Consider the following 56,537-nt stretch of genomic DNA (forward strand, 5'->3'; position numbering starts at 1 on the left):
ACCCGGAAGCTAAGCCTCACAGCGCCGATGGTACTGCAGGGGGGACCCTGTGGGAGAGTAGGACGCCGCCGAACAATCATTCCAAAGAACCCCCCCCGATCCTTACGGATCGGGGGGGTTCTTTGCGTTTCCGGGAAAGGCACGCCCAAGCGGTCCGGGGCCGACCGAAAGGCCGGCCCCGGCGTCGCCTGGTTACGAGTGGGGTGCGGCGGTGCCCCAGTTCGGGCGGCTCACCCACTGGTCGGCCGTTTCGGTGATCCGGGTGACGCCGGTGCCGTTGGTCTGCATCCGGTACAGGTCGGCGGTTCCGCCGGCGGGGGCCTGGGAGAAGACGATGGACGTGCCGTCGGGGGAGTAGGCGGCGGCCCCGTAGAACACCTCGGACGGACCGGGCGTCAGGGCGTCGATGGCGCTGCCGTCGGGCTGCACGGTGTAGATGCCGCCACCGGGGGTGTAGTCGGGGCCGGCCGGATAGGTGGTGAACAGGATCCGGGTGCCGTCGGGGGACCAGCTGGCGCGCTCACCGGCGCGCAGCTCCCACGGGGTGAGTCGGCGCAGGCCCGTGCCGTCGGCGTTGACGACGTAGAGGGCCCGGCCGCTGGCGGGCTGCCCGGTCGAGCTGGTCCGGTACTCGAAGACCAGTTGCTTGCCGTCGGGCGACCAGCTCGGATTGCGGACCTCGCCGGAGTACGGCGTGTCGTTGGTGAGGAAGGTCAGCCGCTGGGCGTTGGTGCCGTCGGGGCTCATCAGGTACAGGTCGGAGTACTGGATCTGCTGGGTGGACGAGTCGATCGCGCCCCAGGTGCGACTGAAGGCGAGCTGCTTCCCGTCGGGGGAGAAGGCGGGGCCGCTCTCCTGCTCGTTGGCGCAGTCGGCGGCGCCGGTCTCGCAGAGCTGGCCGATCTGGTGGGCGCCCTCGCCGTCGGCGGACACCGTCCAGAGCCGGGCCGCGCCGGTCTCGGTCTCGGTCCGGTCGAAGGCGAGGGTGCTGCCGTCGGGGGACCAGTCGGGGTGGTCGTCGCGGTCCTGGCCGGAGGGCCGGGTGAGCTGCTGCAGGGTGCCGCCGTCGGCCGTCACGGTGAAGACGGCGCTGGTGAGGCGTCCGGGGTCGAGGAAGACCCGGCCGGCGATCAGGCCGTTGTGGGCCGTGACGGGCAGGGCCGGTGCCGCGGCTCCGATCACGCCCGGGGTCGCGTTGGCGATGGCAGGGTCGGGAGTCGGGGTGGCGGACGGGGACTCCGCCCGGATCTCGCTGAGCGGGATCTCGCCGGGCTGGGCACCGCACCCGGCGAGCAGGGCGGTGCCCGCCAGCAGAAGGCCCGCACCTGCGCGGGCGCGGGTGCGGGCCGTGGTGGTGAGTGGCAGCAGCCGTGTGCCGGTCATCGGCGTGTCATCTCCGTCTCTGGTGCAGGACGAGGCCCCCGGGGGAGCTGTCACTGTGTCAGATCGGGAGGGCGGGCAGGCCGCCGACACGCGACGGTCCGTGGCCACTCGGTCGCACGGAGTATGAAGAATGGATTGTTGGGTTGACGGCGCGGAGCGCCCGGCCGGCCGCCGCCGGCCCGGGGGCGTCAGTCGCGGTTGGCCCGGCGCTCGGCCTCTGCCTCGTCCTCGGCCTCGGCGACCTCAAGGGTCGGCGCGGTGCCGCCGAGGTGGGCGGGCTGCCACCAGGTGTCCTCAGGCCCGCTCGGCTTGCCCGGGTACTCGCGCTGGGCCCGGTCGAGCATCTCGCTCATCGCGGCGCGCAGCCGGCGGGTGACCATCACGGGCTTGTCGCCGGGCGCCAGCTCGATCGGCTCGCCGATCATGATGGTCACGGGGACGTGGCGCTTGGTGAGGGTCTTCGGCCGGCCCTTGGTCCAGAGCTGCTGGGTGCCCCACAGGATGACCGGCAGCAGCGGGGCGCCGGAGTCGGCGGCCATCCGGGCGGCGCCGGTCTTGAACTTCTTCAGCATGAACGAGCGGCTGATGGTCGCCTCCGGGAACACCCCGACCATCTCGCCGGCGCGCAGGGCCCGCACGGCGGCCTCGTACGCGGGCTGGCCGTCGGTGCGGTCGACCGGGATGTGCTTCATGCCCCGCATCAGCGGGCCGGAGACGGCGTGCTTGAAGACGTCGTCCTTGGCCATGAAGCGGGTCTTGCGCTTGCCGCCGCGGAAGGCTCCGAGGCCGGCGAAGAGGAAGTCCAGGTAGCTGATGTGATTGCTCACCAGTACCGCTCCGCCCTGGGCGGGGATGTTTTCGGCGCCGACGATCCTGATGCGTACGTCGAGCGCGCGGAAGACGGTCAGTGCGGCGCCGATCACCGGCGGGTACACGAGCTCTGCCACGGTCAGTCCTGACTTCCCACGGGCCCTGGTGGCCCGGTCCGGCGGTACCCGTGTCGTACGTGGGGCCGACCGGAGGCGCGGCACGCCGCGGCGGCCACGGGTGATACACGGAAATGATCCCCCGAACGAGTGCCCGCTGTCACCTGAGGCGGGCGGTCGGGCGGGTGGCGGGTGTGTGACGTCCGTGATGGGCCGGCCGGGAACCTTTCCGGTCCGGTCAGGACGCGGCGTCCAGCCGGCCCTGGGAGCGGCGGAGGAGTAGGTACATCTCGCAGCCGAGGCAGTAGCCGAACACGGCGTTGAGGAAGGCGGCGGCGAGGGCGAACGCGGTGGCCAGCAGGCCGAGCCAGGTCACCCCGGTGAGGAAGCCGAGCGCGCCGACAGCGGCGAAGACCAGGCCGACGCCCTGGGCGAAGCGCGGCGGCCGCTCGTCCTCGGTCGCGGTGGGCGGTGCGAGCCGGGGCAGGAGCAGGGTCCGGTACAGCCAGTTGTACGGCGACCGGTGCAGGCCGCCGATGGCGCCGAGGCCGAAGACGATGCCCTGGAGGGTGAGCAGCAGGCCGCTGCCGCTGAGGAGGACGGCGCCGAGGACGGCCGCGCTGAGCGCGGCGGCGAACCTCGGGCCGCGGGGGTCTATCTGCAACGGGGGCTCCGGATCTGGATCGCAGAAGGGGGGACGGCAGGGCGCGTCAGTGACAGCGCGAGGCCGTGGCCCGGCACAGGTCGACCACCCGGCGGGTGGTCAGCAGCGGTCGTACCGGGCGGTCGGAGTCCACCCGGCGATCGTACGCGGGCTCCGCCCCGGCGGTCGACCACTCTGTCGGACTCCTGGGGGGTCGGGGCAGACTGGGGGGATGACCGGGTTGGTGGTGTGCGTCGTCGTGCTCGCGGTGGCGAGCGCGTTCGGGCTGCTGCGGGCCCAGCGCGACGGGAGGCTGCGGGTGCGGGCGAAGGACGGGGCGGTACGGCTCTCGGCGGCGGACCTGGGGGAGGCGCTGGGCGAGCGGGCCACGCTGGTGCAGTTCTCGACCGCGTTCTGCCAGCCCTGCCGGGCCACCCGACGGGTGCTCGGGGAGGTGGCGGGTCTGGTCGAGGGGGTGGCGCACATCGAGCTGGACGCCGAGGAGCGGCTGGCGCTGGTCCGCCGGCTGGAGATCCTGCGGACGCCCACGGTCCTGGTGCTGGACGCGGATGGCCGGGTGGTGCGCCGGGCGGCCGGGCTGCCGCGCAAGGCGGACGTGATCGCGGCGCTGGGCGAGGCGGTCTGATCCGCTCCGGGGGGTGCGGCGGCCCGGGTGGTGAATCCCACTCCCGATGCGCCGCCCCGTCGGGTGGTGTCGGCGGGACGCTGGGGCAGGATGAGGGCTGACGGCAGTGCGAGCCGTTCCGCGGGCCGTCCGGGCCGGGGGCCCTCAGGCCCTCGCGAGGCGGGCCGAGGGGCGGTCGGACGGGGCTCGGCGGCGTAAGCTACTGGCCAGTAGTGTCATTCGACTACTGGCGAGTATGCTGCCAGGAAGTTCCGGACCGGCACGGGAACACGCTGCCCGGAGCGGGTGCGTGCCGAGTTCGCGCCCGCTTGCACAGCCGCAGCCGCCGGACGAGACCAGTACAGGAGACAGGCCGTGAGCTTGAGGATCGTTGTCTGTGTGAAGTACGTGCCGGACGCGACGGGTGACCGTCGTTTCGCGGACGACCACACCACCGACCGGGAGGGTGTGGACGGCCTTCTGTCGGAGCTGGACGAGTACGGCGTGGAGCAGGCGCTGCGGATCTCCGAGGCGCACGGCGATGCCGAGGTGACGGTGCTGACGGTGGGGCCGGACGACGCCAAGGACGCGCTGCGCAAGGCGCTGTCGATGGGTGCGGACAAGGCCGTGCACGTGAACGACGACGACATCCACGGTACGGATGTGATCGGGACGTCGGCGGTGGTGGCGAAGGCGCTGGAGAAGACCGGGTTCGACCTGGTGATCGGCGGCATGGCGTCGACGGACGGCACGATGGGTGTGCTGCCGGCGCTGCTGGCGGAGCGGCTGGGTGTGCCGCAGCTGACGCTGCTGTCGGAGGTGTCGGTCGAGGGCGGTGTGGTGAAGGGCCGTCGTGACGGTGACGCGGCGACGGAGCTGGTGGAGGCGGCGCTGCCGGCGGTGGTGTCGGTGACGGACCAGTCGGGTGAGGCGCGGTACCCGTCGTTCAAGGGCATCATGGCGGCGAAGAAGAAGCCGGTGCAGTCGTTCGACCTGGACGATCTGGGCATCGAGGCCGGTGAGGTCGGTCTGGCGGGTGCGTGGACGGCGGTGGAGTCGGTGACGGCGCGTCCGGCGCGGACGGCCGGCACGGTCGTCAAGGACGAGGGTGAGGGCGGCAAGCAGCTCGCCGCGTTCCTCGCCGAGCAGAAGTTCATCTAATCCACGCAGTTTGCGTTCCAACGATCGATCAGGAGCAACGAATCATGGCTGAGATCCTGGTTCTCGTGGACCACGCCGACGGTGTGGTCCGCAAGCCGGCCCTCGAACTGCTGACCCTGGCCCGCCGGATCGGCGAGCCGTCGGCGGTCGTGCTGGGCGCCGGTGCGGCCGCGGCCGACCTGGCCGCCAAGGCCGGCGAGTTCGGTGCGGCGAAGGTGTACGTCGCGGACGGCGCGGAGTTCGCCGACCAGCTGGTCGTCCCGAAGGTGGACGCGCTGGCCCAGATCGCCAAGGCGACCGGTGCCGCGGCGGTGCTGGTCACCTCCTCCGGTGAGGGCAAGGAGGTCGCCGCGCGGGTCGCGCTGCGGATCGGCTCCGGCATCATCACCGACGCCGTCGACCTGGAGGCCGGTGCCGACGGCCCGGTCGCCACCCAGGCCGTCTTCGCCGCGTCCTTCCAGGTGAAGTCCAAGGTGTCGCACGGCGCCCCGGTCATCACGGTGAAGCCGAACGCGGTGGCCCCCGAGGCCGCTCCGGCCGCGGGCGCGGTGGAGAACGTCACCGTCGAGTTCACCGGCAACGCCGCCAAGGTCACCTCGCGCACCCCGCGGGTCTCCTCGGGGCGCCCGGAGCTGACCGAGGCCGCGATCGTGGTCTCCGGCGGCCGCGGCGTCGGCGAGGCGGCCGGCTTCGGCGTGGTCGAGGAGCTGGCCGACGCGCTGGGCGCGGCCGTCGGTGCCTCGCGCGCCGCCGTCGACGCCGGCTGGTACCCGCACAGCAACCAGGTCGGCCAGACCGGCAAGCAGGTCTCCCCGCAGCTCTACATCGCGGCGGGCATCTCGGGCGCGATCCAGCACCGGGCCGGCATGCAGACCTCGAAGACCATCGTGGCCGTCAACAAGGACCCGGAGGCCCCGATCTTCGAGCTGGTCGACTACGGCGTGGTCGGCGACCTCTTCGCCGTGCTGCCGCAGCTCACCGGCGAGGTCCAGGCCCGCAAGGGCTGACCGCACGGCGTCGGACCGACACTGCGCGAGGGCGCGCCCGGGAACCTTCCCGGGCGCGCCCTCGCGCTTTCGCGCGGGCGGATCCCCCGCTGCCGCGGTCCGTCCCCGTGGGCTCTGCGGGTGCCCGCCGCCGGGCCCGTAGAGTCGGACGCCGGACCGGCGGCGACAGGGCCGGCGGGGACAGAGCGCCACACCGCGACCAAGGGCGAGGGCAGACGCATGACACTCTTGACGGCACTTCAGGGCGACTTCGGCGACTCCGGCGACGCGCTCCGGATCGACGGGCGGGAGCTCTCCCGCGAGCAGCTGCTGGGAGCGGCGACCGCGGTGGCCGACCGGGTGGCCGGCGCCCCCGCGCTGGCGGTGCTCGCCCGGCCCACCGCCGAGACCGTCGTCGCGGTGGTCGGCGGGCTGCTGGCCGGCGTGCCCGTGGTGCCGCTGCCGCCCGACTCCGGGCCCAAGGAGCGCGCGCACATCCTGCGGGACTCGGGCGCCGTCCTGCTCGCGCACGCCGCCGGGGACACGGTGCCGGAGACCGGGGGAGTGTCGGCGCTGCCCGTCGACCCGGCCGAGCGCTCCGCCACCCGCCACGCCGAGCCCGCGCCGGACGCCACCGCGTTCGTGCTCTACACCTCGGGGACCACCGGCGCCCCGAAGGGGGCGATGATCCGGCGCTCCGCCGTCGCGGCCGACCTGGACGCGCTGGCCGAGGCCTGGCGCTGGACCGCCGACGACACACTGGCCCACGGTCTGCCGCTCTTCCACGTGCACGGCCTGGTCCTCGGCGTGCTCGGCGCCCTGCGCACCGGCAGCCGGCTGGTGCACACCGGGCGGCCCACGCCGGCGGGCTACGCGGCCGCCGGTGCCAGCCTGTACTTCGGCGTGCCCACGGTCTGGTCCCGGCTGGCCGCCGATCCGGAGGCGGCCGGGCAGCTCGCCTCGGCCCGGCTGCTGGTCTCCGGCAGCGCGCCGCTGCCGGTGCCGGTCTTCGGGAAGCTCGCCGCGCTGACCGGGCACGCTCCGATCGAGCGCTACGGCATGACCGAGTCGCTGATCACCCTCTCCACCCGGGCGGACGGCGAGCGCCGCCCCGGCAGTGTCGGGCTGCCCCTGACCGGCGTGCGGACCAGGCTGGTCGGCGAGGAGGGCGAGCCCGTCCCGCACGACGGCGAGAGCGTGGGCGAGCTGCAGGTCGCCGGGCCGACGCTGTTCACCGGGTACCTCAACCGGCCGGACGCCAACGGGGAGGCGTGGACGGCGGACGGCTGGTTCCGCACCGGGGACGTCGCCGTGATCGGCGAGGACGGCTTCCACCGGATCGTCGGCCGTGCCTCGGTGGACCTCATCAAGAGCGGCGGCTACCGGATCGGCGCCGGCGAGGTCGAGGCGGCGCTGCGCGACCACCCGGCGGTCGCGGACGCCGCGGTGGTCGGCGCGCCCGACGAGGACCTCGGCCAGGCGGTGGTCGCCTACGTCATCCCGGACGGCACGGTGACGGGGGACCAGCTGACGGCCTTCGTGGCGGAGCGGCTCTCGGTCCACAAGCGGCCGCGGCGGGTGGTGCTGGTGTCCGAACTGCCCAGGAACGCCATGGGAAAGGTGCTCAAGAAGCAGCTGCTGGCGGAGTCGGCACTCGGGTGACGGGAGGTCACCCGGTGACGGTCGTTCATCTCTTCGACCGTCACCCCGGCGGTCCTCCTCACCTTCCGTGAACCCTTCCTTTGGCGCACTCCACTGCGCGCTGTGAGCGGCCGCGTGCCTAACGTGACACGCAGGCAGAACTGAATCCCAGGGTGACGAGCCGCGGCCTCCGGTCGCAGGACCGGAAGCCGCGGCTCGTCACCGGGAACCCCTCTGCCCTCCCCGTTCAGTGTTCAGCCGGGGTTCAGCAGCGTCAGCGGTGCTGGGCAGTGCTGAGCCGCGTTCAGCAAAGGAAGACAGCAGGATGACGACCGTCAACACCGGCGCACCGGGTGCAGCCGACGACCCGACCGGGCAGACCGCCGCCACCACCGACGGGCCGGCGCGTGCCGCCCGGCCCTCCCGGGCGGCGCGGGTCCGTCGGGGGATAGGCATGGTGGCGGTGATCGCGGCCGGTGCCGGCGTGATCGGCCTCGGTACCGGGGTCAGCAGCGCGGCCGCCGAGCCGGCGCCGGCCCACGCGGGCTGGGACGGGTCGCGGTACTGGTTCAAGAACAGCCAGGGTCAGTGGCGCTGGACCAGCCACTACGACATCTACCAGGCCCGGAACGGGAGCGGTGCCAAGGCCGCGGCCCCGGCGGCCTCCTCGTCCGGGGGGATCACGCAGGGCTGGGACGGTTCGCGGTACTGGTTCAGGAACAGCCAGGGCCAGTGGCGCTGGACCACCCACTACGACGTCTACCTGGACCGGACGGGTGGCGGCTCCGCCGCCGGTTCGTCCTCCTCCTCGGGCTCGGCCGGGTCGTCCGCCGGCTCCGGCTCGGTGGCCGCCGACGGGGACGTCGAGACGGCGGTGCAGTTCGCTCTCGCCCAGCTCGGCAAGCCGTTCCGGACGGCCGGCAACGGGCCGGACGGGTACGACTGCTCGGGCCTGGTGCAGCAGGCGTTCAAGCGCGGCGGCATCGCGCTGCCGCGGGTGGCCAACGACCAGTACGAGGCGACCACGCCGGTCAGCGCCAGCCAGCTGCGCCGCGGTGACCTGCTCTTCTGGTCGGACGACGGCAGTGCCCGGGGCATCCACCACGTGGCGATCTACCTGGGCAACAACCAGTACGTGGAGGCCGCCCGGCCCGGCACCAACATCCGGATCTCGGGGCTCAGTAGCGGCTACTACCCGACGCAGATGGGCCGCCCCTGAGGAGCGTGCCCGCCGGGTGACGCCCGGCCGGTCGAGCGGCTGTCCGTACGCCGCCCGACCGGCCGGGCGTCCGGGTGCCTCGGCGCTTCCGCGCCTCGGCGCTTCAGGGATTCGGCGCTCTGTCGCCGGGTCGGGCCGTCAGGGGCGCCGGGTGGGGTGCCGGGTGGGGCGCGGGGGATGGGGAGCGTGGGGCGGGTGGGGGCGCGAGAGGTGTTCAAGGGGGCGCGCGTAAGGTAGGTGGCCGCCGGTGATCAGGGGCGTGCGGACCGGCGGTCGGGCAGGCGCGCGTACCGTGGTGCGGACCGCCTGGCCTGGGCACATGCCCCTGTCACACGGCGTGGCCGGGTTCGGCCGCCGGGCCCGGTCCGCAGGTATGGGGACCGGCGCGGCGGGGGTACCACCTCGGGTGGCGCTGGTACGGCTGACGGGGGCGCCGCCCGGTGCGAACGGCATCGGGGGAAGTCGAGGGGCAGGGGACGTTGTGATCGTCTGGGTCAATGGCACATTCGGGGCGGGCAAGACGACTGCCTGCCGTGAGTTGGTGGAGCTGCTGCCGGGGAGCACGCTGTTCGATCCCGAGCTCGTCGGGTTCGGGCTGCGCGACCTCCTGCCCGCGGACCGGCTGGCCGCCGTGTCCGACTTCCAGGACCTCCCGGCCTGGCGCCGGCTCGTCCCCGAGACGGCCGCCGCGCTGCTCGGCGAGGTGCCGGGGCCGCTGGTGGTCCCGATGACGCTGCTCCGGGAGGACTACCGCGACGAGATCTTCGGCTCGCTCGCCTCGAACGGCATCACGGTGCACCACCTGGTCCTGGACCCTGAAGAAACGATCCTGCGTGCGCGTATCGCCCAGCGGGACGAGTGCCCCGGCGATCCGGAGCGCAGCGAGCGCGTCCGGCAGTGGTGCCTGGAGCACCTGCCGCGGTACCGGGCCGCCCGCCGCTGGCTCATCGAGGACGCCCGGATGGTCGACAACGGCGAGCTGACCCCGCGCGAGACCGCCGCCCGGCTCGCCCAGCTCGTCCGTGACGGCTCGGCCCGCTGCCCGATCGTCCAGACCCCGGACCCGACCGGGGACACGGTGGCCTCCGCCGTGCTGTTCTTCGACGAGCAGGACCGGGTCCTGCTCGTCGACCCGGTCTACAAGCCGGACTGGGAGTTCCCGGGCGGGGTCGTCGAGCGCGGCGAGGCACCGACCGACGCCGCCCTCCGGGAGACCGCCGAGGAGCTGGGGCTGCGGCTCGACCCGGGCACGCTGCGGCTGCTCGCCGTCGACTGGGAGCCGCGCACCGGCCCGCGCCGCGGCGGCCTGCGACTGGTCTACGACGGCGGCCTGCTGGACGCCGCCGCCCGGCAGAACCTGCTGCTCCAGCAGGAGGAGCTGCGCGGCTGGCGCTTCGTCAGCCTGGACGAGGCCGCCGGTCTGCTGCCCCCGGGCCGGTACCGGCGGCTGGCGGCCGCGCTGGACGCCCGCCGCAGCGGCGAGTTGCGCTACCTGGAGGCCGGCCGCCGGGCCGGTCTCGGCCTGGCCAGGGCGGCGGACGCGGCGTAGCGCCCGTCGTGGTGCCCGCGGCCGCGAGCCGGCGGGGCCGCCCCCGGTGCGGTTCGGGTGTGCCGGGCGGGGCGGGGGCGGGAGGATGGGGCCATGCCGTTCACACTGAGCCATCCGGCCGCCGTCCTGCCCCTGCTGCGCGCGGCGGGGGCGCGCGGCCCGCTGGTGGCCTCGGCGCTGGTCGCCGGGTCGATGGCGCCCGATGTGCCGTTCTTCCTGGAGTCGTTGCTGCCCGGCGTCTACGGGCAGGGCGGGACGACCCACCGCTGGTGGGCGGTGCCCACCGTGGACGTGGCGATCGCGGGCGTCCTGGTGGCCGGGTGGCACGGGCTGCTGCGCGCCCCGCTGCTCGCCCTGCTGCCCGAGCGGTGGGCCGGCGCGGCCGAGGCGCTGACGGTCCGGCGGGGCGGCGGCGCGAGTGCGGCCTGGTTCGCCGGCTCGGCGGCGCTGGGCGCGGCCACCCACGTCGGCTGGGACGCCTTCACCCACGAGGGCCGGCTGGGCGTCCGCCTGCTGCCGGTGCTGGACCGGACGGTCGCCGGGCTGCCGCTGTACACCGTGCTGCAGTACGGCAGTTCGGCGCTGGCACTGGCGGCGCTGGCCGGGCACCTGGCGCGGGCGGCCCGCGCGGTGGAGCCGGTCCGGCCCGCCCCGGCGCTCCCCGCGGGGGCCCGGCGGGCCGCCGTGGCGGTGCTCGGCGCGGCCACGGCGGCCGGGGTGGTGCACCGGCTCGTCCCGCTGCGGCGGAACCCGATCCCGGAGTTCTGCTTCGGGGCCGGCGCCGGCCTCGCGGCCGGAGCGGTCGGGTACGCGCTGGTGCACGCGGTCGCGGGGCGGGTGGCGGGCCGGCGGCGGGCGGCCGGGCGGCTGCCGGTGTGACGGCCGCCCGGCGCACCGGGGCGCCGTTGCACCGGCAGGGCGGGGCCGGGGCTCAGACGGAGCGCAGCTCGGCGTACCGGCGCAGGAAGAGCGCCTCGGTCAGCGCCATCCGCTCCAGCTCCCGCGGGTCGACGCTCTCGTTGACCGCGTGGATCTGGGTGGTCGGCTCCTCGACGCCGATCAGCACGATCTCGGCCTGCGGGTAGAGCGACTGCAGGGTGTTGCAGAGCGGGATCGAGCCGCCCTCGCCGGAGGCGACCATCGGCGTGCCGAAGGCCTCGGCCATCGCCGCGCCCATCGCCTCGTAGGCCGGGCCGGAGGTGTCGGCGGCGAACGGCTCACCGGCGCCCTGCCGTTCGATCCGCAGCCGGGCACCGGCCGGTGCCTGCGCCTCCAGGTGGGCGATCAGCGCGTCCTGCGCGGCGAGGGCGTCGCCGCCCGGCGGCACCCGCAGGCTGACCAGCGCCTTGGCGGCGGCCTGGACGGAGGAGGTGGCGCCGATCACCGGCGGGGCGTCGATGCCGTGGACGGTGACGGCCGGGCGGGCCCAGAGCCGGTCCGCGACGGTGCCGGTGCCGGTCAGCGCCACGCCGTCCAGCACCTTGGCGTCGGCGCGGAACTGCTCCTCGGGGTACTGCACCCCGGGCCAGGTCTGGTCGCTGGCCAGGCCGGCCACCGCGACGTCGCCGTGTTCGTCGTGCAGCGAGGCCAGCATCCGGACCAGGCCCTGCAGGGCGTCCGGGGCGGCGCCGCCGAAGGCCCCCGAGTGCAGGTTTCCGGCCAGGGTGGTGAGCGACACCTCGACCATCGTCATACCGCGCAGGGTGGCCGTGACGGTCGGCAGGCCGGCGGTGAAGTTGCCGGTGTCGCCGATGACGATGGCGTCGGCCGCGAGCAGCTCGGGGTGCGCCTGGGCGTACTGCTCCAGGCCGCCGGTGCCCTGCTCCTCCGAACCCTCGACGATGATCTTCAGCCCGACCGGGTAGCCGCCGTCAACCCGGCGCAGCGCCCGCAGGGCCGTCAGGTGCATCAGGATGTTGCCCTTGCAGTCGGCCGCGCCGCGCCCGTACCAGCGGCCGTCCCGCTCGGTCAGTTCGAAGGCCGGGCTGAGCCAGGCGTCCTCGTCGAGCGGGGGCTGCACGTCGTAGTGGGAGTAGAGCAACACGGTCGGCGCGCCCTCGGGGCCGGGCAGCTCGGCGTAGACGGCCTGGGTGCCGTCGGGGGTGTCCAGCAGCTGCACCTTCGTCAGGCCCTCGGCGGCGAAGGCGTCCGCGACCCAGCGGGCGGCGCCGCGGCACTCCTCGACCGGGAACTGGCGGGGGTCGGCCACCGAGCGGAACGCGACCAGTTCGGCGAGGTCGGTGCGGGCACGGTCCATCAGGGACCGGACGGCGTCGGCCAGGGGCTGCTGCGGCATCGGGGGCTCCGGTGGTGGTGGTCCGGCCCGGAGGGTGTTCCGGGCGGACGGTGCTGACAGGGGGATATGTCGATCATAGGCGGATCGAACGGGCGGTCCGGAGGGCCGTCCGGGCGTTCGGGGCGGCGCGACGGACGGTGGCTCCGGAGGACGCATAGGATTGCTCGACGTGACTGACTCCGGAAGCTCCGATTCCCGTAGCCCGCTCGACGCCGAGGCGCCCGGACAGCCGTCCGAGCCGCAGCCCGCCCCGCCGCGGGACGGGCCCGATCCGCTGGACGGCGTCTGGGACGTCGTCGTGGTCGGCGCCGGACCGGCCGGGGCCTCGGCCGCGCAGGCCGCCGCCGCCCAGGGGCGCCGCGTCCTGCTGCTCGACAAGGCCGAGCACCCCCGGTACAAGACCTGCGGCGGGGGCATCATCGGCCCCTCCCGGGACAGCCTGCCGCCGGGCTTCCGGCTGCCGCTGCAGGACCGGGTGCACGCCGTCACCTTCGCGTACGGCGGCCGGTTCACCCGGACGCGGCGCTCGAAGCGGATGCTGTTCGGGCTGGTCAACCGGGACGAGTTCGACCTGCGCCTGGTCCAGGCGGCCAAGCAGGCGGGGGCGGTGCTGGTCACCGGAGTGACCGTCACCGGCGTCGAGCAGCGCGGCGGCGAGCACCGCACGGCCGTGGTCACCGCCGCCGACGGGCGCACGTTCGAAGCGCGGGCGGTGGTCGGCGCGGACGGCAGTGCCAGCCGGATCGGGCGGCACGTCGGCGTCTCCTTCGACCAGATCGACCTCGGGCTGGAGGCGGAGATCCCCGTCCCGGCGGAGGTCGTGGCGGACTGGGCCGGCCGGATCCACCTCGACTGGGGTCCGCTGCCGGGCAGTTACGGCTGGGTGTTCCCGAAGACCGAGTCGAACAGCCTGACCGTCGGCGTCATCTCGGCGCGCGGCGACGGCGAGCGGACCAAGCAGTACCTGGCCGACTACATCCGCCGGCTCGGGCTGGCCGGGTTCCCGCCGAGCGTGGAGTCCGGGCACCTGACCCGCTGCCGGGCCGAGGACTCGCCGCTCTCGCGCGGCCGGGTGCTGGTCGCCGGGGACGCGGCCGGTCTGCTGGAGCCGTGGACCCGCGAGGGCATCTCGTACGCGCTGCGCTCGGGCCGGCTGGCCGGGGAGTGGGCGGTCAAGGTGGCCGAGGCGGGCACCGCGGCCGAGGTCCGCCGCGAGGCGCTGAACTACGCGTTCGCGATCAAGGCCGGGCTGGGCGTGGAGATGCGGGCCGGCAAGCTGATGCTGGCCGCCTTCGAGCGCCGTCCGTACCTGTTCCACGCGGCGGTCTGCCTGGTCGCCCCGGCCTGGCGGGCGTTCGCCCGGACCACCCAGGGCCACACCACCTTCGCCCAGGTGCTGCGCCAGTACCGGGCGGCCCGCAAGCTGACCTCGCTCGCCTCGCGGTAGCGGGCGGGGCTCCCGCGGGCCGGCGTCGGCCGGTCCGCGGGGGCCTCTTCGTGCGGTTCGTTCCGAGGGCGGCGCCGGCCCGGGGACCGGCGCCGCCCGGGCTCACTTCAGCCCGGTGTCGAGCGCCGTCATGAGGGCGCCGTTCGGGGTGTCGCCGGTCATCTCCCAGATCATCGCGCCGAGCAGGTTCTTCGACTTCAGGTAGGTCGTCTTCTGGCCGATCGACCAGGCGTCGTCGAAGGTCCACCACTGCCCGCCCGCACCCGTGTACCCGTACGTGGCGATCGACTGGGTGTCGTGGTGGACGGTGAGGTTGGGGAAGGTGGTGATCAGGTTGTTGTACCCGCGGGTGCCGGCCTCCTCGGCGAACTGGCCGGGCGCCGCGCCGGTCGCGCTCTGCCACTCGCCCGCCGCGCCGCCGTCCGCCACGCCCTGCCAGCCGCGTCCGTAGAACGGGAAGCCGATGGTGAGCTTGCGCGGGTTGACCCCGGCGGAGAGGTAGGCCTGGACGGCCGCGTCCACGCTGAAGTGGAACGGGTACGGGTCCTGGCCGTCGGCGTACAGGTTGGCCTGGTGCCCGGCCCGGTTCGGCTCCCAGGAGTTGTCGCTGCCGGCGCCGTGGAAGTCGTAGCCCTGGACGTTGGCGATGTCCAGGTAGTTGAAGATCTTCGAGAGGTCCCAGCCCTGGCCGATCTTGACCGGGTCGGCCGGGGTGAAGGCGGTCAGCAGCTTGTGGGAGCCGCCGAGCGCGTCGAGCTGCTTGCGGAACTCGGCCAGCAGCAGGGTCAGGTTGGCCTTGTCGGCCGTGCTGTAGTGGTTGCCGGCGTGGCCGTCGGCGGAGCCGGGCCACTCCCAGTCGAGGTCGATGCCGTCGAAGATCCCGGCCGCCACGCCGTCACCGCCGGCGCCGTTGTAGAGCGGCAGGTTGCCCCTGATCCAGGTGTCGACGCAGGACTTCACGAACTTCTGCCGGGAGGCCTCGGTGGCGGCCGCGTCCGAGAAGTACTTGGAGTACGTCCAGCCGCCGAGCGAGACGACCACCTTGAGGTTGGGGTACTTGGCCTTGAGCTTCTTCAACTGGTTGAAGTTGCCGCGCAGTTTGCCCCAGCCGTCGTCGGCCACGCCGTCCACGGACTGCGCCGCGCTCATCGGGCGGGCGTAGTCGGCGTCGGCGTCGCCCGCGCCGGTGCCCTGGTCCGGGTCCTGCGGATCGGCCGTGGTGCCCTTGGTGACGCCGGCCAGGCAGGTCAGGTTGACCGGATCGATGTTCTCGAAGGCGTAGTTGATGACGTCGAGCTTGGCCGCGCTGCCCGAGGTGTCGAGGTTCTTCACGAAGTACTGGCGGCCGTAGATGCCCCACTGGGTGAAGTAGCCGACCCGGGCGTACTTCCCGGCCCCGACCAGGTCGGAGGTGGTGACGGCGAGCGCCGCGGAGGCGGGGGAGGCGTTGTCGGCGCCGTCGCGGGCCTTCACGGTGAAGGTGTAGGCCGTCGACGGGGAGAGGCCGCTGACGGTGGCGGTCAGGGTGCTGCCGGTCACCGTCCTGACCAGCGCGGGGCCCTGGTAGACGTCGTAGGCGGCCACCCGCTGGTTGTCGGTGGCGGCGTTCCAGGCCAGCGTCACGTCGGTGGAGGTCACCGCGGTGGCACGCAGGCCGGTGGGCGCCGTCGGCGGGACGGGGTCGGTGGCCGGGTCGAAGGTGGCGGCCGTGACGGACGCGCTCGACGGGCCGGTGTTGCCCCGGGTGTCCTTGGCGCGCACCGCCAGGGTGTACGAGGTGGCGGGGGTGAGCCCGCTGACCACGGTGTCGGTGGTCGCGGCGGCGGCCAGTACGGTGCTGCCGCTCAGGACCTCGTAGGAGGCGACCGGGAAGTCACCGCCGGTGGCGGCCGGCCACTTCAGTGCCAGGCTGTGCGCGGTCGACTCGGTGACCACCGGCGTGCCGGGGGCGGACGGCAGGACGTCCGAACTCCCGTCGCACTTGTCGCCGTTGATCCGGCAGCCGGTCGGCGTGCCGATCGGGCCGTTGGCCACGAACCAGAAGCTGTACGGCTCGGTGGTGCCGTGCGCCGGGACGCTCGCGTTGTAGAAGGCGTTGGTGGCGGTGACGTGCCGGCCGGTGGTGGTCGCGGTGCCGTTGTAGCTGTTCTGGACGGTCACGCCGGCCGGGAGGTCGAACTCCAGCGTCCAGCCGGAGACGGCGGCGGCGTTGTCGTTGCGGACGATGTAGGTGCCCTTCCACCAGGAGCCGTTGTCGGCGGTGGTGAAGGTGGCGGTCAGTTTTCCGGCCGCGTGCGCCGGGGCGGCCAGCGCGGTGAGCGCGGCCAGTGGCAGGAGCAGGGCGGAGAGCAGCGCCAGCAGTCTGCTGCGCGCTCGCGGGCGTCGGGCCCGGGGTCGAGCGGACATGGTTCTCCCTGTGACTGTGGGGGGTTGAACAGGGCGACGTAGAACCGTACGGGTGGTGCCGCGGCCGTGGTGCGTGGCCGACCGGTGCCCGCGCCGTGGGGAGACGGGGGCATGGGCACTGTAGGAGGACTGGACCAATGCGTCAACAGGTCTGTACCAATTGGGAGTTGGTGCGGGCGGGCTAGCCCCGGCGCGGATGCCCGGTCAGCTCGTCGCCGAGCGGGCTGCGGCCGTAGAGCACCGAACGGCCGTGCCGGGCCCGGGTGACCAGGCCGGTCCGGTGCAGGACCGCCAGGTGCTGGCTGACGGCGCCCGGTGTGACGCCCAGGCGGTAGGCCAGCTCGGTGGTGGAGGCCGGCTCGGCGAGCAGCGCCAGCAGCCGGGCCTTGGGCGCGCCGAGCAGCAGCTCCAGCGCGCGCGGGGTGACCGGGGCGGTCGGCGCGGCCATCCCCGCCCGGCCGCGGGCCGGGTAACTGATCTGCGGCGGACGGTCATTGCTGATCATCGTGATCGCGCCGCGGGCGAAGAAGGTCGGGACCAGCACCAGCCCGCGGCCGTCCACGGTGATCTCGCCGTCCCAGTCCGTCCAGCGGCGGTTGATCGAGAGCAGGCCGTCCGCCCAGTGCAGCCGGTGGTCCAGGTCGGCGAAGAGCGCCGCGGCGCCCTGCTGGGACAGCACCCGCGCCCGGTAGACGAGGTCCGCCTCCAGAACGGCGCGGGCCCGCGGCCACCAGGCGGGGGCCAGGCAGCGCTCCCAGTACTCCTCCAGCGCGTCGGCGATCCGGGCCAGCAGCCGGACCGGATCGGCGAGCCCGGCCGCCAGCGGGGCGGGCAACGGCCGACCGTGCGGCAGGAAGGTCTGCTCCAGTTCGGCGCGCAGCTGCTCGGGCGGCAGCGCCCGGACCACGGCCAGCTCGGCCCGGAAGTCCGGCGCGGGGACGGACGGGCGGGGCGTCAGGAAGTCGGGAATCCACCGGTTGGCGGCGACCAGGGAGAGCAGCAGCCCGGAGTCCAGCCGTTCGAAGCTCGGGCGCAGCCGCTCGAAGGCGGCCGACTGCAGCGGGTAGACGCCGGGGTGGGTCCACATCCGCAGGCTGAGCGCGGCCTCCTGGATCGGCGAGCAGGCGAACCAGGTGGTGGCGAGATCGGCCAGATCCAGCCTGAACCGGTGCAACTCCGACCCCGTCCCTCCAGCTGCTTTGAGGCAGAGCCTAAATCATTACTGCGGACGCCGGGGACGCGGTGGGATCGGGGCATGAACACCTCACCGGCGTCGTCCGCCGCGCCTTCGCCCGTCGCCGGCCCGGCCGGTCCCCCGGATCCGCCACCGCCCTCGGCCGCGTCGGATTCCTCGGCCGCGGGTGGTACCTCGGCCGCGGGTGGTACCTCGCAGCCGGGCCCGGTCGGCCGGCCCGCCGGGGGCTCGCGGCTGCTGCACCCCGACCCGATGGTGCGCCGGCTCGCCGGGATCACCCTCGTCAACACCGTCGGCAGCGGGCTCTCGCTCGCCGTCGGCGTGCTCTTCTTCACCCGCGTCCTCGGACTGAGCGCCGCCCAGCTCGGGATCGGGCTCACCGCCGCCGGCCTCTGCGGCGTCGCCGCCAGCGTGCCGGCCGGGCGGGCGGCCGACCGCTGGGGAGCGCGGCCGGTGCTGGTGGTCCTGATCACGGTGAACGCGCTGGGCACCGCCGGCTACGCCCTGGTGCACAGCTACCCGGCGTTCCTGGCGCTGGCCTGCGTGGTGAGCGCGGCCGACCGCGGCGCGGCCGCCGTGCGGAACGCGCTCTACGCCGAAGTGCTGCCCGCCGACCGCAGGGTCGCCGGCCGGGCCTATCTGCGGGTGGTCACCAACGTAGGCCTCTGTCTGGGGACGGCGCTCGGCGCCGTCGCACTCCAGGTGGACAGCCGGCCGGCCTATCTGACGGCGATCCTGGCCGACGCCCTCTCGTACCTGGTGGTCGCGGCGCTGTTCCACCGGCTGGCCGTCCCGGCCAGGGTCCGCCCGGCGGCCCGCCCGGTGGCGGGCGACGGACCGGGCGAGCCCGCCGGCCGGCGGCGCAACCCCGCCCTGCGGGACGGGCCGTTCCTGGTGGTGACCGTGCTGAACGCGCTGCTCTGCCTGCAGTTCGCGATGCTGGAGGTGGGTGTGCCGCTCTGGGTGGTCCAGCACACCGAGGCGCCCCGGATCACCGTGGCCGGCACCCTGATCGTCAACACCGTGCTGGTGATAGCCCTGCAGGTGCGGGCCACCCGGGGCACCGAGGACCCGGCGACGGCCGCCCGGCTCTGCGGCCGGGCCGGGCTGATCCTGGCGGCCTCCTGCCTGGTGCTCGCCCTCGCCCACGGGCTGCCCGCGGTGGTCGCCGCCGTGCTGGTGCTCGCCGGGGTGGCGCTCCAGGCGTTCGGCGAGGTGCTGAGCCAGGCCGGCGGCTGGGCGCTCAGCTACGACCTGGCCGGGGAGCGCGACCACGGCGCCTACCAGGGCGTCTACAACGCCGGGTCGGCCGCCTCGCTGATGATCGGCCCCGCCGTCGTCAGCACCGCCGTGGTCGGGTGGGGCCTGTTCGGCTGGGTCGCCCTCGGCGTGCTGCTCGCCGGGGCGGGCCTCGCCATGGGGCCCGCCGTCCGGTGGGCCCGGGGCCGCGAAGGGGCCACCGCGGGGTAGGCCGGGTCGCCCGGCGCTCCGGCCCCCGGGGAGCCGGACGGTCAGCGGGTGGCCGGTCGGTCAGCGGGTGGCCGGTCGGTCAGCGCTGCTCCGGGACCAGGGCGAGCGCCTCCACCTCGATCAGCACCTCGGGCAGGAACAGCGCGGCGACCTGCACCGCCGAGCTCGCCGGGAGCGGGGTCGAGCCGAAGTACGCGTCCCGGGCCTCGCGCACGGCGGGCATGAACGCCATGTCGGTGACGAAGTAGGTCAGCTTGACGACGTCGGCGAAGCCGGCCCCGGCGGCGGCCAGGCAGCGGCCCAGGTTCTCGAACACCTGGCGCGCCTGCGCCTTCGGGTCGCCGGCCCCGACCAGGTGCCGCTGTTCGTCGAACGCGACCTGGCCGGAGACGGCCACCAGGCGGCCGGTGCCGGTGACGACCTGGGTGTAGCCGGTGCCGGGGGCGACCCCGGGCGGCTCGGCGATGTGGGTGAGGTGCGGGCGCTGGGAAGTCATGACCCCATCGTGGCCGACGGGTGATCAGATGCACCAGGGCCTTCGCCCGCCGCCGCTCAGCGGACCACCTCGGGCAGGGCCCGGCCGTACCGCCGGTCCGCCTCCGGGAGGTCGGCGGCCGGTCCGCCGGCCCGCAGCACCACCTCCAGCACCGCCGCCGGGTCGCAGGCGTAACCGCCGCTCGCCCACGCCGGGTTGGCCTCCACCACCGCCCAGCGGCCGGAGTCCAGCGGGCCGACGTCGATCACCACGGCGCTCGGCAGCGCCCCGGCCGAGGCGGCCAGCACGTCCGCGGCGAAGGCCGTCACCTCGGCCCGGTACCGGTCCTCGGGCAGCGGGGCGGTGTCCAGGTCGCCGTCCACCGCGTAGCGCGAGGCGGTGAGCACCTCGCCGTCCAGGACGAACAGCCGGTACTCGCGGCGGAACCGGACCACCTCGCTGGCCAGCACGGGGGTGTCGTCGTCCAGCGCGTCCGGGCCGGGCAGGCCGGAGCCGTCCGGGTAGATCCGGGCGGGGAACAGCTTGTCGCCCGGCGGCTTCAGGAACATCGGGCGGCGCAACAGGCGGGCCGCGGCCAGCGTGGTGAGGGTGACCGACCGGCCGGTCAGCTCCGCCGGCAGGCGGGCCGGCCAGTCGTCCGGCGGCTCCAGCAGCGCCAGGTCGAAGGCGGCGCCGACCGCGTCGCCGAACAGCGGACCGCCGTAGAGGTGCACCGGCGAGCCGATCAGCTCCTCGGGCGCGCGCCAGGCCGTCGCGGTGTGCGCGCGCAGGCCGCGGCGGCCGGCGGCGGTGCGCAGCTGCAGGCCGGTCTCGTTGATCCGGGGTGCGAGCAGGAGGACGGCGTCGGTGGTCATGGCCCGATGCTGCCGTGGCGGACGGCCGCCCGACCACCGGATTTCGGCGCGACGGGGTGACGGGGCTCGCGGCGGGTGGCTCTGGCCGAGCGGCGGGTGGGCGTGTCAGAGTCGACCGGGCGCCGTCCGAGCAGGGCGGCCGCCACGCAATCCGACCCACCCTCAGCCGGAAAGCAGGCCCGCACCGATGACCCGCGAAGTGCCCTTCGTCCGTGTCGCCACCACCGATGCCGTCACCACGCTGACCCTCGACTCGCCGCACAACCGCAACGCGCTCTCCACCCGGCTGATGGCCGAGCTGACCGCCGCCCTGGCCGCCGCCGCGGCCGACCCGGACGTCCGCGCGGTGGTGCTCGGCCACACCGGCAAGGTGTTCTGCGCGGGCGCGGACCTCTCCGAGGCGACCGGTACGGACCCGACGGTGGGCCCGCGCGGCCTGGTGGACCTCCAGCGGGCCATCGTGGACTGCGCGAAGCCGGTGATCGCGGTGATCGACGGACACGTCCGGGCGGGCGGCCTCGGGCTGGTCGGCGCGGCCGACCTCGCCCTGGCCGGCCCGGCCGCCACCTTCGCGTTCACCGAGGTCCGGCTCGGCCTGGCACCCGCCGTCATCTCGCTGCCGCTGCGGCCCAAGCTGGACCCGCGCGCCGCCTCCCGCTACTACCTGACCGGCGAGGTCTTCGACGCCGCCGAGGCCGCCCGGATCGGGCTGATCACCGAGGCGTCGGACTCCGCGGAGTCCACCGGAACCGCGCTGAAGGGCCTGCTGGACGCCCTGCGGCTCGGGTCGCCGCAGGGCCTCGCGCAGTCCAAGCGGCTGGCCAACGCCGAGGTGGTGCGCTCCTTCGAACGGGACGCGGACGAACTGGTCCAGCTCTCGGCGCGGCTGTTCGGCTCGGACGAGGCGCAGCAGGGCATGCGGGCGTTCCTGGAGAAGCGGCCCGCGCCCTGGGCGCGCTGAACCCCGGCCGGGGTCAGCTCCAGCGGACGACCGCCGTCTCCCGCCAGAGGTCCAGCAGCGCCCGGTCCCCGGTCAGCTCGACCCGCTCGGCGGGCAGCCGGTTCCAGAGCAGCAGGTAGAGGTCGCGGGCCGGGCCGCTGACCGTGAGGTCGGCCGGGCCCGCGGCCCCGGCCGCCCGGCGGGTGACGGTGAGCGGCTCCCGGCTGATGGTGAGCAGCCAGGAGTCGGGCCCGTCGGTCGGTATGCCGCCGGGTGCGGGGTCGGTGGGCCCGGCGCTCGGCGTGACGTCGCCGGGTGCGGGGTCGGTGGGCCGGATCAGCACGGTGCGCGGCTGTTCGCTGCGCACCCGGGCGCGGCCGCGGGACATGAAGCCCGCCAGCAACTCGTCGATCCCGTCCAGGGCCAGGCCGGTGGCGACCCGGGGGCCGTCCGCCCCGGCGGCCGCGTCCGCGTCGAAGCGGTGCACCGCGGTCTCGTGCGCCTGACGGCGGGCCCAGAACGCCAGCGGGGTCGGCGCGGGCAGGAAGCTCCAGCACTCCAGGTCGGCCGGGGCCGCCGCGAGCGCCGCCACCAGGGCGGCGTGGCCGGTCCGGAACCAGTCGACCAGCGCCGCGTCCGAGGGCTCCGGTCCCCAGGCGGCGCGCTCGCCCTCGGCGTCCAGCGGCTCCCGGTGGCCGTCCCGCACGAGGGCGGTGGCCCAGCGGTGGACCTGGCCGGTGTGCAGGACGAGGTCGCGCAACTGCCAGTCGGGGCAGGTGGGGACGGGGGCTGCGAGGTCGGTGCGGGCGGCCGCGTCGGCCAGCAGGACGCCCTCGCGGCGCAGCGCGTCGATGTGCTCGATGATCTCCATGGTCGACGAGTGTCGCACCGCTCGCGGATTTCGGACACGGTACGGGCGCCCCTCCGGGACGGGTGTGATGTTGGCCGCCTCCTCGGTGACGGCGCCGGGGCGACCGGTAGCGTGGCGGCATGTCGATCACCAGTTCCCTGTTCTCCGCCGCCCGGGCGGGCAGCCGACGCGTCGCGGGCCGCCTCGTCCACCGGGGCTGGACGTGGGTTCAGCGGGCCGGTGCGGTGTCCAGCGAGAGCCCCGGTCCGTACCGGTTCGGCGAACTGGGCGCGGGGACGAAGCTGACCTTCCCGCTCGGGGCGATCTTCAACGAGCGGTGGATCACGATCGGCCCGTTCTCGATCATCGGCGAGCGCGTCACCATCAGCGCGGGCTTCCTGCCCGGCCTCGACCTCGGGCCGGACCCGATCGTGCGGATCGGCGGCGGCTGCGTGATAGGCCGTGACAGCCACATCGTCGGCCACCAGTCGATCGTGCTCGGCGACGACGTCTGGACCGGCCCGGGCGTCTACATATCCGACCAGGCCCACGAGTACCGCGCGACCGATCTGCCGATCGGCAAGCAGTGGCCGCGCAACGAACCGGTCGAGATCGGCGGCGGCAGCTGGATCGGGACCGGCGCCGTGATCCTCCCCGGCGCCCGGCTCGGCCGCAACGTGGTGGTCGCGGCCGGCTCGGTGGTGCGCGGTGAGATCCCCGACCACAGCGTGGTGGCCGGAGCCCCCGCGAAGATCGTCCGGCGCTGGACCGCCGAGGAGGGCTGGCAGCCGCCGTTCCGAACCGACCCGCCCAACCCCTTGCCGGACGGCATCACCGCCGACCAGCTGCGCGCGCTCGCCGGGTGGGACCTGCGGCTCCCCGGCGAGACGGGGGTGTGAGGCACGGCGGTCGGCGGGGCCGAAGGAGGGCGGCGTCGGCGGGAACGGCGGGCTGGGGGTCGAGGGCTGAGGGCTGCGGCGTCGGCGCCAGGCGGGTCCGGCCGTCAGGCGGGCCCGGCCGGTCAGGCCGGCTCCTGGGCGCGCTCGGCGTCCCGGGCGGCGATGGCGGCGGTGATCCGGAGCAGGTCGGCGGGCCGGGTCGGGTCGAGGCCGGTGAGGACGGCCACCCGGCGCAGCCGGTAGTCGACGGTGTTCGGGTGCAGGTGCAGGGTGCGGGCCGTGTGGCGGCGGTTGAGGCCGCCGGCCAGGTGGGTGCGGAGCGTGGCGAGCAGTTCGCCGCCGTCCTCCAGGGGCGCGAGCAGTGAGGCGAGCCGGGATCTCGCCTGGCTCGGCCGGCTGAGCTGGTACTCCAGCAGGACGTCGTCCAGGCGGTGCAGCCCGGGCGGGCGGGCGAAGGCCCGCGCCACCTCCAGCACTTCGGTGGCGAGCACGGCCGCCGCCGCCACCCCGGCGGGCGCGGCGACGGCCGCCCCGGCCCGGACCGGGACCCCGGCGGCCCGGGCGGTGCCCGCCACGGTGTCCGCGAGGCGCTGCCACATGTCGGCCGGGACGGCGTCCGGCCGGCACTCCAGCGGGATCAGCACCGGACCCCCCGAGGAGGAGAGCGCGGTGAGCGCCGACTGCCGGGTGCGGTGGTCGAGTTCGGTGCGCAGCCGGCGCAGCTTGCGGTGGCCGGCCACGGTCCGGTCGACGCCGGGCGCCCGCTCGTCGGGGTGGTCGGCGACGGCGAGGCAGAGCACGGCGTAGGAGGGCGGCAGCCGGAGCCCGGCCCTGGTGGCGGTCTCCTCGGCGGGGGCGCCGTCGAGCAGCGCGGTGAGCAGGGCGAGGCGGGCGGCCCGCTGCTCGTCGGCGAGGGTGCGGCGTTCCTCGACGTACCCGGCGCCGGCGGCGGAGGTGGCCTGGCGGAGCTGGTCGAGCAGCAGCCGGTTGAGCACCAGCAGGTCGGCGGCGTCGTCGTCGTGGGCGTCCCTGGTCACCAGCTCCCAGCAGACCTCCATCCCGAGGTGGTGGGCGAGCAGGACGGCGTCCAGCGGCAGGCCCTCCTCCGCCCGCCGGGCGGCGGCCTCGCGGACGGAGGTGAACTCCTCGTCGTCGGCGGGGTTCCCGGTGCGGACGGCCTGGGCGAGGGCGCGGATCCGGCGTTCGGTGACCTGGCTGAGTTCGCCCGCCACCTGCTCGTGCGGCAGGCGGCGGTAGGTCGGCACCCGGGCGAGCAGGGTGGCGATGACGGCCTCGACCAACTCGGGTACGGCGCCGAGCAGCCGCTGGTCGGCGGGCACTCCGCCGATCAGCGGGATCCGCCAACCGGGGGCGCAAGCGGGTGAATTGTGACCGGTCACAGAAAACACCGTCCAGGTCTGGGGGACACCCAAGGGCCGGGCCGGAGGGGCGACCGCATGATGGAGGCACTCGGGTTACCTGTTGGTAACAAACTTCCGTTGTGGAGGCAACAGTTGAGAACCCCACTTCTCCGCTCCGCCGCCGGACCGGTACGCCGCAGACTCCTCGGAGCACTCGGCTCGGCCCTGCTGGCCGGTGCGCTGCTCGCCGGCGCCCCCGCCACCGCCGCACACGCCGCACCGGACGCGACCCCCACCGCGTCCGGCGTGGCGGCCCAACTGCCCCCCGACGGCGACTCGGTGGCCTCGCCGCCGGGTGCCAACGACTGGGCCTGCAAGCCGACGGCGGCCCACCCCGATCCGGTGGTCCTGGTGCACGGCACCTTCGCCAACCGCTACGAGAACTGGCTGGTGCTCTCGCCCCTGCTGAAGAGCCAGGGTTACTGCGTCTTCGCCCTGGACTACGGCATGGTCCCCGGCATCACCTCCTCCGGCAGCGGCCTGGTGCTGCCGATCGGCGGGCTCGGTCCGGCCGCCGAATCGGCCGCGCAACTCGGCCGCTTCGTCGACCTGGTGCGCGGCGCGACCGGCGCGGCGAAGGTCGACCTCGTCGGCCACTCGCAGGGCGGCATGCTCCCGAACTACTACGTGAAGTTCCTCGGGGGTGCGTCGAAGGTCGACAAGTTGATCGGCCTGGCGCCGTCCAACCACGGGACGACGCTCGACGGCATCGCCAACCTCGCCCCGTACCTCCCCCGGGTGGCCGAGCTGATCTACACGGCCTGTCCGGCCTGCAAGGACCAGGTGGTGGACTCCGCCTTCAACCGGAAGATGGCGACGGTGGCGGACACCGTGCCCGGCGTCCGCTACACGGTGATCTCGACCGTGTACGACGAGGTCGTCACGCCGTACCGGACGCAGTTCCTCAGCGGCCCGAACGTGAACAACGTCGTTCTGCAGGACCGTTGTCCGCTCTCGCTCGCCGAGCACGTGGCCATCGCCTTCTCGCCGACCGCGTTGCACCTGGTCACCAACGCGCTCGACCCGGCCCACGCGTCCCCGGTGTACTGCGGCTGACGCGCCGTCCGGCCGCCGGGTGTGGCGGGCCGCCCGCACAGGAAGCCGGACCCGCCGACTTCCTGTGCGGTGGTGTGTCCTGGGCGGGTGTGCCGTGCGGTGTCAGGCGGGCGGCGAGCGGAAGGTGACGGCGGCGGTCACGCCGTCGGGCCGGAGCTCGTACGGGCCGGGCCCGGCCGGCAGGGCGGCGTCGTAGCGGTCGAGCACGGTGTCGCCGACGGTGGCGCGGCCGGCCAGGCAGACCAGCAGGACGGTGCCACCGGCCGGGACGTCCACGGTGCGCGGCCCGGTGGTCAGCGCGAGGTCGGCGCTGATGCGCCCGCGACGGGTCATCACGTTGAAGTCCACCACCGGGCCGCCGAGCAGTCGGCAGCCCGTGTCGGCCTCGCCGGAGAACGCGAACGGGCGGAACGGGGTGTCGACGAGGTGCTCGGCACCGTCGACGGTCAGGGCCATACCGGGGCCCTCGACCAGGGTGATCACCCGGTCGACACCGGGGAACGCGGAGAACGGCCCGGCGGAGGCGACGTCGGCGAGGCTGACCCGCCAGTCGAAGGCGTCCAGCCCGGCCCCGGCGGGGAACCCGGCGACCTCCCTGGTCACCCCGCCCCCGTTCAGCCACGCCGTCGCCGGGCGCTCGTCCGCCCGCAGTACCTGGATCCGCCCGCTCGTCGTCATGGCCGCATCCTGTCACGGGGCGGGACGCGGGAGTGCGCCCGGAGCGTCCGGGGGCGCTCGCCGGGGGGGACGGGAGACCGCCGGTCCGCGGACCGGCGTGCGGGGGGGCGAGGAGACCGGCCGGCCGTGGGTCGCCCCGGTGGGACCGTGGGACCGTGGGTGGGTGGCGTGGTCGGTGGCGCCGACCGGGGGGTGCGCTCGCGGGGCTGTGCCGCCGGTCCCGGCGTGGAGCCGGTGGGCACCCGGCCCGCCGGTCGGGAGCCCCGACCGGCGGGAGGTGCCGCGGGCCGTCGTGCGGTGGCCGGCGGCGGGTGCGACGCGTGGTGGGGCGTCCTCACCGCCCGAGACGGGCTCCGTCAGGGGGTGCGGCGGGCGGTGAGGGGGAGCAGGGCGGCGAGGACGGCGGCGAGCGCGACCGAGGTGAGGGCGAGCGGGAGTCCGACGGCGTCGGCGAGGAAGCCGATCACCGGCGGGCCGATCAGCATGCCGCCGTAGCCCAGGGTGGAGGCGAGCGCGACGCCCTGCGGGCCGCCGGTGGCGCCGGCCTGGGCGATGGCGAGCGGGAAGATGTTGGCCAGGCCGAGGCCGACCAGCACGAACCCGGACAGCGCGAGCGGTACCGAGGGCGCGAGTGCGGCCAGCAGCATGCCGGCCGCGGCGGTCAGGCCGCCGAGGACGATCACCCGGTTCTGGCCCAGCCTGATGGAGAGCCAGGTGCCGCCGACCCGGCCGCTGGTCATCGCGAAGGCGTAGGCGGCGTACCCGGCGGCGGCCGTGCCGGCACTGGCGTGGACGTCGTCGGTGAGGTGCAGGGTGGTCCAGTCCGCGATGGCGCCCTCGCCGTAGGCGCAGCAGAGCGCGGTGAGGCCGAGCAGCAGGACGAGCAACCGGGCGTGCGGCACCCGGGCCGGCTCCTCGGGGGCGGCCGGGGCGGCCGGAGCGGTGGGGGAGTCGGGGGAGGCGGGCGGGGCGGGGGAGTCGGCCTCCCGGCCGGGGGCGACGAGCGGCGCGGCCGGGCCGCGAAGCAGGACGACGCCCGCGCCCGCGGTGACGGCCAGGCCCAGCAGGCCGCTCAGGGCGAGCGCCCACGTGGTGGTGAGGGTGCCGGCGAGCAGGCCGCCGACGCCCGCGCCGAGCAGGCCGCCGAGGCTGTACCCGGCGTGGAAGCTCGGCATCACCGGGCGGCGCAGCTGGGCCACCAGGTCGACAGCGGCGCTGTTCATCGCGACGTTGGCGCCGCCGTACCCCGCCCCGAAGAGCAGCAGGACGCCGCCGAGCGCCGCGACCGAGTGGGCGTGGGCGGGCAGCGGGACGGCGAGGCTGAGCAGCGCCAGCGAACCGACGGTGACCGGTCGCGAGCCGTACCGGAGGCAGAGCCGGCCGACCAGGGGCATGGTGGCGACGGCGCCGGCCGAGACGCAGAGCAGGGCGAGCCCGAGCGCGCTGTGGGAGGCGCTGACCTGGCTGCGGATGTCCGGGATGCGGACCACCCAGGCGGCGAAGAGGAAGCCGTCGACGGCGAAGAAAGCGGTGAGTGCGAGCCGTGCCGCGCCCCAGGGGGTGCCGGAAGCGGCCGGAGTGCTGCGAGACTGGAGGGACGGCCGGTCGACCCGGTCATGGACGTGGATTTTGTTTCGGAGCGGCACAAAGTAACAATAGGGCCGTGCAGCTCACTCCATCAAGTCCGAAGCCCGGCTCTGGGGCCGACCACGACGCCCAGCGTGACGCCCACCGCCGCTCGGCCCCCGATCGCGGTCGCACGCTGCTCGGCCCGGCGCTCTCGCTCATCCACACCGGCCAGACCCCCACCCGCTCGGCGCTCACCCGTGCGCTGGACGTCACCCGGGCCACCGCCGGAGCGGTCACCGCGGAGCTGGAGGCGCTCGGCCTGATCACCGTCGACTCCCGGCCGGCCGGCGGCGGTCGCGGCCGCCCGTCGCACCGGCTGGCCATCGACCCGGCCGGTCCGGTGGTGATCGCCGGCCAGATCCACGCCGACGGGCTGAGCGTCACCCTCGCCGGACTCGGCGGACTGCTCGATCCGCCCGTGCACCGGCCGCTGCCCGCCGCCACCGACCCGGTCCGGATGCTGCGCGCCGTGGCCGAGGCCGGCGCCGAACTGGCCCGCCACAGCAGCCGCCGCTGCCTCGGTGCCGCGCTCGCGCTGCCCAACCCGGTCACCGAGCCGGACGGCACCGCGCTCGCCGCCCTGCACTTCGCCTGGCCCAGCGGCACGCCCGTCGCCGACCTGTACGACGTCGAGGTCGGCCGCGCCGACAACGGCCCGCTCGCGCTGGACCCGCTGCCCACCGCGATCGCCAACGACGCCAACCTCGGCGCCCTCGCCGAGTACCGGCACGGCGCCGGCCGGGGCGCCCGCCATCTGCTGCTGGTCACCTCCGGCCACCGGGGCGTCGGTGGCGCGCTGGTGATCGACGGCCGCCTGCACACCGGGAGCGCCGGGCTGGCGCTGGAGGTCGGCCACCTCACCGTCGACCCGCAGGGCCGCCCCTGCCAGTGCGGCAACCGCGGCTGCCTCAACGCCGAGACCGACCCGGACGCGCTGTTCGCCGCCGCCGGGCTCACCCCCGACCCGGACCGCCCGCTGCTCGACCAGGCCGGCGAGCTCTGCCGGGCCGCCGCGACGGACGAGCGGGCCCGGGCGGCCGTCGAGCACGTCATCGACCGGCTCGGCCTCGGACTGGCCGGCGTCGCCAACATCCTCAACCCGGACCGGGTGGTGCTCAGCGGTCTGCACCTCGATCTGCTGGAGGCCGCGCCGGAGCGGCTGCGGGCGGTGGTCGCCGAGCGCAGCCTCTGGGGGCGCAGCGGCCGGGTGCCGATCGTGGGCGCCGAGCTGGCGCACGGCGCACTGGCGGGCGCGGCCGAGCTGGCGTGGCGGCCCTACCTCGCCGACCCGCAGTCGGTGCAGGCGGGGGCGTAGCAGGGCGGGTGGCGGCGGAGCGCGACGAGGCCCGGTGGCCGTGGATAAGCGGAAGCTGGGGCTACGAAAACCGTCACTTATCGTGACTCTCGTACACTCGTAGTGAGCAACCGGGGGGTTCGAGCGAGGAGAGTGACGATGGGTGCGCAGCTGAGTGCCGAACGGACCGAGGACGTGGACCGCTCCGACGCGGCCTACCGCGGCTGGCTCAAGGAGGCGGTGCGCAAGGTCCATGCCGACGCCAACCGCTCGGCCGACACCCACCTGCTCCGGTTCCCGCTCCCCCTCGACTGGGGCATCGACCTCTACCTCAAGGACGAATCCACCCACCCCACCGGCTCGTTGAAGCACCGGCTGGCCCGCTCGCTGTTCCTGTACGGGCTCTGCAACGGCTGGATCCGGCCCGGCAAGCCGGTGATCGAGGCGTCCAGCGGCTCCACGGCCGTCTCCGAGGCCTACTTCGCCCAGCTCATCGGCGTGCCGTTCATCGCGGTGATGGCCAAGTCCACCAGCCAGTCCAAGATCGACCTGATCGAGTTCCACGGCGGCGAGTGCCACCTGGTCGAGCGCTCCGACGAGGTGTACGCGGCCTCCGCCCGGCTCGCCGAGGAGACCGGCGGCCACTACATGGACCAGTTCACCTACGCGGAGCGGGCCACCGACTGGCGGGGCAACAACAACATCGCCGAGTCGATGTTCGCCCAGCTGCGCCTGGAGCCGCACCCGGAGCCGGCCTGGATCGTCGCGACCGCCGGGACGGGCGGGACCTCGGCGACCATCGCCCGGTACGTGCACTACATGCAGTACGACACCCGGATCTGCGTCGCCGATCCGGAGAACTCCTGTTTCTTCGAGGGCTGGGTCGGCCACGATCCGGACGCGGTCTGCGAGAGCGGCTCGCGGATCGAGGGGATCGGCCGGCCGCGGATGGAGCCGAGCTTCGTGCCCGGCGCGATCGACCGGATGATGAAGGTCCCGGACGCCGCCTCGATCGCGGCCGTGCGGGTGCTGGAGCAGGTGCTCGGCAAGAAGGCCGGCGCCTCCACCGGGACGGGGCTGTGGAGCGCGCTGAAGATCGTCGCCGAGATGCGGGCGGCCGGGGTGCGGGGCAGTGTGGTCACCCTGATCTGCGACCCGGGCGACCGCTATCTCGACAAGTACTACTCGGACGACTGGCTGGCCGGGGAGCGGATCGACATCGCGCCCCATCGGGCCCGGCTGGAGTCCTTCCTGGCCGGCGGGGCCTGGACCGGCTGACCCGCGGCGGGCGTCACCCCTGCCCCTGGCATTGCCGCGGGCGGGGGTGGCGCTGCTCTTTTCGTGGCTCTATTGCCTAGCGCTGCTAGAGTCGATGTCATGTCAATCCAGGAGCGCCGCGGGCGCGAACGCGCCGAGCGTCACCAGCTGATCATTCGAACCGCCCGTGAGCTGGCGGAGTCCGAGGGCTGGGAGGCGGTGACGACCCGCCGGCTGGCCGAGCGGATCGAGTACAGCCAGCCCGTGCTCTACAGCCACTTCGCCGGCAAGGACGCGATCGTGGCCGCCGTCGCGCTGGAGGGCTTCGCGGAACTCGCCGCCGAGCTGCGGGCGGTCACCCGCGGGGCGGCCGGGCCGGCCGGGGCCTTCCGCGCCGTCGCGGGCCGCTACCTGGCGTTCGCGGCGGCCAACCCGGCGCTCTACGACGCGATGTTCGTGCTCGCGACGGACCTGCCGTTCGGCCGTCCGGACTCGCCCGCCCCGCTGAAGGAGGCGTTCGCCGCCCTCGCCGGACCGGTCGCCGAGGTGGCCGGGGCCGAGGACCCGGAGCCCTTCACCGAGGTGGTCTGGGCGGCCCTGCACGGCCTGGCCACCCTCGCCCGGAGCGGCCGGCTCCGGCCGGACCACGCGGAGCCCCGCCTCGCGCTGCTGGTGGACCGGATGCTGGGCGACGAGGCGGCCGCGGAACGCGGCTGAGCGCGGGGGCCGCGCGGAGGTCCACCTGCCCGGGCGGACGACGGTCAGGGCAGGCGGGCCGTCGGCAGGTCGGCGGGGACGAGCAGTTGCAGCTCCTCGGTCGACGGATCCGCGAGGTGGGCGACCCGCATGGCGTGCCGCTCCACCATCGTCTCGAAGACCTGCCGCGCGGTGCGCCCGTTGCCGAAGTTGGGGCCGCGCTCCAGCGTCCCGAAGTGCAGGAGCAGCGCGCCCTCGGTCGCCTCGGCCAGCGCGTACTCGTGCTCGGCGCACTGCGCGCGGGCGATCTCCAGCAACTCGTCCGCGGAGTAGTCGGGGAAGGTGATGGTGCGGGAGAACCTGGACGAGACACCGGGGTTGGCGGAGAGGAAGCGTTCCATCTCGGCGGTGTAACCGGCCACGATGACGACCACTTCGTCCCGGTGGTCCTCCATCAGTTTGACCAGGGTGTCGATCGCCTCCCGGCCGAAGTCCCGGGCCCCGTCCTCGGGTGCCAGCGCGTACGCCTCGTCGATGAAGAGCACGCCGCCGCGCGCCCGGTCGAAGGCGGCCGCGGTGCGGATCGCGGTGGAGCCGATGTGCTCGCCGACCAGGTCCACCCGGGCCACCTCGACCAGGTGCCCGCGCTGGAGCACCCCGAGCGAGGCCAGGATCTCGCCGTAGAGCCGGGCCACGGTGGTCTTGCCGGTGCCGGGGGCCCCCGTGAAGACGAGGTGGCGGCGGAGCGAGGGGGCCTTCAACCCGGCCTGGCGGCGCCGGCGCCCGACCGCGATCAGGTCGATCAGGGTCCGGACCTCCTGCTTGACGGTGGCCAGGCCGACCAGCGCGTCGAGTTCGGCCAGCGCCTCGTCGGCCGGGCGGCAGTCCGGGATCGGCCCGATCGCCGAAGGCGCCGGCAACGCCGGTGCGGTGGCCGTCAGTTGGGCGGCCCGTGCGGTCCGTGCGGCGCGGGGGGCCGGCAGCTCGGCGGCCGGAGCGGCCGGGGCGACGTCGTCCGACGTGCAGGCCTCCACCACCGGGCCGGGTTCGGAGAACTCGAAGCCGGCCCGTTCGTTCTGCTCGGCCCGGCAGCGGGTCAGCACGGTGCGGCAGCCGTCGATGATGTGGAAGCCGAAGCCCTTGCCGTGCGAGACCCGGCAGTCCTCGAAGGTGCCCCGGCCCTGGGCGGAGACGTAGACGCCGGCGTCCGAGCTGGCCCGGACGGTGCAGTCGCGCAGGACCGGGTCGGCGCCCTTGGTGACGATCACGCCGGTCGCGACGTCGGAGATCTCGCAGTCGGTGAGCAGCCCGCCGCTGCCGTGGTCGCGGAACCAGAGCCCGGTGCCGGCCTCCTGGACCCGGCAGCCGCTCAGCGTCACCCCGGCGCCGCCGCTGACCGAGACGGCCGAGCTGCGGATCCGGCTGAACGAGCAGCCCTCGGCGGTGGCGGCGGAGTCGCGGTCCAGCACGAAGAGCGCGTCCGGCAGGTCGTGCAGCGAGCAGTCGGTGAGGGTCAGCCGGGCGCCGTCGCTGACCCAGAGGGCCGGGTACTCGCCGGTCGAGCTGTGGATCTCGCAGGATTCGGCGATGGCTTCGGTGCCCTGGTCCCAGACCGAGAGCGCACCGCGCCCGAAGTCCCGCACGGTGGTGCCGGCCAGCGTGAGCCGGGCCCGGCCGCGCAGGTCGGCGCCGTTCTCCGGCAGGTCGTGCACCCGGCAGCCGGTCAGGACGAGTTCGGCCTCGCTGTCCAGGGTGATCCCGTTGCCGGTGACCCGGTGGATGTCGCAGTCGACCAGCCGGCCGCCGGCGTGGGCCTCGGCCTGGACGCCGCTGCCGCGGATCTCGTAGATCTCGCAGCCGGTCAGCTCGGCGGCGCTGCCCGGGTCGGTCAGGAGCACCCCGGCGCCGGTCGCGTGGTGGACCCGGCAGCGTTCCAGCGCGGCCGTGGCTCCGCCGAGCACGGCCAGTCCGGCCTGTCCGGCGGCGGCGACCTCGCAGTCCTCGAAGGCCGCCGCGGTGCCCTCGCCGCGCAGCCGCAGGCCCAGCCCGGCGGGGTTGGCGACCACGCAGCCGCGCAGGGTGGGCCGGGCTCCGCCGGTGACCTCGACGCCGGTGGCCGAGCGGGTCTCCACCCGGCAGCCGCCGAGCGCGGGCGTCGCCTCCGGGCCGGTGATCAGCACGGCCGGGAGGGAGCTGTCGCTGCCCTCGATCACCAGGTCGCGGACGGTCGCGGCAGCCGTGACGGTCAGCGGGACACCGCTCGGGGGGTCGATCCGGACCGTGCCGGGGCCCTGCGCCGGGACGATCGTGACCGGCTTGTCCAGGACGAGGTTCTCCCGGTAGGTGCCGGGTCGGACGGTCACGGTGTCGCCCGGCTCGGCGGCCGCGAGGGCCTCCGTGAGGGTGTCGTACTCGCCGGCGCGGCGACGCCAGCGGGAGGCGCTGTCCTGGGTGACTCGGACCCTGTGCTCAGCCATGACGGTCTGTCGTCCCCACCTTCATCGAGCCGGCGATCCCATCGGGCCGCACGCGCGGGGTGCGCGGGTGGCCCGCCCACCGTAGCGCGCCCGCGACGGTGCTCCGGCCGCCGGCGGTCGGCCCCGGGCGGGGACCGTTCCGGGTTCCACACATGTTTCAACGAGCGCACACAGTCGGGGTTCCGAACGCGGCGCCGGCGCGGCCGTGTCCGGCGACGGCGCATCCGGGGCGCGGAGCGGCGCCCGGGGCGGCGACAGGGCGGTGTACGGAGGGCCGTTCGTGGCCAAGGCCGGGGCGCCCGGGCCCTCGGAGGGGCCGGCCCACCGGGCGACGGCCGCGCGGACCGCGGGTCCGCCGGCGGCGCGGGCGGGAGGGGCGCCCGCCGCTCGCGGGCGCCCCCGGCTCACACCCGTTCGTCCGCCGGCCAGTGCGCGCCGCCCTCCAGCAGCTCGACCTCGTCGCCGAGCCGGAGCGTGCCAAGCACGTCGCCCCCGACGCCGGCCGGGCGCTCGGGGATCAGGTTCTGCCCGAACGAGGCCTTCTTCAGCAGCCGGTGGTGCCGGGCCAGGGTGCGCAGCGGCTCGGGACCGCGCCGCTCGCCGCTCTCCTGGTCGGTGGTGGTGACCACGCAGCGCCCGCACGGCTTGACCACCTTGAAGGTCAACTCGCCGATCCGGATCCGGCGCCAGCCGTCCTCGGCCCACGGCTCGCTGCCGGAGACGACCACGTTGGGGCGGAACCGGGCCATCGGGAGCACCTCGTGGCCCTCCGGGTGCTCCTGTGCGATCAGCGCGTTGAGCCGGTCCAGCGAAGCGGTGGTGGTGAGCAGCAGCGGGAAGCCGTCGGCCATCGAGACGGTGTTGCCGGGCCCGCCGAACTTCGGGTCGACCGGGCGGGCCCGGGGGTCGTCCAGGTGCACCAGCCGGTAGTCGCCGTTCAGCTGCTCGGCGATCCAGAGCTGGGCTTCCTTGGCGGCCTCGGCGGCATGGAACCGGGCGCCCCAGACCTCGACCTCGGCGACCGGGTCGCCGGCGGCGGCGCCGGGCGCCGGAACCTCGATCCGGGAGCCGCCGGGGGCGGTCAGCACCAGCGTGCCGTCGGCGGCCGGTTCGGCGCGGATCAGACCGACGGCGGTGTCGTCGCGCTGGCTGACGAAGCGCCCGGTGGCGTCCACCAGCATCCAGCGCCGGTCGCCGGCCAGCCCCCACGGCTCGACCCGGGCATGCTCGGGGCTCAGGCGGTACATCGACTTGACGGGGTGGATGTGGAGTCCGGTGAGCAGCATCCCCCCATCCTGCCAGTTCCCCCCGGGAGCCCGGCGTCCCGCCCTCCGCGGCCGCCCGGGGCCGGAACGCGCACGGACCGCCCGGACGCCGTGGGGTGGCGGTCCGGGCGGTCCGTGGATGACCCGTTTCTCCGTACGCCCGGCGCGGGATGACGTCGGGATCGTGCTCAGGTGCTGCGGGCGGGGGCCGGGTGGGGCCGGCCGGGGGTGTCGGTCAGTAGCCCTGCCCCTGGGGCTGGTAGCCCTGCTGGAACTGGGCGGGCTCGCCGTACGGGCCCGGACGCTGCGGCTGCATCGGGCGGACCGGGGCGACCGGGGTGACGGCCGGGCGCAGCTGCGCGCCGCCGAACCCCTGCTCGCCGCCCTGGCCCTGGAAGCCGCCACTGTTCTGGCCCGGGGCGCCGAAGGACTGCTGGCCGCCGAAGCTCTGCTGCCCGCCGAAGCTCTGCGGGCCACCGTGCGGCTGACCGCCGCCCTGCGGCTGGCCGCCGAAGGAGCCGGGCGCGCCCATCGGCTGCGCGCCGAAGGTCTGCTGGCCGCCCTGGCCGGCCCCGACGAAGGTGTTCTGGCCGCCGAAGCTCTGGCCGCCGGAGGGCTGGAAGGCGCCGCCGCCGGTGGCCTGCGAGAAGCCGGGGGCGGGGGCCTGCGGCCGCTGTGCGGACAGGTACGGCTGGGGGGCGCCGTAGCCGGGGGCGGGCGGCTGGGGCGCGGAGGCGTACGCCGGTGCGGGCTGCGCCGGGATGTACGCCGTGGCGGGGCCGGCGGAGGGAGCGCTGCTCGGGCCGGGGCCCAGGGCGAGGCGCGCGGGCGGCAGCGCGGGGAGGTTGCTGCCGGGGGTGTCGTACCCGGTCGCGTACCGGTTCTCGTAGGACTGGCCGAGGCTTGATCCGTAACCGGACGACAGTGCCGGCGGCAGGGCGGCCGGCACGTTGATGGGCGCGATCTGCGGGACACCGCGCTCTGCGACGAGGCTGTCGTAGATGGGCGTGCCGGAGGAGAAGGACGGAGGGGGGTAGCCGACTCCGTCGTAGGAGCGGGGCGAGGTCATGGGGCATACGGTAAGCCCACAATGCGCCTGCTGAGGAGAGTGGGAGGGCGAGCAGTTCGAGTGTTTACACAGTCTTCGCTCGCACAAAAGTTTCGAAAGTGCGAAGAACGGACATTCCGGCGACGACTTCCGGCCAGCTTCGGACCGGGGTGCGCGGTCGAACAGAGCCCGGACTGGGCTGGTGAAGCCCCGTGCGGTGACGGGCCGGTGGACGGTTCCGGGCCGGGCGAAGAAACTTTTGCGGTCAGGGCGTGCGCCGGCGCATTCAAGCCCCCGCCGACTGCGCGGCGAGGGCTCGTGAATGTTTCGGGGATAAAGTCACGGTGAGAGCCGCCGGGCGTGGCAGAACCCGAGGTCAGCGCACCTGGAGCGGCTCCGCCGCGGACTGCGCCGGGAAGCCCGGCCGCCCGGCCACCTCGGAGGTGCAGAACGAGCAGCGCACCGCCGCCGCCGGGATCGGGCTCAGGCACTCCGGGCAGTCCGCCTTGGCCACCGGGGCGGGCTTGGCGCCGTCCAGCCGCGCCTGCAGCCGGCCGACCGGGACCACCACGATGAAGTAGATCACCGCGGCCACCAGCACGAAGCTGATCAGCGCGTTCACGAAGACGCCGTACGGGAAGTTCGTCCCGGCCACCGCGAAGGTCTTCTGCGTGAAGTCGCCGACGGCGCCGCTCGCGACCCCGATGAGCGGGGTGAGGAACGCCGTGACGAACCCGGTGACGACAGCGGTGAACGCGGCACCGATGACGATGCCGACCGCGAGGTCCACGACGTTTCCGCGCAGCAGGAAGCTGCGGAATCCCTTGAGCACCGGGTGACTCCAAATCCGTACGGGGGAGGGTGAGATGGGACCGCGGGCCCCGGCCGGACATCCTGCCGACCGGGCGGGGTCGCGGTCCAACCGCGTTCACCCGATCCGCCTAACGGGACGCGGCCCGGTCAGGCGGCGCGCAGACGCTCCGCGTACGGCTGGATCCGGACTACCGCTCCGGCGATCCGGCGTACCGTGGGCGCGTCCATCTGGGTCCAGAGCGGCACCGTCAGCACCGAGTCCGCCAGCCGGTCGGTCAGCGGGAGCGACTCGGCCTGGCCGAGGTGGGCGTAGGCCCGCTGGCGCTGCACCGGCGGGTGGAAGTAGCGGCGTGAGTCGATGCCCTCCGCCCTGAGCGCGTCGGCGAGTTGGCGCGCGCTGAGCCCGAACGCCGCGGCGTCCAGGATGAGCGTGAGGTCCTTGAAGGTGGACACGTCGCCGTCCTCCGGCAGGGCCAGCCGCAGCCCCGGCAGTCCGGCGGTCACGGCGGCGAACTCGGCGACGAGTGTGCCCCGGTGGACCACCCGTTCGGGCAGCCCGGCCAGCCAGTTGAGACCGACGGCGGCGTGCAGCTCGCTCATTCGGGCATTCAGGCCGGGGAACAGCGTGTCGTAGTCGCCCGGGTTGCCGTAGTCGCGGGCGGTGCGCAGCCGTCCGGCGAGCGCTGCGTCCCGGGTGGCGACCAGGCCGCCCTCACCGGCCACCGCGACCTTGGTGGGGCTCATCGAGAACACCTCGGCGTAGCCGAAGTTGCCGATCGGCACACCGCGGCGGCTGCTGCCGAAGCCGTGCGCGGAGTCGTACACCAGCGGCACGCCGGCCGCGTCGGCGACCTCCTGGAGGCGCTCCACCTGGCAGGGCGTGCCGTACACGTGGGTGGCCATCAGCGCGGCCGGGCGGTCGGCGGCGGCGAGCCGGGCGGCGGCGTCCTCGGGGTCCAGGGTGATGTCCCGCTCACGGGCCTCGGCGAACACCGGGGTGCCGCCGGCCCAGTGCGCGGCGTGGGCGGTGGCGGAGAAGGTGAAGCCGGGCATCACCACCGGCCGGCCGTCGGCCACACCGGCCGCCTGGAGCACCAGCATCAGGCCGGCGGTGCAGTTGGAGACGGCCACCACGTGCGGCACGTGCAGCAGTTCGGCGGCGGCCTCCTCCAGCTCGGCGACGGTGCGGCCGTTGGTCAGTTGCCCGCTGTCCAGGACGGCGCCGAGCCGCTCCAGCAGGGTGGCGCGGTCCGGGACCTGGACGCGGGTGAGCGGGAGCCCCTCCGGGAAGGCGGGCGTGCCGCCGAGGGCGGCGGGCAGGGCAAGGGTGTCGGTGGTCATCAGATACCTCCGTGGGTAGTCCGGTGCTCGCCAGTGGCGGGGAGTGCGAACGGGGCGGTGGTGTCCGCGAGGTCGGCGGAGCCCTGGAGCCGGGCGCCGGGACGGGCCGGAGCCGGGGCGGGGGGAGGGGTCAGGGCGCGGTGGATCCCCCTCGGGACGGCGCCGCCTCCCCGGGCTCCCGTCCGCCGAGCCGGACGGGGTGGGGCCCGGGCGGCCGCCGCCGGCCGCCCCACTGCCCCGGCGCCACCCGCCAGACCGGCGGCGGCCGGCGCTCGGCGGCCCCCCGGGCGGCGGTGGAGGCGGCCGGGACGACCAGCAGGACCAGCACCAGGGGCAGTACCTGGACGCGTTCGCGGGACAGGATGCCCATGTTGTTGATGGTCGAGAAGGCCCAGCAGAACAGCAGCGTGTAGACGGTGGTGAAGGCGACGTAGGACCGCCGCACGAAGAGCCGCGGCACTCTGCTGAGCTGCGGCCAGCTCCGGATGAACATCACCAGCAGGGCGAAGCACTCCACCGACTGGATCAGGTTCTGGATGTTCGAGGCCTCGAAGGGGAAGGGCCGGAAGAGCACGCTGACCACGGCGACCGGCAGCCCGGCCGGATTCAGGCTGAATCGTGGCGCGGCGTCCTCCGGGGCGGTCGCGCTGATCATCGAGTTGCCCTGGCTGGTGCGCCGCGAGGTCTCCGAGAGCACCTGGTTGACGGCGTCGCCGCCGGTGCCGTCGGTACCGAAGAAGGTCGAGACCTGTTGCAGCATCAGCACCGCCATCGCGCCGAGCACCACGGCGGTCAGGATGGTCCGCAGCGGTCCGAGCGCGCTGGCCTGCCGCGGCCGCTCGCGCAGCACGTAGGCGACCAGCAGGCCGGCCCCGGCGAGCGCGGTGACGTGCGGGCGGACCATCGCGGTGCCGACCGAGCCGAGCGCGATGCAGGCGAAGGCGCCGAACCGGTGGTCCAGCAGCCGGGCGGTCCCGTAGGTGGTCAGGCCCAGGCAGAACATCATCCAGGCGTCCTTGCCGATGCTGGACGGCCAGAACAGCAGCGAGGGCAGGAAGAAGACCAGCTTGGCGTACTTGCGGGTGTCCGCCTCGGGGAAGGCGATCTGCAGGGCCCGCCAGAACAGCAGCAGTCCCCAGAAGCCCAGCCAGGAGAAGACCAGGAAGCCACCGATCAGCGACGGCCCGGTGATCGCGTAGACCACCCCGGTGACGATGATGACGAACCCGGTGCCGGCGACCTTCATCCCGAGGTCGTAGTGCACGCCGGCCAGCAGGTCGGCCTGCCCCAGGTAGGTGGCGAGCTCGGCGCCCTTCTGGTGGTACATCTTGGCGTCGGCCGCGCCGCCGTACAGCACGAAGGCCATCAGGTAGCGGGGGAAGGCGCAGAGCAGCTTGGCGGTCATGGCCAGCATCAGCAGCCGGAACACGTCCCGCTCGGGGTTGGCGGCGGCGATCCGGGCCAGGACCGGGGTGCCGACGGCCATCAGCACCGGCAGGACCAGCAGCGCGCCCCAGGTGTCGTACGAGGTGTGCACCATGGCGACGACGAAGAGCGTGACGTAGGCCGTCACCAGGGTGGCGGCGACGGCGGACGGCCAGGGCACCCGGGCCCGGACGGCGGCGACGGCGGACGGCCGGGGTGTGCGGCGCGGCACGGCCCGGGCCGGAGCCGGCCGGGGCATCAGAAGACCTCCAGGTCACCGAGGGTGAACCGCCAGTCGGGCAGGGTCAGTGCGGTCCGGCCGGTCGGGGTGCGCGCGGCGAGCGTCATCCCGGTGCGGGGGGCCCGCAGGAAGCCGGAGCGCAGCGCCGCGGCGGCGGCCTCGGTGCCGGGGGAGAGGTGCGTGGCGACGTGGTCGCAGCCGGACTCGCGGGCGGCGGCGCGCAGCAGCCGGGCGGCGCTGTCCCGGTCGCCGGGGCGGACCAGGACGTCGGCGAGGGTGAACTCGGCGAGCGGGCCGCGGCGTCGGGGCCGGCCGACGGCCAGGCCGGTCAGCTCGCCGCCCCGGTGGCAGGTGAGGACGCGGTAGTCCAGGCCGGGGGCCTCGCCGTAGCGCCAGCGCAGGAACTCCGGGGTGCGGAGCACGGCGAGGCGGGGATCGGCGCGGTCGGCGGCGGCCCGCTCGCGCAGCAGCTCGGCCAGCGGGCCGTCGGCGCCGGCCATCGGGTCGCCTCCGGAGCCTCGGGAGGAGCCGGTGGCCGCGTCGGGAGCGGCCCGGCCGGCGGTCCGGTTCTGGCGGTCGGCGGTGGTCGGGCCGTCGGGAGCGGCCCGGTCGGCGGTCCGGGGCGGGTCGGGGAGCGTCACGCGGCCGGCGAACCACGACCGGGCGGTGGGCAGCCCGCAGGCCGGTGGCGCGGCCGCACCGGCCGGGGTGCGGGCCAGCGCCGCCCGCACTCCGCGGGCGAACGCGGCCGGGCGGACCGGGCGCAGGGCCACCGGTACCCGGCCGAGTTCCTGCCAGCCCATCTTCCGGTACCCGGGCAGGCTGTTCCCGTTGGGCGTGTTGAAGACCAACTCGGCCTCACCGGCGACCTGTCCGAGCAGGTCCAGGGTGAGCCGGCGGAAGATCCCGCGGCCCCGGAAGTCCGGGTGGGTCGCGGTGTCCACCGGCCGGACGGCGGTGACAGTACGGCCGGTGGAGCCCTCGTGCCACTGCCAGCGCAGGAACAGCCGCACCCCCGCGAGCCGCCCCTGCGGGGTCTCGGCGACCAGGCCGGGGCTGGCGCCGAAGGGCCCCAGCCGGTGCTTCCAGTCGAAGAAGTCGGCGGTGCGGGTGCCGGTGGGGCCGCCGGCCAGGGAGGCGGTCAGCAGGTCGAGCACCGCGGGGAGGTCGTCCTCCGCGAGCGGGCGGAACGTCAGCTCGGCAGGGGCGGGCAGGGCACTCACGTCCGGACTCGCTCTCCGTTCGGTGGTAGCAGCCTTCGGGGGACCAGGGGGCTCAGCGCCGCAGCACCTTCTCGTACACCGCCTCCACGGCCCGCTGGGCGCCCGCGACGTCGAAGCGGGCGGAGCGCTCCCGCGCCGCCGCCCCGAGGCGTTCCCGCAGCTCCGGGTCGTCGGCCAGCCGGCCGAGCGCGGCGGCGAGGGCGACCGGGTCACCGGGCTCCACCAGGAGGCCCTGCTCGCCGTCGTCGAGCACCTCCGGCATGCCGCCGACCCGGGTGACCACGGCCGGCAGGCCGCTCGTCATCGCCTCCATCAGGGCCACCGGCAGGCCTTCCTGACGGGAGCTCAGGGTGAAGACGTCCAGTCCCGGCAGCAGTGCGGGGACGTCCGGGCGGGAGCCGGTGAACAGCACGCTGTCGGCCACCCCCAGCTCGGCGGCCCGGGCCCGCAGCCGCTCGTCCAGCGGCCCGGCGCCGATCACCACCAGCCGGGCCGGCGGTCGGCCGCGGCACAGCTCGGCATGGGCGGCGAGCAGCGTGGACTGGTCCTTCTTCGGTGTCAGGTTGCCGACCGTGCCGACCACGAACGCGTCCTGCGGCAGGCCGAGTCCGGCCCGCGCGGCGGCCCGGGCGGCCGGTCCCTGCGGGGCGCCGGCCAGGTCCGGGCCGTGGTGCACCACGTGCACCCAGGCACCGGGCCGGCGGCGCGCGGCCGGGATGGTCCGCTCGACGGCGTGCGAGACGGCGATCACCGCGTCGTTGCGCCGGTAGGTCAGCGCGTTGGCCCAGCGGGTGGCCGGGCGGTAGCGGTCCCAGACGTTGTGCTCGGTGTGGACCAGGCGCGGCGCGCCCCCGCCGCCGAGCCCGTACGACAGCAGCCGGGCGGCGGTGGCCGGGACGGGCATGTGGGTGTGCACCAGGCCGTAGCGGCGGTCGGCGAGCAGGCGGCGCAGCCGCAGCGGCCAGCGCGGGTCGGCCCGGCCGGGCGCGCCCGGCACGCCGCCCAGGCAGTGCACCCGCACCCCGGCCTCGGTGAGCGCGGGGGCGAGCGCGTCCTTCCAGGGCAGTACGTAGGCGACCTCGACCTCGTAGCGCGAAGCGTCCACCTGGCGGGCGCAGTTGAGCAGCAGCTGCTCGGCGCCCCCGCGGCCGAGGCCCTTGGCCAGCCAGAGCACCCGGGTGCGTCCGGTCACCGCTCCTCCGCCTCGCGCAGCAGGGCCGGCTCGCCCGGGTCGCCGCCGACCGCACCGGCCTTGGGGCCGTGGCCGTTGACGCCCGGACCGGCGTCGGGGCGGGTCCGGCCCGGTCCGGCGGCGTCACGCCGGGCCCAGCTCGGCGCCGCCCGCTCGGCGCCCCACTCGGCACCCCGCTCGGCGCCCCGGTCCGCACTCCGGTCCGCACCCCGGTCCGCGCCCCACTCGGGCCCCCGGTCCCGGCCCCGGTCCCGGCCCCGCTCCAGGGCCCGGTCGGGGGCCCGGTCCACTGCCGGCGCGGCCGGGCGCGGCAGGGTGGACGGGGCGGCCCGGCCGCCCGGTGCCGCCGGTCCGTTGACCGTCCCGGTGCGCCGGCGCCGTCCGCCCGGGCCGAAGCTGGCGAGCAGCGCCACCCCGGCCACCGGCACCCCGGTCCGGGAGAGCAACTCGGCTACCCGGTCCGCCTGTTCGGGGGTCACATTGCCGCTGCGCACGGTGACCAGCACCGCGTCGGCGTGCTGGACCAGGTCGTAAGCGTCGTTGGCGTGCAGCAGCGGCGAGGTGTCCACCAGGATCACGTCGGCGTGGCGGCGGGCCCGGCGCAGGACTTCGGCGGCGCGCAGCACCAGTGCGGCCGGGTAGGCGGTGGTGTTGCCGCCGGTGATCAGCGAGACGCCCGCCACGTTGGTCGGCCGGATCAGGTCGTCCAGCTCGCCGAGCCGCTCGCCGCTGAGCAGCTCGGCCATCCCCGGACCGCCGCCCACGCCGAGGTGGGCGTGCAGCTGCGGGTGGCGGAAGTCGCAGTCCAGGACGAGCACTTCGCGACCGGTCTCGGCGAGCGCGGCGGCCAGGTTGGCGACGGTGGTGGTCCGTCCGTCCCCGCTGCCGCCGGAGGCCACCAGCACCACGGGTGCCGGGTCGGCGGGCCGGCGCGGGGCGGGCTCGGCGCGCTCCCACTCGGCGGGCCCGGCGGCCGAACGGCCGAGCGCGTCCGGCCCGGTGAGCAGCAGGGTGGAGCGCAGCGAGCGGTACGCCTCGGCGGCCGGGTCCGAGGGGCGGGCCCGGACCAGCGGTTCGCGCAACCGCCTCAGCCGGCGGGAGAGTTGCGGCACCTCGCCGATCACCGGCAGGTTGAAGCCCTCCTCGACGGCGTTGCGGGTGCGCAGCCGGGTGTCCATCCGGCTGAGCATCAGCGCGGCGACCACGCCGAGGCCGAGGCCGAGCGCGACCGCCAGGCCCAGCCGGACGTTCCGGCTGGGGGAGGAGAGCAGGTTGCCGGCGTTCTGCCGGGCGTCGATGCTGCCCCACTGCTGGATGGCGTCGGTCTGGGCGCCGTTCTGCAGCTTGCTGATGGCGGTCAGCGTGGCGGTCAGCGAGGTGGACGCGGCGGTCAGCTTGGGCTGGAGCTTCGGCTGGTCGCCGGCCGAGGAGCGGTTGAACTGCTGCTGGATGTCGTCGAGCTGCTTCTGCTGGGCGTCCGCCTGCGCCTGCAGCTTCCGGACCGTCTCGGCGGCGCTCTTGGCGGACTCGTCGCTGAAGCCCTTGATGATCGCGGCCGAGTAGGCGGCCGCGAGGTCGGAACAGGACTGCTGGGTCGGCCCGGTGGTGGCGATCGAGAGCATCTGGGCGCTGTCGGCCGTCACGGTCCGGCGGGCGATCACGGCGGCGGCGTCGCCGATGCCGAGCTGGTGGGCCGCCGCCGTCGCGACGTCCGAACCCTGCGCGTACGAGAGCACCTGGTCGGCCCGCACGGTGTCGCCGGCCCCCGCGACCGGCGTGATGGCGACCTTGCACTTCCATTTGGCGTTGTCCACCGTGTCACCGGTGGGGGTCAGCAGCCAGCCGACGACGAGTGCGGCGAGCGTGCAGCCGACGAGCAGCCGCCAGTACCGCCGCAGGACGGTGAAGTGGTTTGCCGGTTCCACCGGTGGGATCCCCTCGCGTTCGTGGTGCGGTGGTGCTGGTGAGCTCCCCTCGGGAGCGCGGCGGTCCGGGTGCTGCTGCCTCTGTCTGTCCTGCGCCACGCTCTCGGCCCGGTGGAATCCCTCGCCCGATGTCGCAACTCGCCCCCTGACGAACCGCTGCCCGACCCGCCCCCCTGAAGGCTCGCTCCCCGCCGACCCGCGCCCGGCGGCGCAGCGGTGCCGGGCCCCGGCCGGCCCGGTCGGGGCCGCGCCCCCGCCCACGCCGGGCCACGCCCACGCCGGCCACGCACCGGCCGCCGGTCATCCTGCGATGCTTGCCGAGCCCCGACGTGCGGCGCAACCGCTTTGGCGATACTGGGACCGCCCGATGACCGGGACGGCGCCCGGGACCGACGGGATCCCGTCAGATCGTGCGCAGGCGCAGTGAGCGCTCGTAGAACCCGACCATCTGCGCCGACACCTGGTGCAGGGTGAACGAGGTGAGGAACCGCGCCCGCGCCGACTTCGCCCGCACCCGGGCCGAGGCCCGGTCCTGCACCGTGTCGACCAGCGCCGCCGCCAGCGCGGCCGGCTGCTCCGCCGGCACCAGCCGGGCGTAGTCCTCCGAGCCCACCGTCTCGCGCAGCGCCGGCACGTCCGCGCAGACCAGCGGCACGCCGACGCCCATCGCCTCCATCGCCGCGCTGCCCAGCCCCTCCCAGCGGGACGGCACGGCGAACGCGTCGGACGCGGCCATCAGGTCGAACACGTCGCCGCGCGGCCCGAGGAAGCGCACACCGCCCGCCGCCTCGGCGAGGGCCGTGAGCCGGGCCGTCTCGGTGCCCTCGCTGCCGGCCAGCAGCAGCACCGCGTCCGGCTCCGCCCGCAGGACCGCCGGCCAGGCCTCCAACAGCACGTCCAGGCCCTTCTGGTACTGCTGGCGGGCGGCCGCGAGCACCACCGGCGCGTCCTGCGGCAGGCCCAGCGCGGCCCGGACGGCGGCCCGCCGCTCCGGGGTGACGGTGCCCAGCAGCTCCGGGTCCCGCCCGCGCGGCACCACGTCGATCCGCTCCCGCGGCACCCGCAGCCGCTGCGCCATCGCGCCCGCGACGTGCCTGGTGAGGGCGTGGAACCGGCGGGTGCCCTGGGCGGTCACGGCGTCCACCGTCTGGGCGGCCCGCACCTTCCAGGGGCTGAGGCCGCGCGCGTTGAGGTGCTCCGGCCCGTACGCCGAGTTCACCAGGCTGGAGACCACCGGCGTACGCGCCGACAGCGCGGCGGCCCGGCCGAGGACGTCCGACTCGTACAGCGTGGTGTGGACGAGGTCCGGGCGGCGTTCGCGGACCAGCCCGCGCAGCGCGGCGAGCGTCCGCCCCCGGGTGGCCCGGCCGACGCCGAACACATCGGCCCCCGCTCCGGTCAGCTCCGGCTGGAAGCCCCCGGGCGAGTCCTTGAGGTACGCGACGTCCAGCTTCACCCCGGACCGCACCAGTTGGGGGGCCATCGCCACCAGGCCCTGCTCGGCCCCGCCGACCCGGCTCACGCTGTCGATCACATAGAGCACATGCACAGGCCAACCCCCGCCCTCCGGGGCGCGGCCGGTCTCCCGTGCCGGTCGGCACCCTGACTGCCGATCAGCATCGCAGGTGGCGCCGCCCGCCCGCCAGGTATTCGGCCAGGAGCCTCCCGCCGCCCCGGGCGGTCGGGGGCGGCCGGGGGCGCGCACCGGGGCGCGCGCCCGACGTCGGCGGCCTACGACGGCAGCCGACCGGCGCCCGACAGGGGTAACCGCGCTGGCGCACGGGCCACCGCCGGGTTGTGCGAAGGGGCTGCCCCGGACGCCCCCCTGTGCCAAGGTCGTTCCCATGCCCGACGCGACACCGGCGAAGACGGCCGGAACCCGCCCCCGCATCCTGCACGTGATCACCGACCCGCGCCGCCGCGGCGCCCAGAACCTCGCCCGGGACCTGCACCGGGAACTGCGCCGCCGCGGCCAGGCCTCCGCCCTGCGGGCCCTCGCCCCGCACCCCGACGCGGCCCCCGACGCACCCGACACCCTCGCCACCACCGTGCTCGGCCGCGCCCGGCTGCACCCCGCCACCCTGCTCGCGCTCCGCGCCGCCGCGCGCACCGCCGACGTGGTCGTCGCGCACGGCTCCGCCACCCTCCCCGCCTGCGCCCTCGCCCTGGCCGGCACCCGCACGCCGTTCGTCTACGTCTCCATCGGCGACCCCCGGCACTGGACCGCGAGCCCGCTGCGCCGGCTGCGCACCGGCGCCCTGCTGCACCGGGCGGCCGCCGTCACCGCCCTCGCCGACGAGGCCCGCACCCTGCTGCAGGAGCGCTTCCGACTGCCCGCCGGCAAGGTCCGCACCATCCCCAACGCCCGCGCCGCCGACGGCTACCCGCCCGCCGGGAGCGAGCGCGAGCGGCGCGCGGCCCGGCAGGCGCTCGGCCTGCCCGCCGAGGGGCTGCTGGTCGCCTGGATCGGCGCGATCGCCCCGGAGAAGCGGCTCGACCTCGCCCTCGACGCGCTCGACCGGCTCCCCGACGTCCGCCTCGCGGTGGCCGGCGACGGCCCGCAGCGCGCCGCCCTGGAACGGCACCCGGCCGCCGCCCGGGCCCAGTTCCTCGGCACCCTCGCCGACCCGGCCCCGCTCTACCGGGCCGCCGACGCCCTGCTGCTCACCAGCGACAGCGAGGGCGTCCCCGGCGTCCTGATCGAGTCGGCGCTGGCCGGGCTGCCCGCCGTCGCCACCGACGTCGGCTGGGTCCGCTCGGTGGTCCGCGACGGCGCCACCGGCGCGCTGGTCGCCCCCGGGGACCCGGTCGCGCTCGCCGAGGCGCTGGCCAAGGTGCTGGCCGGCGACCGGACGGCGCTCGGCGCGGCCGCCCGGGAGCACGTGCTGGCGCACTGCGAACTCGGCGTGGTGGCCGACGCCTGGCAGCGACTCTTCACCGACCTCTGCGGCCGCTGACCCGCGCGGACGGCAGGCGCCGGCCCCGGGCCGGTCCGCCGGTACGGACGCCGTCCGCGCCGCCGTTCGCACCGGCCCCCGGGCCGGGCTGCGCCGATCGGGCGAATCGCGGCCCGGCCCCCTCGGGGCGAGTGGCCGTCGACGATCCGTCACCGCCACACTGCCCGGTGTGAAATCGCTGCTGAGGTCCACCGTCCTGCTCGCCGTCGCGACCGGGATCGCCGCGTCCCCCGTCCAGGCCGGCGCGGCCACCACCCACCAACCGTCCCGCGAGGGCTCCCAGTCCGTCCGCGTCGACCAGCTGAAGCCGGTGCGCGAGAGCGCCCGCACCGAGGCCGTCGAGTTCTTCTGGTACGACTGCGGCCACTCCCAGCAGCTGGAGCAGCCGCTCCAGGCCTGGGCCGAGAAGCACCGCTCCGACGTCAACCTGCGCCGGGTGCCCGCGATCTGGCCGGGCAGCCCCGAGGAGCGCACGCAGCGCGGCCACGCGCGGCTCTACTACACCCTGGAGCGCCTCGGCCTGGTCGAGCGCCTCCAGACCAGTGCCTTCCGCGCCGTCCACACCGACGACAAGGACCTCACCACCGAGGACGCCACCACCGACTGGGCGGTGCGCCAGGGCGTCGACGAGCGGACCTTCCGGGACGCCTACCGCTCCGACGACGTGCGGCGGGCCGTCGACGACGCCGCCGCGATGTTCGTCCAGAACAAGATCAACGAGCTGCCCACGGTGATCGTCCAGGGCGAGGAGCGCACCACGCCGACCCGGGCCGGCGGTGTCTCGGCGATGCCAGACGCCCTCGACCGGCTGGTCGAGCAGGACCAGCAGCGCCACCCCCGCGGCTGACCCCTCTCCCGACCGACCGATCACCTTCACCGAACCGACCCCCGGCGACCACACCCTGTGCCAGAGTGGACGCCGGGCCGCGCCGCCGGGATCGAGAACTGCCGTGGTGGCGGGCCCACTTCTCGATACCGGCGGTACCGGAGAGGGCAGGGGTCCGTGGGGGGACAACGCGCGCAGCTCGTCGACGAGCGCGACAGCCAGACATCGGCCGCGTCGTGGCGGCCCGCCGTCGCCGACGGGCCGCCACCCGACCTGGTCTTCAAACGACGGCTGCGCCCCGCACAGGTGGCCCGGGAGCTGTGGGGCGCGCGGGAGCTGGTGCGGGCCCTGGCCGAGCGCGACCTGCGCGCCCGCTACAAGCAGGCGGTGCTCGGCTTCGCCTGGGCGGTGCTGACCCCGCTGGCGCTCTGCGCCATCTTCACCCTGGTGTTCCACCGCGCCGTGAAGATCGACACCGGCGCGGTGTCCTACCCGCTCTTCGCCTACGTCGGCCTGATCGTCTGGCAGTTCTTCAGCAACACGATGAACCAGGGCGCGCTGAGCCTGGCCAACAACCTCAGCCTGCTGAACAAGGTCTACTGCCCGCGCGAGGTCTTCCCGCTGGCCACCATGCTGGTCGCCAGCGTGGACATGGTGATCGGCGTCGGTGTGCTCGGCCTGCTCTTCCTGATCTTCTGGACCGCCCCGGCCGTCACCTTCCTCTGGGTGCTGCCGCTGCTGCTCATCCAGTTCGCCTTCACCTACGGCGTCGCGCTGATCCTCTCGGTCGCCGTGGTCTACCTGCGCGACGTCCGCCACCTGCTGCCGATCATCACGCAGATGGGCGTCTTCGCCACCCCCGTCGCGTACCCGCTGGCGCAGATCCCGCAGCGCCTCCAGGAGATCTACGTCGGCTTCAACCCGCTGGGCGCCGTCATCGAGGGCTACCGCGGTGCCCTGCTGTACGGCGACGCGCCGGACGTCACGCTCACCTCGATCGCCGCGGTCTCCTCGCTGGTGTTCCTGGTCGGCGGCTACCTGCTGTTCAAGAAGCTGGAGACGGGGATCGCCGATGTCGCCTAGCCCGACGCACCCCCTGGGGACCATCCGCACCGACCGGGTGTGGAAGCGCTTCAAGGCCGACCAGCAGCGGATGCTGCTGCGCGACAAGGTCGACTCGATGGCCCGTCGGCTCCGCGGTGAGAAGGGCGAGGAGTGGCGCTGGGCGCTGCGCGACATCAGCCTGCACATCGAGCCGGGCGAGTCGGTCGGTCTGATCGGCTCCAACGGCTCCGGCAAGTCCACGCTGCTGAAGATGCTGACCCGGGTGATGTACCCGTACGGCGGCGTGATCGACGTGCGCGGCCGGATCGGCGCCCTGATCGAGATCAGGGCCGGCATCCACCCCGACCTGACGGGCAGGGAGAACATCTACCTGTTCGGAGCGTTGCTCGGCCTGCGCCGCCGCGAGGTGGCCGGCCGCTTCGACGACATCGTGGAGTTCGCCCGGCTCGGCGGTGCGATCGACCGGCAGGTGAAGTTCTACTCCTCCGGCATGCAGATGCGCCTCGGTTTCGCCGTCGCCGCCTACCTGGAGCCCCATGTGCTGCTGGTGGACGAGGTGTTGGCGGTCGGCGACGCCGTGTTCCAGCAGCGCTGCCTGGACCGGATGCGCGAGGTGGCCGAGCAGGGCACCACCATCGTCTTCGTCTCCCACGACCTGCCCGCCGTCGAGTCCATCTGCCGGCGCGGGATCTGGCTGGAGCAGGGTTCGGTGCGGGTGGACGCGGGCATCAAGGACGCCATGGCGGGCTACCGGGACTCCATCGAGGCGCAGTCGGAGTCCGGCGGTCGCACCGGCGAACCGCTGCGACTGCTCGAGCACGCCGTCCGGGGCGAGGACCGCGACAGCCTGACCACCGACGAGCCGATGACGGTCGAACTGACCCTCGGCGGCGACTACCGGGGGGACGCCACCCTGCACCTGGGCGTCAGCGAGGGCACCTCCAGTCCGATCTTCCAGATCAGCCACGAAGTCCGGCTCACCGGGGAGGACCACCAGGTCGCCTGCGTGATCCCCCGGCTGCCGCTGCCGCGCGGCCGCTACACGCTCTGGGCCGGCGTCTACAGCATCGGCCGGACCGACGGCGGTACCCTGATGAGCTGGCACTCGGTCGGCCAGTTCGACGTGTTCGGACCGATGCTGGACTCGCCGCCGCGCGCGGTGGTGCTGGCCGCGCCGGTGTTCGTCCCGCACCACTGGGAGGAGTGACCCGTGAGCCCGGTCCGGGTGCTGGTCCACCTCAACAACCTCGCCCTGGGCGGCGCCCAGCTCAACGCGGTCGACATCGCCCGCACCCTGCGCGACCGCGGCCACGATCCGGTGCTGTTCGCCCAGGGGGTCGCGGGCCCGGCCCCGCTGCTCGACGTCGCGGCCGGCCACGGCCTGGACGTGGTGGTCGCGGGCGGGCCCGACACCCCGCGCGCGGACGTCCGCCGCCGGCTCGGCCGGCTGGCCGCCGAGCACGGCAGCCAGCTGCTGCACGCCTGGGAGGTCCGGGCGGCGCGCAACTCCTACTTCGGGCCCGGGCGTTACGGCCGTCTGCCGCTGGTCACCACGTTCTACGGGATCCGGATGCTGCGCGGCCTGCCCCGGCACCAGCCGCTGGTGCTCGGCCTCGGCGCCCTGCTGGGGGACGGCCGGGCCTTCGGGCACCAGGACGTCAGCCTGATCGAGCCGCCGGTCAACACCGCCACCGACGCGCCGGGCCGGGGGGACGGCGCCGCGTTCCGTCGTGAACACGGCATCCGGGACGACGAGTTGCTGCTCGCGATCGTCACCCGGCTGGTCCCCGCGCTGGAGAAGGACGCCGGCGCCGAGCTCACCGTCGAAGCCGTCCGGCAGCTCGACGACCCGCGGGTGCGGCTGGTCGTCGTCGGCGCCGGCCCCAGCCTGGAGCGGCTGCGCACCCGCGCCGCCTCGGCCAATGCCGCGCTCGGCCGCCAAGCCGTCCTGGTGCCGGGGCAGTTGGCCGACCCGCGGCCGGCCTACGACGCCGCCGACATCGTGCTCGGCATGGGCGGTTCGGCGCTGCGCGGCCTGGCCTTCGCCAAACCGGTCGTCGTCCACGGCGCGGCCGGCTACACCGCCGTCCACGAGCCGGGCCCGCTGGTCGAACCGCACGCCTCGCGCTGCATGTACGGCTTCGGCGACGGCTCGCGCGTGCCCGATCCGCTGGTGGCCCAGCTCCGCGGGCTGCTCGACGACCCGGACCGCCGGGCGCGGCTGGGCGCCTGGGGCCGGGAGTGGGTGGACGGGCGGTTCTCGCTGGACGGCGTCACCACCGCCTTCGAGGACCTGTACACCCGGGTGCTGGCCCGCCCGGCGCGGGTGACCGGCTGGCTGAAGGACCTGGAGCAGATGACCAGGTACGAGTTCACCAAGCCGGCCGCCCTGCGGTTGCTGGGGCGGTGACCCAGTCGGGCCCGCCCGCCCGCCGCCCTGTCCGGTGCCGGGCGGACCGCCGGCCGGACGGCTAGCGACGCAGCAGCAGGGTGACGAAGCCCAGCGTGCCCCGGTAGCCGTGCAGCCACTCGGCGCGGTGCCGGTCCACGGCTTCGCGGGCGGCCGCCGCGTCCTGGTGGTCCGGGTTGTCCAGCGCCCACTGGGCGAGCGAGCCCGTCCAGGAGAACTCGTAGTCGTCCCACTCCTGGAGGCTGCTGACGTAGCCGTACACCGGGGTCCAGCCCTCCGCGATCACCCGGTCCGTGGTGGTCGCCAGGTCCGCGAACTCGTCCCGGGTCGCGCCCAGGCCGTCCAGCGCGGCCTGGGTGGGCTCGCGCTCCCAGAAGCCGTCGCCGACCATGACCAGGCCGCCCGGCGCCAGGTGCTCGCGGGCCGCCGCGAGCGTCGGCAGCAGCCCGCCGAAGGCGTGTGTCGCCCCGATGTTCAGCACCAGGTCGAACGGCTCCCGCGAGCTGAACTCCTCCGCGCTCTGGTGGTGCAGGCCGAGCCGGCGCTCCACGCCGAGCGCCTCCGCGGTCTGCCGGGCCCGGGTGAGGGCCGCGGCGTCGAGGTCCACCCCGACCGCCTGCCAGTGCGGGCGCGCGGTCAACGCCCGGACCAGCCAGCCGCCCTCCCCGCAGCCGAGGTCCAGGGCCCGGCCGGCGTCGGTGTGTTCGGTGGCCCGGGCCAGCAGCCGGGCCACCGACTCGTCGGTGATCGGCGCGGCGATGGGGTGGTGGACATGGGCGAGGCGGGAGATTGTCTGACGATCCATTTGATCATTGTGGACCACGTCGCGCTCAGTACGTGCGGCCTTTCCAGGCCGCCCCGCGGCCCCGCCAGTGCTGCACCGCCGAGTCGACCGTCATCAGCAGGTACAGCGACGCCGTGAACGGCAGCAGCAACGCGGCCGGCGCCGGCTGCCGGTAGTAGCGCAGCATCGGGAGGAAGGTCCCCGTCATCAGGGCCCAGGCCGCGCCGCCCGCCGCCGCCACCGCGCCGTGCCCGGCGGCCAGCCCGGCGACGGTGGCCACCGGTGGCACCAGGTAGACCAGCGTCAGCCCCAGCACCGTCCCGGCCAGCAGGAGCGGGGAGTGCCGCAGCTGGGCGTAGGCGCTGCGCGAGACCATCCGCCACAGCTGGGCGAGCCGGGGATAGGGGCGGACGCTGTCCACCCGCTCGGCCAGCCCGAGCCAGATCCGGCCGCCGGCCGCCTTCACCGCACGGGCCAGCGACACGTCGTCGATCACCGCGCCCCGGATCGCCGCCACCCCGCCCGCGCGCTCCAGCGCCTCCCGCCGCACCAGCGAGCAGCCGCCCGCCGCGGCGGCCGTCCGGGCCCCGGGCCGGTTGCTGCGGCGGAACGGGTACAGCTGGGCGAAGAAGTAGACGAAGGCCGGCACGATCAGGCGCTCCCAGCCGGTCTCCACCCGCAGCCGGGCCATCTGCGAGACGAGGTCCCGCCGGTCGCTCTCGGCGGCGGCCACCAACTCGGCGAGCGAGTCCGGGCCGTGCGCGATGTCCGCGTCGGTGAGCAGCAGGTACTCGACGTCCGGGCCGGCCAGCTCCACCCCGTGCCGCAGCGCCCACAGCTTGCCGGTCCAGCCGGGCGGCAGCGGGGGAGGGGTGGTGACGGTCAGTTCCAGGCCCCCGGGCCCGGCGAGCGCGGCCGCCAGCGCGCCGGTGCCGTCCGAGCTGTGGTCGTCCACCAGGATCACCCGGGCCCGCCCCGGGTACTTCTGCGCGAGCAGGCCCGGCAGGCTGAGCGGCAGCACCTCCGCCTCGTCCCGGGCCGGCACCACCACCGCGACCTGCGGCCAGCGGACCGGTGGCCGGCGGGGCGGCAGCCGCACGTCGGTGCGCCAGAACAGCCCGTGGCAGCAGGCCAGCCAGAGCCAGACCAGCAGGGACAGGACGGCGATCCACAGCAGGACGGTCACCCGGGCAGTCTGCCGCACCCGGGGCCCGCCACGGGGTATCGACTAGAGTCTTGCCCTGTGAAGATCGCACTGATGGACTCGGGAATCGGCCTGCTGGCCGCCGCCGCCGTGCTTCGGAACCTGCGCCCGGACGTCGATCTGGTGCTCTCCTCCGACCCGGCCTCCATGCCCTGGGGCCCGCGGACACCCGAGCAGATCACGGCCCTCGCGCTGGGCTGCGCGCGGGCGGCGGCGGCCCTCGAACCGGACGCGCTGGTGATCGCCTGCAACACCGCCTCCGTCCACGCGCTCGCCGCGCTCCGCGCCGAGCTGGAGCCCGCGCTGCCGGTCATCGCCACCGTCCCGGCCATCAAGCCGGCCGCGGCCGTCGGCGGACCGGTCGCGATCTGGGCCACCCCGGCCACCACCGGCAGCGCCTACCAGCGCGCTCTGATCCGGGACTTCGCCGGACCGGCGGCAGTCACCGAAGTCGCCTGTCCGGGCCTGGCGGACGCCGTCGAGCACGGTGACGACGCCGCGATCGACGCGGCCGTCGCCGACGCGGCGGCCCGCACGCCGGCCGGCACGGCGGCCCTCGTCCTCGGCTGCACCCACTACGAGCTGGTCGCCGACCGCATCCGCGCGGCCGTCGCGCCCACCGCCGCCGCCCACCTCACCCTGCACGGCTCCGCCGACGCCGTGGTGGCCCAGGCCCTGCGCCGGGTCGCCGACCCCACCCGCCGGGGCACCGGTACCCTCACCGTCCTCCACGCGGGCCGCAGCGCCGCCCTCCCGCCCGCCGTGCTCCTCTACCCGCAGGGCCTCGACCTCACCGCCCCGGCCGCCTGACCCGAACAGCCGCCGCGGCGGCCCGGCTGTCGACCCCTCACGCGCGGACCGCGCAGGGAGCCGCTGCGTGACGGCTCCGCCGGCCCGGCCGTCGACCCTTGGCATGGTAGTGCGCGTACAGAAGGTCGGTGCGGGAGAAGGCCCGCCGGCCGGTCCACCGTCGGCGCTCGGCTCGCCCCCCTCGCCCCCCTCGCCCCCCTCGCCCCCCTCGCCCCCTCGCTGCGGAGCCGGCGATGCACGGGACGTCGGACCGGCCGACGCACCGCGCACCGCCGCCGCCGTTACGCCACGGCCTGGCCGCGCCAGCGCCGGTAGGCCGGTTCGAGTCCGGAGAGGATGGTGTCGAAGCGGCGCGTGTTGGTGGTGGAGTCGACCTGGAGCCGGCTGATCTGCAGCGGGTGGTCGGGAAGGCGCGGGCCCAGGCGGTGGTCGGAGAGGAACCCGAGCCGGTACCCCAGCTCCTGGAGGACGGTTTCGGCGCGCGGGTCGTGCCCTCCGTCGGGATAGGCGAAGGCGGTCGGCGGCTCGCCCAGCCAGCGGGTGAGCGCCTCGTGCGCCCCGGTGATCTCGGCCCGGACGGTGACGTCGTCGCAGCGTCCGAGACAGGGGTGCCCCTGGGTGTGGTTGCCGATGGCGACGCCGCCCGCGCGCAGGGCGACGAGGTCGGCGGGGGTGAGCTGTTCCTGCCGGGGCGGTCGCCGGTCCGCGCTGACCCGCAGTTCCTGGAGGCTGCGCCGCCGGTCGGGGTCGGGCATGGCCTTGAGCCGGCGCAGCACCTGGGAGGGGTGCCCGCAGTCCAGCGAGCGGGCGCGCCCGCCGTGCCGGGCCAGGAAGTCGGCCTCGTGCCACCAGAACGGTTTCTCCGTGCCGATCAGCTCGGAGATGACGAAGGCGGCGGCCGGGATGCCCCGGTCGTTGAGCGCCGGCAGGGCGTGCGTGAGCACGCTGCGGTCGGCGTCGTCGAAGGTGACCAGGACACTGCGGGCGGGCAGCGGCCGCCGCTCGGCGACGGCCTGCTGGACGGCCGCCAGCGAGACGGGGGTGGCGAGTCTTCGGAGCCGGTCGAGCTGGGCGCCGAAGGACCGCGGATCGGTCACGCCGTGGTAGGCGAGCACGGCGAGCCGCTGCGCGGCCCGGGCCCGGAACAGCGGTTGGACGGGGGCGAAGCGCAACCAGTCGCCCCGCTCCTCGGGCCGGTCGGCCGCGGTCGGCGCGGCGTGCCGACGGGCGGCCTGCCGTCCGCGCGGCAGCGGTTGGGGGACCGCCGCGACCGCGGGGGCCGCCGCCGGCCGGCCCGGTGCGGGCGGCGCGGTCACGGACTGCGCGGTCATCGGTGGTGCGGCCGCCGAGTGCCCGGTGGCCCGTCGCCGAGCGGCCGGCTGCCCGGCGGCCGCCTGCGGCAACGAGCGCACGTGGGCGCTCGGCAGGGTGCTGATGACGGACCCGATCCGGGCCATGGAGGTCGACGTCGTGGACTTGGACTGCGGCACGGTTCCCCCTCGGTCGCCGGTGCGGCGTGGCGGTACCGCCGGAGGTTGGAGCCCGGCCTCCGACTCCAGGGCACGGCGGCTCCGCCCCCTGGTGTTTTCCGGTCCTCGGCGGGGACTCCCAACCCGCACCTCGGACGGCTCCTGGATCGCTCAATGTAGTGGAGACAGATGTGCCCGGTGGATGGTTGTACCGGACAGCCGAGGAATTTTCGCGGGCCGAAAACAGGCGCCTCCGGGCGTACGTCGGAGCAGCGGAGGCGCCCGTGACCGGGCGAGACCCCGTTGCGGAGAGTAGTCGAGATATCGCGTCCTGCGGGCTGCCTCCCGGGCCGCTCCGGGGTACCTTGGCCTCATGGCAGATGCGGAACGTGATCATTTGCACCCTCATGGGGCGACCAGGATGGCCCGCGTGTGGAGCGGTGGCGCGCTGGTCACCCACCAGCTCCCGCTGGCCGTGGTCGGTCTGGCCTGTCTGGCGCTCGGCATCGTGGTCGCCGTGGCGGTTCCGGACAGTGACGGCCCCGCGTGGGCGATGGCCGTGGCCGGCTGCCTCGCGGCCGGGGTGCTGCTGCTCGGCCGGATCGCGTTCGCCCTGCTCCGGTACCGGCGCGGCGCCACCCTCTGAGGCACCGGCCCACGGACCCGCGTCGTCCTCGGCGCAGGCCCGGGCCCCGGGAGGCGGCGGGCGGCGCCTCCCGGGCCGCCCGGCCCGTGACCCGGGTCCGTGGCCCGGTCCGTAGCCCCGCCGCGCGGCCGTGACGTCCTGACCGGCCCGTGAGCCGCCCCGGCCGCTACCGGCCGTCACCTGAACGGGCGATCGAGCCCGACCGGTCGGATCGGCCGGTTTCGGCCCATCTGCCTACGCCTTCTCGCTTCTTTCACAATTCCGGGCCATCAGCCCCACAGTTCCCCCTACTGTGATTTCCGTCCGGCAGCCAACTGCGCCGGATGCGAGGCCACTTGACGGCGCCGGGGAGGGCGTCGCAGAGGGGGGGAGCAATGAGCGGCACCGCCGCGCCCGGAG

The 56,537-nt window shown here is 75.1% G+C and carries 48 protein-coding genes (1 of these 48 running past the window's edge); 23 read left to right on the forward strand and 25 right to left on the reverse strand.

Annotation, left to right across the window (positions count from 1 at the left end):
- Nucleotides 1–192: 192 nt before the first annotated feature.
- From ACIF6L_RS33075 to ACIF6L_RS33085, 3 genes are all read right to left on the reverse strand, one after another.
- On the reverse strand, nucleotides 193–1,383 hold the full coding sequence (locus ACIF6L_RS33075; RefSeq protein ID WP_396491938.1) for a TolB family protein: 1,191 nt from the start codon (nucleotides 1,381–1,383) through the stop codon (nucleotides 193–195).
- Nucleotides 1,384–1,571: 188 nt separating this feature from the next.
- Nucleotides 1,572–2,330: a lysophospholipid acyltransferase family protein gene (locus tag ACIF6L_RS33080; protein ID WP_329490782.1), complete on the reverse strand. Its 759-nt coding sequence runs from the start codon at nucleotides 2,328–2,330 to the stop codon at nucleotides 1,572–1,574.
- A 217-nt stretch (nucleotides 2,331–2,547) separates the two neighbouring features.
- On the reverse strand, nucleotides 2,548–2,973 hold the full coding sequence (locus ACIF6L_RS33085; protein WP_396491939.1) for a DUF4395 domain-containing protein: 426 nt from the start codon (nucleotides 2,971–2,973) through the stop codon (nucleotides 2,548–2,550).
- Nucleotides 2,974–3,184: 211 nt separating this feature from the next.
- Between ACIF6L_RS33085 and ACIF6L_RS33090 the strand changes: the two genes are divergently transcribed.
- The 7 genes from ACIF6L_RS33090 (at nucleotide 3,185) to ACIF6L_RS33120 (ending at nucleotide 11,012) form a co-directional block, all read left to right on the forward strand.
- Nucleotides 3,185–3,598 (forward strand): TlpA family protein disulfide reductase, encoded by a 414-nt coding sequence (locus ACIF6L_RS33090; protein WP_396491940.1) that lies wholly within the window; start codon nucleotides 3,185–3,187, stop codon nucleotides 3,596–3,598.
- A 354-nt stretch (nucleotides 3,599–3,952) separates the two neighbouring features.
- Nucleotides 3,953–4,738, forward strand: coding sequence for an electron transfer flavoprotein subunit beta/FixA family protein (locus ACIF6L_RS33095; protein ID WP_329490785.1), 786 nt, complete (start codon nucleotides 3,953–3,955; stop codon nucleotides 4,736–4,738).
- A gap of 44 nt (nucleotides 4,739–4,782) precedes the next feature.
- The gene (locus ACIF6L_RS33100) at nucleotides 4,783–5,745 is read left to right on the forward strand and encodes an electron transfer flavoprotein subunit alpha/FixB family protein (RefSeq protein ID WP_329490786.1); all 963 of its coding nucleotides are present in this window, start codon (nucleotides 4,783–4,785) and stop codon (nucleotides 5,743–5,745) included.
- A 219-nt stretch (nucleotides 5,746–5,964) separates the two neighbouring features.
- Nucleotides 5,965–7,386 (forward strand): acyl-CoA synthetase, encoded by a 1,422-nt coding sequence (locus ACIF6L_RS33105; RefSeq protein WP_396491311.1) that lies wholly within the window; start codon nucleotides 5,965–5,967, stop codon nucleotides 7,384–7,386.
- Between the two features lie 304 nt (nucleotides 7,387–7,690).
- The gene (locus tag ACIF6L_RS33110) at nucleotides 7,691–8,584 is read left to right on the forward strand and encodes a C40 family peptidase (RefSeq protein ID WP_396491312.1); all 894 of its coding nucleotides are present in this window, start codon (nucleotides 7,691–7,693) and stop codon (nucleotides 8,582–8,584) included.
- Between the two features lie 481 nt (nucleotides 8,585–9,065).
- Nucleotides 9,066–10,133, forward strand: coding sequence for an NUDIX domain-containing protein (locus ACIF6L_RS33115; protein ID WP_329490790.1), 1,068 nt, complete (start codon nucleotides 9,066–9,068; stop codon nucleotides 10,131–10,133).
- 93 nt (nucleotides 10,134–10,226) lie between these two features.
- Nucleotides 10,227–11,012 carry a DUF4184 family protein gene (locus ACIF6L_RS33120; protein WP_396491313.1) on the forward strand — a complete coding sequence of 262 codons (786 nt, stop codon included), beginning with the start codon at nucleotides 10,227–10,229 and terminating at the stop codon, nucleotides 11,010–11,012.
- A gap of 52 nt (nucleotides 11,013–11,064) precedes the next feature.
- Here the strand turns inward: ACIF6L_RS33120 and ACIF6L_RS33125 are convergent, their stop codons facing one another.
- Complete coding sequence (locus tag ACIF6L_RS33125; RefSeq protein ID WP_359808439.1) at nucleotides 11,065–12,429, reverse strand: dipeptidase; 1,365 nt, start codon at nucleotides 12,427–12,429, stop codon at nucleotides 11,065–11,067.
- A 169-nt stretch (nucleotides 12,430–12,598) separates the two neighbouring features.
- Between ACIF6L_RS33125 and ACIF6L_RS33130 the strand changes: the two genes are divergently transcribed.
- Nucleotides 12,599–13,876, forward strand: a complete 1,278-nt coding sequence (locus ACIF6L_RS33130; RefSeq protein ID WP_396491314.1) for a geranylgeranyl reductase family protein — start codon at nucleotides 12,599–12,601, stop codon at nucleotides 13,874–13,876.
- 102 nt (nucleotides 13,877–13,978) lie between these two features.
- On the opposite strand, the gene ACIF6L_RS33135 is transcribed toward ACIF6L_RS33130, so the two are convergent.
- A complete protein-coding gene (locus ACIF6L_RS33135; protein WP_396491315.1) occupies nucleotides 13,979–16,282 on the reverse strand; it encodes a glycosyl hydrolase family 18 protein in 2,304 nt (767 codons plus the stop codon).
- Between the two features lie 181 nt (nucleotides 16,283–16,463).
- Nucleotides 16,464–17,456, reverse strand: a complete 993-nt coding sequence (locus tag ACIF6L_RS33140; protein WP_359808437.1) for an ArsR family transcriptional regulator — start codon at nucleotides 17,454–17,456, stop codon at nucleotides 16,464–16,466.
- Nucleotides 17,457–17,537: 81 nt separating this feature from the next.
- Here ACIF6L_RS33140 and ACIF6L_RS33145 point away from each other — a divergent pair, with 81 nt between their 5' ends.
- Complete coding sequence (locus ACIF6L_RS33145) at nucleotides 17,538–18,947, forward strand: MFS transporter (protein ID WP_396491316.1); 1,410 nt, start codon at nucleotides 17,538–17,540, stop codon at nucleotides 18,945–18,947.
- Between the two features lie 79 nt (nucleotides 18,948–19,026).
- On the opposite strand, the gene ACIF6L_RS33150 is transcribed toward ACIF6L_RS33145, so the two are convergent.
- Together ACIF6L_RS33150 and ACIF6L_RS33155 are read right to left on the reverse strand one after the other, a co-directional pair.
- A complete protein-coding gene (locus tag ACIF6L_RS33150; protein WP_329490796.1) occupies nucleotides 19,027–19,443 on the reverse strand; it encodes a RidA family protein in 417 nt (138 codons plus the stop codon).
- Between the two features lie 56 nt (nucleotides 19,444–19,499).
- Nucleotides 19,500–20,297 (reverse strand): ATP-grasp domain-containing protein, encoded by a 798-nt coding sequence (locus ACIF6L_RS33155; RefSeq protein ID WP_329490797.1) that lies wholly within the window; start codon nucleotides 20,295–20,297, stop codon nucleotides 19,500–19,502.
- A 187-nt stretch (nucleotides 20,298–20,484) separates the two neighbouring features.
- Here ACIF6L_RS33155 and ACIF6L_RS33160 point away from each other — a divergent pair, with 187 nt between their 5' ends.
- On the forward strand, nucleotides 20,485–21,258 hold the full coding sequence (locus ACIF6L_RS33160) for an enoyl-CoA hydratase family protein (RefSeq protein WP_396491317.1): 774 nt from the start codon (nucleotides 20,485–20,487) through the stop codon (nucleotides 21,256–21,258).
- A gap of 13 nt (nucleotides 21,259–21,271) precedes the next feature.
- Here the strand turns inward: ACIF6L_RS33160 and ACIF6L_RS33165 are convergent, their stop codons facing one another.
- On the reverse strand, nucleotides 21,272–22,108 hold the full coding sequence (locus ACIF6L_RS33165; protein ID WP_396491318.1) for a maleylpyruvate isomerase N-terminal domain-containing protein: 837 nt from the start codon (nucleotides 22,106–22,108) through the stop codon (nucleotides 21,272–21,274).
- Nucleotides 22,109–22,227: 119 nt separating this feature from the next.
- Between ACIF6L_RS33165 and ACIF6L_RS33170 the strand changes: the two genes are divergently transcribed.
- A complete protein-coding gene (locus ACIF6L_RS33170) occupies nucleotides 22,228–22,986 on the forward strand; it encodes a DapH/DapD/GlmU-related protein (protein ID WP_329490800.1) in 759 nt (252 codons plus the stop codon).
- Between the two features lie 122 nt (nucleotides 22,987–23,108).
- Here the strand turns inward: ACIF6L_RS33170 and ACIF6L_RS33175 are convergent, their stop codons facing one another.
- Nucleotides 23,109–24,386: a PucR family transcriptional regulator gene (locus tag ACIF6L_RS33175; protein ID WP_396491319.1), complete on the reverse strand. Its 1,278-nt coding sequence runs from the start codon at nucleotides 24,384–24,386 to the stop codon at nucleotides 23,109–23,111.
- Nucleotides 24,387–24,500: 114 nt separating this feature from the next.
- On the opposite strand from ACIF6L_RS33175, the gene ACIF6L_RS33180 reads away from it, so the two are divergent.
- A complete protein-coding gene (locus tag ACIF6L_RS33180; RefSeq protein WP_359808426.1) occupies nucleotides 24,501–25,463 on the forward strand; it encodes an alpha/beta fold hydrolase in 963 nt (320 codons plus the stop codon).
- 102 nt (nucleotides 25,464–25,565) lie between these two features.
- Here the strand turns inward: ACIF6L_RS33180 and ACIF6L_RS33185 are convergent, their stop codons facing one another.
- Nucleotides 25,566–26,141, reverse strand: coding sequence for a HutD family protein (locus ACIF6L_RS33185; RefSeq protein ID WP_396491320.1), 576 nt, complete (start codon nucleotides 26,139–26,141; stop codon nucleotides 25,566–25,568).
- 356 nt (nucleotides 26,142–26,497) lie between these two features.
- The gene (locus ACIF6L_RS33190) at nucleotides 26,498–27,787 is read right to left on the reverse strand and encodes an MFS transporter (protein WP_396491321.1); all 1,290 of its coding nucleotides are present in this window, start codon (nucleotides 27,785–27,787) and stop codon (nucleotides 26,498–26,500) included.
- 116 nt (nucleotides 27,788–27,903) lie between these two features.
- Here ACIF6L_RS33190 and ACIF6L_RS33195 point away from each other — a divergent pair, with 116 nt between their 5' ends.
- The 3 genes from ACIF6L_RS33195 (at nucleotide 27,904) to ACIF6L_RS33205 (ending at nucleotide 31,038) form a co-directional block, all read left to right on the forward strand.
- Nucleotides 27,904–29,085, forward strand: coding sequence for an ROK family protein (locus ACIF6L_RS33195; RefSeq protein WP_329492355.1), 1,182 nt, complete (start codon nucleotides 27,904–27,906; stop codon nucleotides 29,083–29,085).
- Between the two features lie 138 nt (nucleotides 29,086–29,223).
- The gene (locus ACIF6L_RS33200; RefSeq protein WP_396491322.1) at nucleotides 29,224–30,342 is read left to right on the forward strand and encodes a PLP-dependent cysteine synthase family protein; all 1,119 of its coding nucleotides are present in this window, start codon (nucleotides 29,224–29,226) and stop codon (nucleotides 30,340–30,342) included.
- A 99-nt stretch (nucleotides 30,343–30,441) separates the two neighbouring features.
- Nucleotides 30,442–31,038, forward strand: a complete 597-nt coding sequence (locus tag ACIF6L_RS33205; RefSeq protein ID WP_352294361.1) for a TetR/AcrR family transcriptional regulator — start codon at nucleotides 30,442–30,444, stop codon at nucleotides 31,036–31,038.
- Nucleotides 31,039–31,082: 44 nt separating this feature from the next.
- On the opposite strand, the gene ACIF6L_RS33210 is transcribed toward ACIF6L_RS33205, so the two are convergent.
- The 10 genes from ACIF6L_RS33210 to ACIF6L_RS33255 form a co-directional block, all read right to left on the reverse strand.
- Entirely contained in the window at nucleotides 31,083–33,494 is a 2,412-nt protein-coding gene (locus tag ACIF6L_RS33210) for a right-handed parallel beta-helix repeat-containing protein (protein WP_396491323.1), read from the reverse strand.
- Between the two features lie 404 nt (nucleotides 33,495–33,898).
- On the reverse strand, nucleotides 33,899–34,780 hold the full coding sequence (locus tag ACIF6L_RS33215) for an MOSC domain-containing protein (protein WP_396491324.1): 882 nt from the start codon (nucleotides 34,778–34,780) through the stop codon (nucleotides 33,899–33,901).
- Nucleotides 34,781–34,994: 214 nt separating this feature from the next.
- Nucleotides 34,995–35,828, reverse strand: coding sequence for a DUF6643 family protein (locus tag ACIF6L_RS33220; RefSeq protein ID WP_396491325.1), 834 nt, complete (start codon nucleotides 35,826–35,828; stop codon nucleotides 34,995–34,997).
- A gap of 355 nt (nucleotides 35,829–36,183) precedes the next feature.
- Complete coding sequence (gene mscL / locus ACIF6L_RS33225; protein ID WP_352294355.1) at nucleotides 36,184–36,639, reverse strand: large conductance mechanosensitive channel protein MscL; 456 nt, start codon at nucleotides 36,637–36,639, stop codon at nucleotides 36,184–36,186.
- A gap of 128 nt (nucleotides 36,640–36,767) precedes the next feature.
- Nucleotides 36,768–37,961, reverse strand: a complete 1,194-nt coding sequence (locus ACIF6L_RS33230) for a DegT/DnrJ/EryC1/StrS family aminotransferase (protein ID WP_396491326.1) — start codon at nucleotides 37,959–37,961, stop codon at nucleotides 36,768–36,770.
- Between the two features lie 130 nt (nucleotides 37,962–38,091).
- Nucleotides 38,092–39,645, reverse strand: a complete 1,554-nt coding sequence (locus ACIF6L_RS33235; RefSeq protein WP_396491327.1) for a hypothetical protein — start codon at nucleotides 39,643–39,645, stop codon at nucleotides 38,092–38,094.
- Nucleotides 39,645–40,850: a GNAT family N-acetyltransferase gene (locus ACIF6L_RS33240; protein ID WP_396491328.1), complete on the reverse strand. Its 1,206-nt coding sequence runs from the start codon at nucleotides 40,848–40,850 to the stop codon at nucleotides 39,645–39,647. The genes ACIF6L_RS33235 and ACIF6L_RS33240 overlap by 1 nt, the downstream gene beginning before the upstream one ends.
- 52 nt (nucleotides 40,851–40,902) lie before the next feature.
- Nucleotides 40,903–42,042, reverse strand: a complete 1,140-nt coding sequence (locus ACIF6L_RS33245; RefSeq protein ID WP_359837265.1) for a glycosyltransferase — start codon at nucleotides 42,040–42,042, stop codon at nucleotides 40,903–40,905.
- Nucleotides 42,039–43,967, reverse strand: coding sequence for a CpsD/CapB family tyrosine-protein kinase (locus ACIF6L_RS33250; protein WP_396491329.1), 1,929 nt, complete (start codon nucleotides 43,965–43,967; stop codon nucleotides 42,039–42,041). The genes ACIF6L_RS33245 and ACIF6L_RS33250 overlap by 4 nt, the downstream gene beginning before the upstream one ends.
- 403 nt (nucleotides 43,968–44,370) lie before the next feature.
- Nucleotides 44,371–45,510, reverse strand: a complete 1,140-nt coding sequence (locus ACIF6L_RS33255; RefSeq protein ID WP_396491330.1) for a glycosyltransferase family 4 protein — start codon at nucleotides 45,508–45,510, stop codon at nucleotides 44,371–44,373.
- Nucleotides 45,511–45,811: 301 nt separating this feature from the next.
- Here ACIF6L_RS33255 and ACIF6L_RS33260 point away from each other — a divergent pair, with 301 nt between their 5' ends.
- From ACIF6L_RS33260 to ACIF6L_RS33280, 5 genes are all read left to right on the forward strand, one after another.
- Nucleotides 45,812–46,924 carry a glycosyltransferase family 4 protein gene (locus ACIF6L_RS33260; protein ID WP_359808406.1) on the forward strand — a complete coding sequence of 371 codons (1,113 nt, stop codon included), beginning with the start codon at nucleotides 45,812–45,814 and terminating at the stop codon, nucleotides 46,922–46,924.
- Between the two features lie 169 nt (nucleotides 46,925–47,093).
- Complete coding sequence (locus ACIF6L_RS33265) at nucleotides 47,094–47,771, forward strand: thiol:disulfide interchange protein DsbA/DsbL (protein WP_359808404.1); 678 nt, start codon at nucleotides 47,094–47,096, stop codon at nucleotides 47,769–47,771.
- Nucleotides 47,772–47,927: 156 nt separating this feature from the next.
- Nucleotides 47,928–48,833, forward strand: a complete 906-nt coding sequence (locus ACIF6L_RS33270) for an ABC transporter permease (protein WP_329490818.1) — start codon at nucleotides 47,928–47,930, stop codon at nucleotides 48,831–48,833.
- Complete coding sequence (locus ACIF6L_RS33275) at nucleotides 48,823–50,022, forward strand: polysaccharide ABC transporter ATP-binding protein (protein WP_396491331.1); 1,200 nt, start codon at nucleotides 48,823–48,825, stop codon at nucleotides 50,020–50,022. The genes ACIF6L_RS33270 and ACIF6L_RS33275 overlap by 11 nt, the downstream gene beginning before the upstream one ends.
- A gap of 3 nt (nucleotides 50,023–50,025) precedes the next feature.
- A complete protein-coding gene (locus ACIF6L_RS33280; RefSeq protein ID WP_396491332.1) occupies nucleotides 50,026–51,225 on the forward strand; it encodes a glycosyltransferase family 4 protein in 1,200 nt (399 codons plus the stop codon).
- 61 nt (nucleotides 51,226–51,286) lie between these two features.
- On the opposite strand, the gene ACIF6L_RS33285 is transcribed toward ACIF6L_RS33280, so the two are convergent.
- Both ACIF6L_RS33285 and ACIF6L_RS33290 read right to left on the reverse strand, forming a co-directional pair.
- The gene (locus ACIF6L_RS33285) at nucleotides 51,287–52,030 is read right to left on the reverse strand and encodes a class I SAM-dependent methyltransferase (protein ID WP_329490821.1); all 744 of its coding nucleotides are present in this window, start codon (nucleotides 52,028–52,030) and stop codon (nucleotides 51,287–51,289) included.
- A 25-nt stretch (nucleotides 52,031–52,055) separates the two neighbouring features.
- A complete protein-coding gene (locus ACIF6L_RS33290; RefSeq protein WP_359808398.1) occupies nucleotides 52,056–53,195 on the reverse strand; it encodes a glycosyltransferase in 1,140 nt (379 codons plus the stop codon).
- A gap of 57 nt (nucleotides 53,196–53,252) precedes the next feature.
- On the opposite strand from ACIF6L_RS33290, the gene ACIF6L_RS33295 reads away from it, so the two are divergent.
- The gene (locus tag ACIF6L_RS33295; protein WP_359837251.1) at nucleotides 53,253–54,023 is read left to right on the forward strand and encodes an aspartate/glutamate racemase family protein; all 771 of its coding nucleotides are present in this window, start codon (nucleotides 53,253–53,255) and stop codon (nucleotides 54,021–54,023) included.
- Nucleotides 54,024–54,304: 281 nt separating this feature from the next.
- Here the strand turns inward: ACIF6L_RS33295 and ACIF6L_RS33300 are convergent, their stop codons facing one another.
- Nucleotides 54,305–55,513, reverse strand: coding sequence for a polysaccharide deacetylase family protein (locus ACIF6L_RS33300; RefSeq protein ID WP_396491333.1), 1,209 nt, complete (start codon nucleotides 55,511–55,513; stop codon nucleotides 54,305–54,307).
- Between the two features lie 400 nt (nucleotides 55,514–55,913).
- Here ACIF6L_RS33300 and ACIF6L_RS33305 point away from each other — a divergent pair, with 400 nt between their 5' ends.
- Both ACIF6L_RS33305 and ACIF6L_RS33310 read left to right on the forward strand, forming a co-directional pair.
- Nucleotides 55,914–56,138 (forward strand): hypothetical protein, encoded by a 225-nt coding sequence (locus ACIF6L_RS33305; protein WP_329490825.1) that lies wholly within the window; start codon nucleotides 55,914–55,916, stop codon nucleotides 56,136–56,138.
- Nucleotides 56,139–56,512: 374 nt separating this feature from the next.
- On the forward strand, nucleotides 56,513–56,537 hold the beginning of the coding sequence (locus ACIF6L_RS33310; RefSeq protein ID WP_359808393.1) for a polysaccharide deacetylase family protein. 827 nt of this gene lie beyond the right edge of the window; the window shows 25 of its 852 coding nt (coding positions 1–25); the start codon lies at nucleotides 56,513–56,515; its stop codon lies off the right edge, out of view.

The organism is Kitasatospora sp. NPDC086009 (assembly GCF_044540385.1).
GTDB lineage: Bacteria > Actinomycetota > Actinomycetes > Streptomycetales > Streptomycetaceae > Kitasatospora.

Excerpts from the sequence above, each read along its gene's own strand:
- ACIF6L_RS33155 (WP_329490797.1), bottom strand. The coding sequence starts at position 20,297 with ATGACCACCGACGCCGTCCTCCTGCTCGCACCCCGGATCAACGAGACC.
- ACIF6L_RS33100 (WP_329490786.1), top strand. The coding sequence starts at position 4,783 with ATGGCTGAGATCCTGGTTCTCGTGGACCACGCCGACGGTGTGGTCCGC.
- ACIF6L_RS33185 (WP_396491320.1), bottom strand. The coding sequence starts at position 26,141 with ATGACGACGAGCGGGCGGATCCAGGTACTGCGGGCGGACGAGCGCCCG.
- ACIF6L_RS33120 (WP_396491313.1), top strand. The coding sequence starts at position 10,227 with ATGCCGTTCACACTGAGCCATCCGGCCGCCGTCCTGCCCCTGCTGCGC.
- ACIF6L_RS33230 (WP_396491326.1), bottom strand. The coding sequence starts at position 37,961 with ATGACCACCGACACCCTTGCCCTGCCCGCCGCCCTCGGCGGCACGCCC.
- ACIF6L_RS33215 (WP_396491324.1), bottom strand. The coding sequence starts at position 34,780 with ATGCTGCTCACCGGACTCCACATCCACCCCGTCAAGTCGATGTACCGC.
- ACIF6L_RS33305 (WP_329490825.1), top strand. The coding sequence starts at position 55,914 with ATGGCCCGCGTGTGGAGCGGTGGCGCGCTGGTCACCCACCAGCTCCCG.
- ACIF6L_RS33150 (WP_329490796.1), bottom strand. The coding sequence starts at position 19,443 with ATGACTTCCCAGCGCCCGCACCTCACCCACATCGCCGAGCCGCCCGGG.
- ACIF6L_RS33275 (WP_396491331.1), top strand. The coding sequence starts at position 48,823 with ATGTCGCCTAGCCCGACGCACCCCCTGGGGACCATCCGCACCGACCGG.
- ACIF6L_RS33160 (WP_396491317.1), top strand. The coding sequence starts at position 20,485 with ATGACCCGCGAAGTGCCCTTCGTCCGTGTCGCCACCACCGATGCCGTC.
- ACIF6L_RS33285 (WP_329490821.1), bottom strand. The coding sequence starts at position 52,030 with ATGGATCGTCAGACAATCTCCCGCCTCGCCCATGTCCACCACCCCATC.
- ACIF6L_RS33105 (WP_396491311.1), top strand. The coding sequence starts at position 5,965 with ATGACACTCTTGACGGCACTTCAGGGCGACTTCGGCGACTCCGGCGAC.
- ACIF6L_RS33170 (WP_329490800.1), top strand. The coding sequence starts at position 22,228 with ATGTCGATCACCAGTTCCCTGTTCTCCGCCGCCCGGGCGGGCAGCCGA.
- ACIF6L_RS33125 (WP_359808439.1), bottom strand. The coding sequence starts at position 12,429 with ATGCCGCAGCAGCCCCTGGCCGACGCCGTCCGGTCCCTGATGGACCGT.
- ACIF6L_RS33090 (WP_396491940.1), top strand. The coding sequence starts at position 3,185 with ATGACCGGGTTGGTGGTGTGCGTCGTCGTGCTCGCGGTGGCGAGCGCG.
- ACIF6L_RS33075 (WP_396491938.1), bottom strand. The coding sequence starts at position 1,383 with ATGACCGGCACACGGCTGCTGCCACTCACCACCACGGCCCGCACCCGC.
- ACIF6L_RS33260 (WP_359808406.1), top strand. The coding sequence starts at position 45,812 with ATGCCCGACGCGACACCGGCGAAGACGGCCGGAACCCGCCCCCGCATC.
- ACIF6L_RS33110 (WP_396491312.1), top strand. The coding sequence starts at position 7,691 with ATGACGACCGTCAACACCGGCGCACCGGGTGCAGCCGACGACCCGACC.
- ACIF6L_RS33220 (WP_396491325.1), bottom strand. The coding sequence starts at position 35,828 with ATGACCTCGCCCCGCTCCTACGACGGAGTCGGCTACCCCCCTCCGTCC.
- ACIF6L_RS33235 (WP_396491327.1), bottom strand. The coding sequence starts at position 39,645 with ATGCCCCGGCCGGCTCCGGCCCGGGCCGTGCCGCGCCGCACACCCCGG.
- ACIF6L_RS33165 (WP_396491318.1), bottom strand. The coding sequence starts at position 22,108 with ATGGAGATCATCGAGCACATCGACGCGCTGCGCCGCGAGGGCGTCCTG.
- ACIF6L_RS33210 (WP_396491323.1), bottom strand. The coding sequence starts at position 33,494 with ATGGCTGAGCACAGGGTCCGAGTCACCCAGGACAGCGCCTCCCGCTGG.
- ACIF6L_RS33145 (WP_396491316.1), top strand. The coding sequence starts at position 17,538 with ATGAACACCTCACCGGCGTCGTCCGCCGCGCCTTCGCCCGTCGCCGGC.
- ACIF6L_RS33200 (WP_396491322.1), top strand. The coding sequence starts at position 29,224 with ATGGGTGCGCAGCTGAGTGCCGAACGGACCGAGGACGTGGACCGCTCC.
- ACIF6L_RS33135 (WP_396491315.1), bottom strand. The coding sequence starts at position 16,282 with ATGTCCGCTCGACCCCGGGCCCGACGCCCGCGAGCGCGCAGCAGACTG.
- ACIF6L_RS33205 (WP_352294361.1), top strand. The coding sequence starts at position 30,442 with ATGTCAATCCAGGAGCGCCGCGGGCGCGAACGCGCCGAGCGTCACCAG.